This window comes from Xanthomonas hawaiiensis (assembly GCF_031834635.1).
GTDB lineage: Bacteria > Pseudomonadota > Gammaproteobacteria > Xanthomonadales > Xanthomonadaceae > Xanthomonas_A > Xanthomonas_A sacchari.
On the sequence record NZ_CP115873.1, the window covers coordinates 3,522,154 to 3,579,824 of the forward strand.

The following is a 57,671-nucleotide window of genomic DNA, read 5'->3' on the forward strand; positions in this document are numbered from 1 at the left end:
CAAGTAGAGGCATCTATGCCCGGTCCTTGACGCTCTCGTTGGGCCTGTTCCGCCCTGTGGCCATTCGGCACGCCCAACAGTCGCCCTTCCTGGCGATAACGGGCCAGAAGCTGCTCAAAGCTTGCTTGCCCTTGCACAAAAGCCCCGTTGCCTCGCATCGCTTCCAAGCGTTCCGTCAAGGGCCGATGCTCAACCGCATCGCCAATGCCGGCCTGTGCAAGGTGTGCATTGATCCGATCAGCGATCATGGCGCGGATCCACTGGATCTCAGCCAGGCCGTTGATGCGCCCATCGAGCACACGCGTCTTCTCGGTCAAACCACAGGCTTCCATGCGCCTGGTTGTCGCAAGCAAATGGGCATAGAAGTAGCGAGGATCATCTTTGGTCGGTCGATGGTGGCTCGCTTGCAATGCAAAGCCAAAGCGCTCAATCAAGCGATGTGCGATATCGAGCACCAACTCCCACCGCTTGGGCTCATCAAGTTCGTGCGGCAGCGCAATGGCGAAATCTCGGCACACCGTGCTGTTGTGCCGTCGCTCCGCCGCTTCTGCAGCCGGCCAAAGCGCCTGTGGATCATCTACCCATGGCGGCGAACCGGGCGGTGCCAAGCAGCGTGACTGGATGATGCCAGCCCTACCCCGGTAGTCGTGGCGCGCACCTGACTTGGGATCGATAAGCAAATAGCCGCCGCGATAGGCGGCAGCTGCGATCGCAGAGTGCCCTTTTGTTCGGCTGTAAGTCTTGATGCGGGTATGGTAGATGGTCATGCGTTTCTCCTAATGTTGGAGAAACAATTTCTCTAGATTTTGAGAAGCGCAAGGCTTTTGGGATCACTATTTCTTGCTGCTTTTCGTCGCCTAAATGATGGAATCAGCGGGGATTTCGATCGACTTCGAAGAGACGTCCCAAACTGACGAATGGACGGGTTGGATGGCAAAGCTCAGCGCTCCACTTCGCAAACCGTCTTACAGCTCCATGCGGCGCCTCGCACACGAACTGCCCTCTCATACCGAAGGCGAACTTGGCGGCATCGCCCCACCGGTCTGGAATACCTCCCACCACCACTGGGCCTGAGGAGGTCACAGACAACGAAGCCGTTTCCAAGGTTTGGGGGTCTGGCATAGCGCCTTCGGGAATAGCTGCGAACCAATCAAACGGCTCGGCCAGCGTCAGGCAAGGCGGCATACCTTGGGCTACCTTGAAGACGGTCCCCACCCGCTCGCCTTGAAGCATCACGAAGCACGCGCTGGGCTCGCTGGGATCTGCTTGATTATCGACAAGAAGCGCCCAAGAGCCCCGAAATAGGAAGATGCTCCCTGCCGAAAGATCTTGCGGGATGCGCTCTGCAAATGCTTCTGCAGGGAAAGTCATTTTTTCACCTCGCCTATGACCTGTAGGGTCAGATGCTAAACATCGACAGAGTAGCACGAGCATATGTTCCACTTGCGGCGAACGCCAACTGCAAATTAACTTGACTAATTATCTAAACGAATTAACGTGGTTAACTTCATGTCATTTGTAGTAACGTGTTCAGAACTTCTGATTTTCAGCCTTTCATTCAAAAGAACCAAATCTGCTATCACACGGATCATGCGGCAGCAGACTGGAGTGAACAAGCCCCCTACTGGGCACTTGTCATCTATACCGAGCGACACCCTGGACGAAATCTGCACTTAGCAGAAAATTTTTGGTCTTCCTGTGAGAGACAATTCAATTTCATAAAATGGCTGGATTACTCACAACGACATCAAATCTTGAAGAAGCACTTCCCTGTTCACGCAAGACGAAAACTATTCATAAGATATGCAAAATACAGCCTACGGATAGCAACAAAAAAACTCGACGGGAATTGGAAATGTGGAGTTCCTGTGGACGCTTCGATAGACCTGCTAAGCCAAAGGCTTTGGTTTGAGCATATCCTAGATCTTCCTTCTGGCAAAGCTCTCAACTTCCTTTGGGACATTGATCACGCGGCACAGATGAAAAGCATGTTTAGTGAGTGATTTAGCTTGATCGATAACTCGATGCCGCTCCCTCATCTGAAACCTTGGGCACCTGCCAGAAGACTTTTTTTCGGCCTCTGGTTACACCCACGTAGCCCAAGCGAAGCGCTTCATCACGAGCCGCCGCATCGTAAGTGTAACCCCCATATAACCCACTTGCGGCATAAAACAAATTTCGCAAAGAATAGCCTCCTTCCACCCAGCAGTCTTCAATCAAAATTGCAGTATCAGCTTCAAGCCCTTTAGCTTGGTGATAAGTGCACACCTTCAAACCTGGAAAATTTTTCCCAGGCAGATGGTGCGACAGCAAATCCCGCATCTTGCCGCTTCGAGTCATCACAATAACCAATTCTGGACTTGCCCCTTTGCCAGAAAGGGCGGCCTTATACTCACTTTCGATGAAAGGCACGAGAGTTTCAACGGATTGCTCATTGCTCGGCGCTCACTCTGCATCCCCGTAAGTCATTAACTTCACGCCATGATCGCCTGCTTGTGTCTTTATCTTAGAAATGCATTCCTTCGTCACTTTCTTTTGAACTCGATCAATAAGCCTCGCTGCGTCGACGACGATCGCACTTACGGACCTAAAATTTTCTCGGAACAACAACGGATTGGTCGAGCATAGTGAAGTGTGAACAGGGAAGTGACGATTGAAATCAATGAAGAGCTGAGGTGAACTACCTCGCCAACCGTAAATGGACTGCCAGTCATCTCCTATGGCCATAATGCTGACTCCCGCCACCTGATCTTGCTCTAGCAATGTTCTTTGAGCGGACTTTAGCCAAGACACGATCAATGGCGAAATATCCTGAAATTCGTCAACAAGTAGATGACGCATTGCAGATGGTGCCGAAGTAGATAGTTTGCTTAGCTGGGAAGACCTGCTCAACATCAGGAATGCGCGATTAAATGTATGGAGCTTCTTTGACCTCAAAAATTCATTCAAATGCGGCCAATAACGTCCAAGGGCACGATAGAAATGAACGGTCGCATCGATGCGTTGCGGCGCTGGCATTTTTCTTAACAGAGCCACTACATCCATTCCTAGCGTCTCGACGAAAGAACCTTGCGCGAACAAAGACTCATAAATCAAGATCGGCTTGATCTCACCGTCAAGCTTGACCTTAAACATCGGGACGTAAGATTTTTGCGGATCGCCTTCACTCTGTGCTACATATTTATCCCAAATCAAATATGTTTCTAATGCCGCCTCGTCTTTGATATAGATATAATCTTTCTGCGCATGATTGGCTAAAATTCTCGTTCTTGCTGCTAACGCTGCTGCAAATGCGGTTTTCGCTTTGCCAACGCCCACAGCGCGATCCTTTTCAGCTTTTTTCAGGCCTGGCGCAAAGCCCAACACGACTGGTTTTCTTGTGGATTGATGAACCCCGTTGGATAGAAACTTCTTCCCGCCTGATAAGTTGGCTAACTCGATCGATTCCTCGACAATGCCCTCAAACGGCCAACCGTTGCCCATCCAAGTCTGATTAGACCGCTTGATCACATCGGCATCGCGCTCGGCAGAGTAATAGACCAACCCAGGTTTAATCGGCTCACTCCCGCCGTGCGGCTTAGAAGCCAATTCCATTCTGAGCAACTCCAAGATTGCCTGCCGAAAATCAGCATCCGAGCAAAATAGCGATCGATATGCCTCAGCTAGAAGCGTAACTTGCACCTCATTTAGACGAGAGCCGCTTGCCGGGTTTTCAATGTCACCGCTTGCAGTGTCCTCCAAGAATTGGTCTGCCTCGCCTTTCTTGATCAACTCAAAAAAAGATCGGCCTGGCAGCTCGCTTTGGGCCATGCGATGGAGCAATGAGTGAAAGGTACGCACTTTTTCTTTCGACCACGCTTTCCATTCCTGCTCGCTTACATTGGGCCTCCAAAAACTCATTATTTTTATCAACTTGCTTCTAAGCTCATCGCAAGAGTTCGCAGTGAACGAGATTACAGTAATGTCTTGGTCAGGTATATTTAGATATTCGAGCATATAAACTACCCGAAGCACCAAGGTCGTTGATTTGCCTGAACCTGCACCAGCCGAAACGCAAGTGGCTGGATGATCCGTCAGGATCATTTCCCATTGCTCCTGAGTCGGCGCCTTGATGAGACCTGCATTCACCTTAGCTGCAACATCTTGTCGCATATTGGCGGCTGTTACAGCGTCACCTAACCGCGCCGGCCCGTACAATCCGGCATCAACCTCTTTAGCTTCCAGCGGAGCAGCTCAATAACATCATAGACAAGTCGGCCTTCTGCAAAGCCCTCTTGCTTTCCAATAACCCGGCCTTTCTTCAAGCCTTTAATCTCGCCTTCCCTGTAAGCCGCCTCGCGGATGCGCCTAATATGCTCAGAAATTAACCGGGCGACCAGCCGCGTCACGCCCGACCGAAAGCGAGATGTAATTTCCCGAAATAGTTCAGTCATGCCGACCCCAAGTAATCAGTAATAAAACCAGCAATTGCCGCCGAAAGTCTAATAATCTGCACGACGAAGATGCTTCTTCATGACCCAGCCTTCGAATACATCTCCCTCATCGCTTGCGGCGTGCACATAGCGCCACTTGCCCTTCGCTTGCAACACTTGCACCTCGTCGCCTTGATGAAGTTCTCCAATCAACGCTCCATCAGGCTCATCACGCATAGGCGCTTTCTGGGCAGACACCTCGAAACTCTGGCTTGCGGCTTGAAGGGCTAATTGCGCATAGATCGCATCCGTCAAACGAGCCATGTCAGATTTTTGCTGCTCTTTTCCAGAAGACATTGCTTCTCTGAGTTCATGGATTTCAGAGCTCAATTCAGCCTGATCTCGATCAGCACTTATATCGCTATAGATAAACATCAAGACAGCAAGCACCCGGGAGAGAAACTCCTGCCGCTGCTTCGGATTTGAAAAAGTTTCACGCACCGAAGTTGTTAACCATACAAACCACAATACTAAAAGCGTTGTTTTCTCCCCCGCGTCAGATTGTTCAACGCTTACGGAAGCGTCATCGGCATGTTGGACATCAACCTTTTCCAGATCAGTCAATGCCGCTTCAGCGAGTGCCTTTATGTCTTCAACCGATACGCTGTCACGCCAAGATTGAAATTCAGCGGTTTTTGCTATCCGGCCAGCCAACTGGAGTGACTCTCCGAAGTGACTGAGCATGCGCGTTGTGGTTGCAAAGCTCTCATCGATGGAGCGAAGGCTCTGGCCGATCCTCGGCACTTTCGCGGTGAATTCTTCATGCAAGTCCCGGACGTGCATGCGAGCCTGACTCACGATTGAGGCGACATCACCTAGGTTACCCTCAAATGATCTGCGGGCCTCTGAAGCAAAAATGCTGTTAAAGGCAACCGTCCGGCCCAGTTGTTCGACGAGTCGCCCTGGCCCAAAAATGGAAGACTCAAACAACTTTGTGGCTTCTGAATTCCCAAAGCCATGCATCATCTGCTGACGCCACATCGCCCCTGGGAGTCCATTGGCGTGCTTGAGTGCCCGCCCGACAGATGTCGTCGGATCAAGATGGCTAAGTGTCTTACTTAGGATGTCACCAAGTCTGCCATCGGTCCCATGATCTCGCGACAATGAGGAGCCAATGTCCACTTTGAACTTCTTAGGCGACTTACCAGTCGACTGGCCCTCTTCATCATGGCTTTGACTCATTGCATTCATTCCAGTGCTAATGGATCACATCGTAGACTATTCAGAGCACGTGCAAGTAGACAGCAGCCGTCCAGGCTCCGTTATAGGCGAGCCAAACATACTTATGTCTCAAATGCCGCGACAAGCAATAAACGAATTCCCATACCCGAATTCGGAGAAAATTGAGATTGCCTAACTGCCTTCTTAAGAATTATTAGATGAGGCAAGCGCCACCCTATTTATATTGCGTTCATTTCATTTGCGTGAGATCCCTCTCACTTTCCGCCCTTTTGTTACTTTTAAACACTACACGCGCATTGATGGTTTCAAGCTCATTTACAAAGCCGCAATCATTGACGTATATAGTTTCTCGATAAAATAACTTATCGAAGTCAAACTGAAAATTAAGGTGCTTGGGCAGCAATCATCGAGGTCACCTTAGGCAATCACCGGCACGAAATTTCTGTCTTATTTTATCATTGACAGAAAATTCCCTCCCCTTATCAAACGTCTACCTCCTCAAAATTGGATCGTAGATGAACTTTCGTCACTCTCAACTTCATCAATATTTGCAACAGCCCAAAGGTCAGTTATTCATCCGAAGCATTCGTATCGGCAAAGTCGAATTCACAGATATGGTCGTTCAAGACCGCGCTGGCGCGCTCCACCTTCAAGACCTGGTCCAAGCGACTTACGACCACCATGAAAAGCTCCGCCGGCTTCGCCGATCCGGAACTCGATATCCCGAACCTCTGCCCTTGGCCACTCCGGCGCGACTCCTCTCTGAAGAGGTCGACGACTTCCTGAAAGACAAGGAGCGGCAGAACCTTCGCACCACCACGATCGAGGCCTATCGTCGAACGCTTGCCATCTTGCAGCGTGTGAGTGGCAACACGTCCGTTGCCCGGATTGATCACACGCATATCTACCAGATGTGGGACTTGCTGCGTTGGGCGCCCGAAGATTTCATGACCAACCCCAAACATCATGGATTGAGCGTCGAAGCCTTGATCGCCAAAGGTCAACGTCAAGGACGGCCACAGCCGGCCAACGCAACACTCGAACTGCATCGGCGCTTCCTCGCATCGTTTTTCAACACGTTAGTCAAGGCGCGTGCCATCCCGCATTCGCCCATGGATGCGTTCAAGCCGGCCAAGGAAGAACTCCTGGCTGATCAGGATGAGCCCGAGCGGCTGCTCTCACCCGAGGAAATTCAGAAGATCTTCAACCCCGAGACCTTTGTGCCATGGGCGAAGAAATACCCTCATCGGTGGTGGTGCCCGCTCATTGCGCTTTACACAGGCGCGCGGATCAATGAGATCGCGCAGCTCAAAGCCAGCGACATCGTTCAAGACCAAGGAGTCTGGTGCTTCTCGATCCAGAAGACGGTGGACGAGGACCTGGCGCAAAGCGCAGGCAAACGCAGCCGGCAAAGCCTCAAAGGCAAGAGCGCGATCCGCAAGGTGCCAATCCACCCAAGCCTCATCGAGGCCGGCTTCCTCGACTTCTTGGCCGACATCAAGGCGTCTGGCCACCCTCGCCTCTTTCCTAACCTATCGGCTGGCACCTGCCGCAAGACCGGCGAGCCAAACGGGCGCTACAGCCAAGGCTTCGTCAACCAGTTCGCGAAGTATCTGAAGGAGCTTGGCTTTGGCAAAGGGATCGGATCGCATGCGTTCCGGCACACGCTTGCGACGGAGCTTGATGCGAAGGGCGTGCGCGTGGAGCACATTGCCTTGATCACAGGCCATGCGCTCAACAAAAAGGCTCCCGTTCTGCAGGACAACTACGTGCACAAATCGGCCGGGAACACTCGGAAGATCCAAGTCGAAGCGCTTGGCCACTATCAGCCGGCTGTGACGCTGCCTACCTACATGCGCGGGCAGTTCAAAGAGCGGCTTTGCAAAGGGGCAAGAGTGTATCCTTGATTACTCAAAGCTCAATGATTCGCCCCACCCGAAACTCATCAATTCCTATAGAGGGAAAGGATACAGCGATGATGTATGACCACTTAACTCACTAACCGGTGATAGAGCGTTATCTTCATATCAGCGGACGCAGGCTCGCTGACGGCAATGGATCAAGAAACTATTTTATGAGCGCCCAAGTCATCGCCGAAACAGTCCTAGGCTTTACTGACCTACAGCTTAAATTCGCAACAGCTACGGGGCAGCTAGCGCTTGCTGCTACCGTCGCATATGTCGCTTGGCAGCAATGGCGAACTGCTCGAAATAAGTTAAAATCCGATCTTTTCGAAAGGCGCTTCCAGCTAGTGAAAGAACTTCGCCGACGGGTAGACCGAATAGCAGCAGGCTCCGCAAAGGAAGAAGAAATTTTTACTCTACCTGATCTGGCTCGAGAAGCAGGCTTCCTCTTCAATAAACGCATAAAAAATATATCAGAGAGGCTCGTTGATGCCCTGAAGAAACTTAATATACAGCAAGACATACTTAAGAAGAGTCGCCAAGAGCGCTTACTTAAAATTAATGCACTGCAAGAGGCTAAGGCTCGATCTCCTGACCAAAAAAGTATGGAGATTGAGGCTGCTATAATGGCACTAAAGGAAAGTTTTTCCGATCTTGCCAAAACCAGCGCACGCTTTGATGAGGCGTGGACTACGGTCACCAAGGAACTTAAAAAACTCGAAGAGGCAACTGCAAATTTTTTAACCCTTCGACACTGAATTAGCACTTACACAAATGCAATGCAATCACCAGCCATTGATGACCTTTCAATAAATAGAAAGAATGAAGAACGCAGGGCTCACTCAATCAGTTTCCAGCACCTACATGGTCGGCAAATCGCCTTAATGTCCACGCAAGCTCTTTGAGTTCCGATTCCAATATGAGCATCGGTCTTGCTACGTTCAAGCCATCCTCAATATGATCTGCAAGCACAATCGCCGAAGCACGATCCACCTTAACGTAAGTTGCTACATTTGCGATGGCAAGCCGCTTGCGAAGTATCTCTTTCAAGCGCAGAACAGCATGCACTCCAGCCATACGCAGCTTTGCTAAAAGCTCGGACTCAGAGCCTTCTGCAGCCACAAGAAGAGGGCTAATTGTTGCGTCAATGCCCATGGCACTCCCATCCAGCAATGCAGCCAGGGCGTCGTTTCGATCATTTGCCTTTCTTAAACCAAGAGCCGCATTGTGCACTTGCTCAAACTTCTCGAGGACAGGCTGTTCTTCCGGATCATAGCTTCCAGGGAAAATTTCAAATACCCCTGGAGTCACCCTGTGCGGCTCGGCAATTAGAGCCGTCAACCTTTCCATTACCTCCCTTCTCCATTCATCTTGTGGGATGGAGAAGATTCCGCGAGACGACATGTAGTCCAAAATTCGATAGATATGAAAAAGACGCGTGAATTCAGCGGGATCTCTATGGAATTCATCATATGCAATCTTAATTGCCGCCTGAACATCCTGATCAGTGTGAGTGGCGTAATGATTGATTACAGAAATGGGATCATAAGGCTGCACCGCCGCCTCAACCAAGCCAAAATCAATACTCAACTGGCGGTAATCGGCACGCTCCAAGCCCAATATATGGTCCACAAAAGCAGGGGATGTCGGCCAATTGCCATGTTCCTGGGATAACCCAAGCTCATTCAATAGGTCCGACAATTTATCTATATCGTCAGGCGCAGCTTTATCATCTCCTCGGCCACTTTTTCTTTTTTCGTAAATGCGCGTAGCCAACTCTAAATCGATAGACTGGTCTAAAAAAGCCCTTTCTACAGACTTAATATTCCCGGCATCCTTACTTGTTGCACCAATCCAAAAAAGCAATGCACTTGGCAAAGAACTCGCGATAGCGCGGCTTACAAGGCCAGGCGACAGTGACCTCAACACAATCTCCATTTCAGTTAGAAAAAATCTAACTGCCCGAAGATTTCTCAACTTGGCACCTTCAATCAGGGCAACGAGTCTTTCAGCGCCAGCAAGCATTGCCTCGCGAACTTGCTGATTAGCAAATCCCTTTATTACCTGATCACAAAAATCATGAATGTTTGGCTGCAACACGATTGTCTTGCCAACAATCCTCTCCTTATATTTCCCATATTCATTCTTAAATCGTTCATTGGCTCGCTCCTCATCGGCGATAAGCACGCAGTGAACGCCATTAACATCAATCAAATTAACCATAAACCCGAAGATGACGTTGAAATCACCTGCAAACCGCTCAATATCATCTATACATATGACACTACGTCCACCTGTCACATCAGCCTTTAGCTTGATGTCGTTGGGATCGACCTTCACGACGCGCAGCAGGGCTCTCCCCACTACTGAGCCTAACTCAATCATTGGCTTTGGACCCAAATCACTGATTGAGGCCTGAAATAGAGCACGCTCAAGATCTTCTGCTGTCTGAAGACCTGCGGCTGAAATCGTAATTGGTGTGATTTGCTTTAGTTGGCCAGCATATTGCTGCCAGACAAAGGACTTTCCCACGCCCCAGCTTCCTCCAATCAGCATGGCATACCCCGGCTGCGGACCTTCTATATATGAATCGAGCTGTTTCACGCTCCGCTCCTTGCTGATTTGTCGGCCATGAGCTGACCACTAATCTGTTCCACCCCAAATGGGAGAGACTAGCTATATCCAGTGCTGAAAAGTTCACCTGCAGCAGCCGCATCAACCTTGTTTCTGGCACCACCTAAAAAGCAAGCCCCATCTACAATTTGTCTACAGCACCCCAACCAATCATGTCGCGTTACAATCACACAAGGGAGATCCGCCGTCGGCAGGGGGCCAAATGGCGAGGCGCAGGAAGAAGCAAAACCCAGGACTAGCACTCATCGTGATCGCACTCGCGATCATCGCGATGGTGCCCAAGCAAGTCTGGATCGCGATTGGGATTTCGCTTGCTATCGCCCTGGTGATCTATCTGGTCGTGAAGTGGCAGGCTCAAAAGAAGTCAGCCGCACCAACCACCAACGAGCCGACACTTTCTGAATTAATTCAGCGGAAATCTGTCTCGTCCAAGTCCCGTCGACCAACGTCGACCGCTTTGGCGGCGCTGCCTAATCCCCCCTCTTTGCAGCAAGAAGCCAAGCAGGCGCCAAAGATCGGTGTTGCCACCGATCACCTAGCAGCACAGCCTACAAGCCCATCATCCCCCGCCCAAATTCCCGACCATCGGCCGGCATTCGACGAGGGCAGCACGGCCTCTCCCCCGATTGACGCGTCACCAGACTCCTCCCCACGCCCAGGCAACCTGCAATTGGCGATGGCACATCTTGCCAAGCAGCATGATGCCACCACCTCGGCGCGTCACGAGTCTCTTACCGCTTCCCGTAGCGTTGTGCCGGTGCCAGAACCAGACACGGGCGCTCTCTCCCAAGCTACCTCTATCTTCCAGCCTTCAAGTAGTCGCTTTGGAGAAATCAGCCAACAAGCTTCCCCAGCTTTGTCGCCCCGCCCCGCCTCTTCAACCAACGACAGCGCATCCGATGCTCCCCGCATCATCGTGCCTACGCCAAGCCGACCGCGCCCTGTTGCAGCGGCACCTGCTGCCATCGAAATGCCAGAGGATCCAGATACGCCCAACGCCGTGGAAGCGCCCGAGCCACCATTGGTATCGCGCAATCCGATTGGCAATCTTCTCGGTGCCATGCAGGTGGTAGCGGCCCGAGGATCGACCACTCAACAGGCAGAGCGTGCCGGCAGCCACACTGAGGAAGAGCGCCTCACAAGCGAACCGCCGCCGATCCCTCCTCAGCCTTCCCTAGAAGTGTCCCCGGTGCCACCCTTGCCACCCATTCCTGCGGCAAGCCATGAGGCGCGCGCAACCTCCATTCCACCTCCCCTGCCGCCCGCTTGGCGCGCAACCTCGAAACCAGAAGAGGAGCTTCACCGCACCAGCATCGCCAGCAATGCTGCGCCCCAGGAGTTCTCCCTTCCCAGACCCCCAGAAGGTTGGGCGCAGACCAGGTGGATCTCTCCGGACGAGACCATCGAAATTGGTGGCGTGACGATCTCAGGCGGCTTGTTCTACACCGGGGTGCGCCTGAGCACGCCAAGCGGGCGAACCGAGCCCAGCTTGGTCAACGCAGTCTTGGCGGTTGCTCCTCAGGGCAATTATCGCCACCTCGATGGCTACTGGAACAGCTACGCCGACCTCTCGGTCTTCTCCAGGCGCGCTTACCTGAACTGGCTAGCTTCCGATCGGTCCGATCCAGAATGCGCAATCGGGTATGTCCACCTCTTCCTGTTTGGTCTGGAACGGCGGGTCTTGGTCGATGGCGTCAATGAACCTGATTCCAAGCGGGACTGGCCTGCCATCAAGGTGGCGCTTCGGCAGATTGATGCGGTCTACGGAAAGAGCTATGGCCCCATCCGAGGCTACACAAACGGCTTGCTCGATTGGATGGCACTGGATGAGGTGGACGGCAAGCTCTACACAAAGCCACTTCCGAGCTTCCAGCGAACCGATGAGCTTCCCTTCTACCTTCGCTTGGCCTTGGGGCAGTGTTCGCTAGATCGCGCGCCAGTCCCTTCACACCTTGCCCTTGCCTGGGCACGCCTAAGTCCAGAGATCCCTCTCCGCACCGCAGCCTCTCGCTGTGCAGACGAATTCGATCAGCTCTTCGTCGAGCGCTATCAAGAACTTTTTGGCCCAGGGCTAGTTCTGCCGAAGAACCGGACCAAACTCAAATTTTCTCGACGCCCGATCTCGCCAGCGTTCTACGGCGCCAGTCCCGAGCCCAAAGCCTTTGGCGAGACTCCGGATGTGACCGCGCTCAGCGCGCCGATCAAGAAGCTCAATGAGATCGTCCAGCAGTGCACCGATGAACTTGGCCCGCTCAGTCGCCTGGTCGGCAAGAACCCCGAAGCGCGGCATACCTTAGATGGATTGTTGCAACTGCCTTCCAGCATCTGGCCAACTGCATCCAAAGCAGCGCTTCAATCTCTGCTGAGCACTGTTCAAGACACCACGATCACCCTGCCCCTTCACCAACTCGCCGATCGCTTCGGCAACGCTGGAGGAGCGCTCAATCGGGAGAAGATCCGCGATCTGGCCAGGGCCTTGGAAGCAGCCCATATCGGGATGGAACCCAATCTGCTCGAAGGTGCACGCGCGCCGAGTGGCGCTGATCCTGTCGTCTTGTTTGCACTTTTACCAGGGCAAACCCATCAAGCCCAAAGCAGCGCATACCAAACTGCGCTGCTAACCTTGCAACTGGCCTCCACTGTTGCACAAGCCGATGGCGAGTTCAGCGCACACGAGATTGAGCACCTGGGTCGAGAAATCGATGCGTGGAGTCACCTCAGCTCAGCTGACCACAGACGCCTTCGCGCGCATCTGGTTTGGCTGAGTCAATCGCCGATTACGCTGGCGTCACTTAAAAAGAAGATCGATCCACTGGATACAAGCACCAAAGAAGCCATTGCAGGCTCTATGGCCACCTTGGCTCAGGTTGATGGCTGGGTGTCCCCGGAAGAGATGCGCTTCTTGGAGAAGGTTTACAAAGCGCTTGGCGTAGAGACCAAGCGCGTCTTTACTGACGTGCACGCCGTGAGCACGGGACGAAGCGCCGCCCCAACCGCGCCGGTCAAGCAGTTTCGCCTGGATCCCAAGCGCATTGCCGAGCTTCAACAAGACACCGCCAAGGTCTCTGCCCTCCTGGCTGGCATCTTCACCGAGGATATCCCCGAACCCGTCACCGAGCCGGTGGTATCCGCTTTGCCACCGAAGGATACGACCACCACGCCAGGTTTGTTGGGACTGGACGAAGCACATAGCGCACTGCTGCGCCTCATGCTGTCCCGACCTGATTGGACGCGCGCCGAGCTTGAAGATGGCGCTTCGGATCTGGAACTCATGCTCGATGGCGCCCTTGAACACATCAACGACGCCTCGTTTGATGCCTATGACATCCCCTTCTCCGAGGGCGACGGTCCCGTGGAGATCAACCCAGAGTTCATCGAGAAAATCAAGCAATGAGCAACCCTATTCGTGCCAAGGACCGTGACGCCGTCATCCAGTCATTGCGGGCGGGTGTCGTTCCGCGTGCGGGTCAGCACCTGATCCAGGTTGGGCGCATCCGCGAAGTCGAAACGCTGGTCAGCGACATCGATCGTTTGGCCGACGGCGGCTCCTCATTCCGCCTGGTTGTTGGTGAATACGGTGCCGGCAAGACCTTCTTCCTCAACCTAGTGCGCGCCATTGCCATGGAGCGCAAGCTCGTCGTCGCTAGCGCTGACCTCAATCCAGACCGGCGTTTGCATGCCTCCGGTGGCCAGGCAAGATCGCTCTATGCGGAGCTGATGCGCAACTTGTCCACACGCACGAAGCCAGACGGTGGCGCCTTGCCTGGGATCGTGGAGAAGTTCATTGCAACTGCCAAGTCCGAAGCCAAGGCAAAGGATGTTCCGACCGAGCAGGTGATCCGTGCCAAGCTTGAACAACTGACGGAACTCGTTAACGGCTATGACTTCGCGGATGTAATCGCTGCCTATTGCAGAGGCTTTGAGGAGGGCAACGAGCAACTCAAATCCGATGCCATCCGCTGGTTGCGTGGCGAATTTTCCACCAAGACCGATGCCAAAGCCGCGCTTGGTGTGCGCTCAATCGTGGATGACGCCTCGGTCTACGATCAGCTCAAGTTGATGGGGCGCTTTGTGCGCCTAGCTGGATTTAGCGGTCTTCTGGTTTGTCTGGACGAACTGGTCAATCTCTATAAGCTTGCCAACGCACAGGCGCGCAACTCGAACTATGAGCAGATCTTGCGCATGCTCAATGACTCTTTCCAAGGCACAGCAGTCGGTCTTGGCTTCGTGTTGGGTGGCACGCCCGAGTTCCTGATGGACACGCGGCGTGGCGTTTACAGCTATCAGGCCCTTCAGAGCCGTTTGGCCCAAAACGCCTTTGCCAAGGAAGGGCTGGTCGATTTCTCCGGACCTGTGGTGCGGCTTTCGAGCCTTACTGCGGAAGACTTCTATGTGCTTTTGACCAAGATCCGTCATGTCTACGCAGGCGGCGATGCGGAGAAGTATCTGCTGCCTGATGAAGCAATCCATCAATTCATGGAGCACTGCGCCAACCGGATTGGGGACAGCTTCTTCCGCACCCCTCGCACCACCATCACGGCGTTCATCAACCTCTTGGCGGTCTTGGAACAAAACCCCGGCACGGCTTGGCAAGCGTTGATCGGGGAAGTTGAGGTCAAGGAAGACCACGGCGGCGAAGAAGATCTGGCTGTTCAAGGGGATGACGAGCTGGCCTCGTTCAAGATCTGATCGATGAGCCGGTCCAGCGCCTTCTCTCTTCTATCGCCGGGCATCCAGCGCTATCTGTGGGCGGAGCAGTGGGAAGCGCTGCGGGCAGTCCAAGAAATGGCCATCCCTTTGATCCTGTCTGCCGATCAAGATGTGATCGTGGCTGCCAGCACCGCCTCGGGCAAAACCGAAGCGGCCTTCCTTCCGGCCTTGACCTATCTTGAACAGCAGTCACCACCGGGACTGATCGTCTACATCAGTCCCTTGAAAGCGCTGATCAATGATCAGTTTGGGCGATTGGAGAGGCTGTGCGAAGATCTAGACATCCCGGTGTGGCCATGGCACGGGGACATCAGCAGCACAAGCAAGCAGCTCTTTTTCAAGAAGCCGCACGGTGTCGTTCTGATCACACCCGAGTCTCTTGAGGCAATGCTTTGCAACCGAGGCACTTCGGTCGCAGGCATCTTCAAGCATCTGGCCTACTTTGTGGTGGACGAACTGCACGCCTTCATCGGTAGCGAGCGTGGCAAGCAGCTTCAATCTCTGCTGCATCGGATCGATACAGTCATTGATCGCGCCGTGCCCAGAATTGGGCTGTCAGCAACCCTCGGAGACATGCAAGCTGCGGCACGGTTCCTGAGGCCCCAAGGCATGGCTGCAATCGTCGATGCGCCATCGGAAGATTCAGAACTTCTTCTTGTGGTCAAAGGCTTCGAAGAACCCGTGCCTCCACGCGAGGCAGAAGACGGTCAAAAGCAGAAGGAGAAAGAGAAGATGGCGCCATTAGCTGTGGCACAGCATCTTTTTCAAACCCTTCGCGGCAGCAACAACTTGGTGTTTCCTAACAGTCGCCGCGAAGTCGAGCGCTACACCCATTTGCTCAACAAGCTGTGTGAAGAAGCGGGCGTGCCGCGTGAGTTTTGGCCTCACCACGGGAGTCTTTCTAAGGAAATTCGCTACGACACTGAGGCTGCGCTCAAACAAAAGGATCATCCCGCGACCGCCGTTTGCACCAACACATTGGAACTTGGTATCGACATTGGTGCGGTCAAGAGCGTCGCTCAAGTCGGCACTCCACCCACTGTTGCCAGTCTTCGCCAGCGCATGGGGCGATCCGGAAGACGCAAAGGCGAGCCGGCCATCTTGCGCGGCTATGTGATTGAAGATGCCCTTGACTCCCAAGCAGACCTACAAACGCGCCTAAGGCTCGATACGATCCAGACTCTAGCAGTCGTCACGCTGCTTACCGAAAGGTGGTATGAGCCACCTGTGGTTAAAGGAGCGCATCTTTCGACCTTTATCCAGCAGCTCCTGTCTGTGATTGCGCAGTATGGCGGGATCCATCCAGCGCAAGCCTATCAGTTGCTTTGCGGCTCCCAAGCACCGTTTGATCGCGTGTCGAAGCATGCTTTCATGGAACTGCTGCGCCTCCTAGGGCAACAGGACATCCTCATCCAAGATGGATCAGGGCTCTTGCTACACGGCCCTGTCGGTGATCGGATCGTCAACCACTACTCGTTCTATGCGGCGTTCACGGTCGATGAGGAGTTCCGGATCGTTGCCGCTGGCAAGCCGCTTGGCACTCTGCCCGTCTCTCAAATGCTCACGACCGGCCAGCGCATCTTGTTCGGCGGACGCACCTGGGTGATCGACCAGATCGATGAGGCACAGAAGACGATCTATGTGTCCGCCACTAGAAGCGGCGCGCCGCCGCTTTTTAGCGGTGGTGCCGGGCGCGTGCACACTCAGGTGCGCCAGACCATGCGTGAGATCTACCGAGGCAGCCTGACGCCAAGCTTCGTTGACGCGTGCGCACAGCGCTTCATGGACGAAGGACGCGCAAGCTATCAACACTACGACTTAGACAACCGACTATTTCTGGACAGGGGAAGCGACATCTTGCTTCTAACCTGGCTGGGTGATGCCGCCAATGAGGCCATTGCCTGTTTGCTCAATGCCAGGGACTTCAAGGCACAAAGCAGCCGGCTGGGCGTTGAGATCACACGTGGTCCCATCGCGCTTGAAGGCATCGAGATAGCACTCAAAGCGATCGCCGCCGAACCAGCGCCTACCATCGACGCGTTGTTGGCAAGCGCGAAAAATTTAGCCAGCCAAAAGTGGGACCACCTGCTTTCACCCCGCCTACTCCAAGTGTCCTACGCCAGCTCGAACCTAGACCTTGACGAGGCAATGGGGTGGCTAAGGAGCAGCTTTTTGTCTTGCACTTGATCGACTATAGAAGCCATGCGCCACATCGAAATTGTCCGATCGAAGCGTTCCAGCCCATCGCCAGAAGACGCGAACAAGGCGTCCTCCAAGCGGTCGTGGTCCATCACCACGTTGATCGGCAGCATCGCTGCGATGACAACGCTGGCTGGGATCGTGCTTCACGGTTGTGGGCATGTTGCCTACACGAGCTATCTCGATGCTTGGGGCGTTCAGTCCGACCTGTTTCCACAATCTGCAGACTGGAAGGTTGTTCGTGGCTACTACGCGATTGTGCTTCAAGGGGTCGGAATCCTCCGATCTGTCCCCTGGCAACTTCCGGCCGTCGTTTTCCTCATGCTTTGGATCGCAATCTGGCTTTACCGACTTCCCACGAGACCACAAAGCAAAGAGTTCGTTCCGTTCATTCAAAGGCGGCCATGGCTTATTAACATTATTATGTCCGGCTGGTTTGCCGCATTAGCGATTTACTCGGTGGCGTTCTTATATCTTGTTGGATTGCTTGTGGCCATTATGCCCGGACTAGCAGGAGAGCGAGCGGGTATCAAGCAGGCAACAAAAGAAAAACAACAGCTACTAGGCCCTATTTCGAAGGTTGAAACAGAACTTTGGGAAGACGGCAAACCCAAAGTCCGGGGCCACATCATCGCCAGCAGCGCTGAACTGATCGCCATCTACGACATTGATCTTCATCAAGTCCGAACACTGTCTCGTGGTGACTGGGAAATTCGACGGGTGACGCCATGAAAGCCGGTGTCATGAGCGCCTGAGGAACCGAGCATCCTCTGCGCGGAAGCAGACATGGACGTGCATCCGTCGCCCTGCTTCACATCCCCCGAGTCGGCGCTGCCTGCTCTTGCACTTGCTTCTGGGTCATCTCCACCTGCTGCTGACGCACTTGATCCTGCTTGATGACCTCCGCCTGCTGCAGACTCTGCTCGGCTGGCTGCTGGGCTGCTTCCCGTCCATCAACGCGGGCATGGAAGATCGGCAACTTGTCGCCAAACGGCGCGTAGACCGCCAGCACGTTCTCGGCCCCGTCCTTGCCCAGCGCACCGGTCACCCGATCCACCCGCTTGACCAGAGGATCCTCCGCTTGCTGCTTGTAAAGCGCCGCTGAGACGTTCCGGCTCTCTTCCTCGTTCCAGTTCCCGGTGCCCTTCACCCAGGAATGGATCGTCTGATAGGTCGCATGGTCTGGGTGAGCGGGGTTGTCGGCTAGCAATGGACCAGCTGGCGTTCTTTCCTGAGCCGGTTCGGCTTCCTGCTCTTTACTGCGGGTTGGCGCAGTCACAGAGACCGTCGCCAGCGTTGGCACATGCGCCATGGCGGGCTGGCTCAGTTCGGCCTTGGCCTGACGCAACTCCTCAGGCGTGGTCAATGCGACCTGATGGGCCACGCCATCATGCTCGACCTGGTAGTGCACGATCGGACTGTCGTAGCCGTATTGCCCCTGCTCGTTCGGCTTTAGCTGCTGCATCGTCGGGCCAGTGAGGCCTTCGGTCTCTTTCGTGCGCTCAGTGGCGAGTTTGACCGCCTCTAAGTTGTGTTCCTGAGCATTGAGGTCGACGCCGGCAGCGCGGTAGCGGTGCAAAAGCTCGTTGCGCTCCATCTGCTCAGGGGTGGGTGCAGGACGAGCCTCAATGGCCGCCAAGGTCTCCTGCGCGCGTTTCAGCGAGGGCTGGCGCATCTGATTGGTGAGTTCCAGCTCCACCGCCAAGTTGCCGGTGGCCACTCCGTCCTTCCCAAGCCACTGCCCGGCCTCATTGCGTTGATAGGTCTGACCATCGTGGCCTTGCACCCGGTCCTGCTTGGCACGAGCACTTTCCACGGCGGCAGGAACGCCGACCCCATAGTCTTGCCCACGCTGGGCGGCATGGCTTTCCAGGTAGGCCTCGGCGATGGCCTCGCGACCATTGGTGATGTTGCCCTCGATCCGCGCCAAGGCTTCTTGGTTCAGGCGCTGCGCCTGCTCTGCATTCGCGATCTGGGGCTCATAGACGCCCCGGTCGTTGGCACCATCCACGCCGGTCTTAATCTGACGCTCCCACTTCTCCGTATCTGGATTGCGATGCCAGTTCTGGTTATCCAAAGCAATCCGATCGCCAGGCTGGGCAGGCAGGTCGAACGGGTCCTGCGGCCGAGGCGCCTTGCCCAAGGCGAATTCGACAGCCTTGGCATTGGCCATCGCGCCCAGTTCCTGGGATTTGGCGTAGCTGGCACCGACGGATACTTGGTCAGGGGCTTCGCGCCCATCAGCCGCGCGATCGAACGCGCCTTGGCGCTCCCAATCCCGTCCGTTGAACTGCCAGTCCACGCCGGCCCGATCGGTCTGGTGGAAGATGTCGCGGTTTTCTTTCAGATCCGCGGCCTTATCGAAGGCCTTGCTCATCAACACGGCGTCGCCCACCACGACGGCGGCAGGCACAAAGCCGCTGCTGCTTCCTAGTGCGGCGGCCGTAGCCGCACCACCAGCCCAGCCGCCCGCGTTGCGCGCAATGGCGTGATTGACTTCCGACTGCGCAGCGGTGGTGTTGCCCTGCTCCATCAGCGCCGAGGCGGTGCGTGCGGTCATGACCGCATCCGCCCCCGTCGCCAAAAGTCCGCCGGCACGCGTTAGGCCGCGCGCGGAAGCCTCGCCCATCAGCAGCTCTACGGCGACTTCGCCACGCTGGCCGCGCGGCAGGCGCAGGTTGTTGGCAGCGTCATCTCCCAAGGTTCTTCCAACGACGTCTACGGTCTGCGGCGACAGCGTGACTTTGCCCCCGTGATAAGCATCTGCAATGGCCTGCGACAGGCTATTGCGCTGAAACTCCAAGTCGCCGCCACCAAGCAACGGCTGTCCTGAACTATGAAAGTGCTCCAAGGTCGAAACGATGCGACCTTCGTTGTGCGTGACCACTCCCCACTGGCGCGCATTGGGGCTGGACTGGATGTGTGTGCCCAACTGGGCAGCGTTCTTGGTGGCGTAGTCGTTCGGGTCTGCAAAAAAGTCCCGCGTGACCTTCCTCGTTTGGTCGATCGACTCGCCCAACGCGGTGTTCGTGCGCAATTCGCCATTGATGAGCGCAACCTGCGCGGTATCGCTCAGGCGTTGAACTCTCTGAGCAACCCGATCTAGTGCGTCCGGATCGCCTTGCAGTGCCGCCAGGCCATCTTTCGTGGAAGCCAAGTCTTCCAGGGCATCCTTCAACCCCAGGCGGTAGTCCTTGATGGGACCGCCCGTGTGGGGCGTCACGCCCAATGCTTGCGCAAGCACTTTGTCGTTGGGCAAATGGATCAGGTTGGTGGTCGCGTCTTTGCTCAAACGACCAGAATCCACCAGCACCTGCAACAACGGATCACGCCCAAAGGCTTGCTGTTCGAGGGCGTGGTGAGTTTGGAACAACGGACGATCGTTCGGCATGGCCTATAGGCTCCTTCCTTGTCGCCTGGTGATCAGATATCCGATGCGTCGATGAAAGAGATGCCGCTGACTTCTGGGTCAGAAGGTATGCCGGCATCTCGCACTGCATCCTTAAACGCCTGATCGCAGAACACCGAAGGGTTGAAGGGTGTCCGGAACACATGCGCATTCCCAAGGACCTCTGGCCGGAAGACCAAGCTGGCGCCACCGCCCAGCGAGTAGAACTTCCCGCGCACATACTCGTCACTGACCTTGATCTTTAGCCGCGATGACGCTTCGTCCAGGGCATCTAGCTCTTGAATAACATCGCACAAGAAGCGACGCGAGCCCTGGGTCCCGTCAGCCAGACGGTAATCCACCTCGGCGAACGCAAAGGCACTGCGATCGACCAAGCGCATGACGTCATGAAGTCGCTCCGAAACCAGCCAGTAGCCACTGAACCCACCTTCCAGATCACGAGGCTCTGGACCCGAACTGGGGTCGTAGGTCAATCGCGGCTGTTCGCGCAGATGAGGAAAGCCCCCTTCATCTGGACGAAGGATCAAGCGGGGTGGCGACAGCAGCTGACGGAGGTTGTCGAACCTCACACCGCTGGGCCGCCTGTCGCTTTCCATGTCCACTTCGAACATGTAGAAAGCACCGGGCTTAGGCTGATTGGTCATGATTGTTTCCATGCAGTTCGCCCCATCCAATTGGGTATGGCCTCCCACCTTACCGGCCAGAGTTTACCGCCACCGCCCTCCACCTGGGCAGACAAAGATATGTCAGCGCTTTGCCGGGTGCCACCCTGCCCGCAAGGCTACAGAATACGCGCTCGCCACGGCTCAGGTCGATGCTGGTTCGTTCCTAGTCCCGCTGACCGGGCACGTGGTAGATCTTCTTGCACTGCCGGGAGATGTTGCCCTTGATGCGACATCCGCTGGACACCGGCGGCGTGGCTACCTGAGCCTGGCGGGCCGCCTGGTCCCGCTTGCCGCGCCGGTAGTCGGCGGGCATCTGGAAGGGCCGCTGCCAGAGGTTGCGCCGATGCTGCTTCGCGTTGGCCTCTTCGGCGATGAACGCCGTGGCGTATTGGCGATAAGCAACCGCCCAGCCTGAGTGCACCATTCAACGGTTGACGGATTGCCCCTGGACGAAGCACTCCGCGACTACCCTTCCATTGCCTGAGCATGCATCGCTAGTCCGTTCTAAGATCAATCCCACCAGTCCTTCTCCGGTTTGTTCCAGTGCGAGTAGCCACTAAAGTAAGGATCGAGCTTTACGTCTAGGTTGATCACGTTCGAAAGAGACGAGGCGATTGGATCCAAGCACTCCACTTGTTCGTTGGCCCAGGCTAGCCATGCCTGAGCTTGGGGCGTCGGATCTGCGCTTTGTTCTACCGCCAAGATGAAGTGGCGAATTCGCTCAGCGCGCTCCCAAGCAAGCATGTTGTGCACCAGGCGGGCTCGTTGTGTGCGCAAGACTGCCGTTACCCGCTCCGCTTCTATGTGCCTGGCTTCTTGTTCTCGCGCATCAGCAGCTCGCTTTTCGTTCTCCAAGCGACGCGTGCGCAAAGCGTCTTCCCACACAGGGACTTCTGCGATCACCTCATGGAGCTGAGCCTCCAAGGGGTTCCCTGCCCGATCTTTCCAAATGTGGCGACTGTTGCCAAGCCATTGGTCAAATTCCAAGGCAAATTCCCCTGTTCCTACCAAGATGTAGGCTGGCCTCCATGGCTCGTAGTAAGACTCTCCTCTTCGTCCGGGCGGGCGAGGTGGAGGCGGTGGCGGTGGCGTTTGCTTGGTTCTTTCGCTCAGCCGAAAGGATACAGTTCCTTCTTTCAACACCAACTCTGTTGAAGCGCGCTCATCGTTGATGCGGACTTTGCAGCCCTTGGCCTCAAACTGCTTGATCAGGACGTCCAATAGGATCAAGGCTCTGGGTAGCTGAGCCGTCGAGGTTCTGAGCCGAAGCACCTTGTGATAGTTCAACTGCAAGACGCCCTTGTCTTCCTGGGCAGCCTTTGCCGCCGCTTTGACCTCAGCGATCAAGCGGTGGGGTTTGATGAGTTCTTGTGGAACCGCAACAGGTGGCCCAAGCGGCACCTCGGGTCGAGGTGGTTTGGGAGAAGAGCTCTCGGCAACGGTGAAGTGAACGACGCTCGGCTGCCCTTCCTTGGCATCAGGGAGAGGCGGCTGCTTGACCGTTCGGCCAGTCCGCACGATTGCCCAGTGCCCTCTGTTCGGAAGTGGGATCCCTGCTTTTCGACATGCCTTGGAGAGGGCGACATCGGATACGCCGATTTCTTTGGCAAGGACGAGGACAGGGCGCGCCCAAACCATCTCGTAGAGTTCTTCCCGAGTGAACTTGACCTGCTTATACATAGAAGGCGTGCCTTTGATGTGCCAGCCAGAGCATCCTAGATCGACCGGATGACCAACGGAACCAGCACGGCAAGATCTTCTATGCTCCCGCAAAAAAAGCCCCAATCAACTCGGGGCGTTTCGTTTACTGCCTATCGAGTAGATCAGCCAGGATACTAGCGAAACTTCAATCCTTCTTGGGCGGGCCACCGAAAAATCCCAATTCGATCCACAACGCCAAGGCGCGCACAGCAATTTCTAACGAGTGACTGTCTTCATATCTTCCTAGACGCAGCGCTGCTAGTGACTGGACCTCAGGTGGCATCATGAATGCCGCTTTCTTCTCGCCTTTAGCTCTCTTCTTGACGACGAAGCTAAACTGCATCAAAGGCCAATATCGAATGGTCGGCCACGTGTGAGTCGAATATACCCTGGTGAGGGATGAAGGCTCCATTTGTGCCGAGATTTTGGCACCGTCGCTTCCGACGCCAGAAAAGTGAAGCATCCCATCCTTTTCGCCGGCAACAGATAGCCCAATTTTCGCAAAGGCGTCTCTCGCCACCTCATTGAATATTTGCTTCCGCGCAACAATCGCTTCGCCTCCTTTCAAATCGATGGCCGCTCCACGCGTGACGACACAGAGGTTCTCAACCTCTTGTTCGACGCTTTCTTGATAGGCCGGCAGATGCGCAGAGAGCATCTTTCCGAGGTGCTCAGGAAAGAACCGCACGAGCAAATTGCGCTTTCGCAAGAAATCAAGAATAGGATCATCCAAGATAAGACCGACGGCCTTACTCACTTCATCCCGAGAGGTGGCATTCCACTCGTCAAGTCGAACGCCAAGCTCACTCTCGCGCTCCTTAGCAGCGACAAAAAGCTCCGGAGAAGATTGATTTTCAATAAACTTATGATAGCTATCGGGCCCAAAAATAGTCGTTGCGAGTGCCATCTCACCTTGGATACTGGAAAATCCCCGATTGACGAAAATCTCGTCAATCAGGGCCAGGCTTAGCTTTTCGTTTGAAATTTGCAAATGAAGATCGCTCTTACTTTTCCGGATACAACCGGTTTCCGAATGTGGGCAAGACATACCAAGGAGAGACGTTTTGCATGTCCCTCAAGGTGCGATCAATCTCTCGACCCACTGGGTAGTCCACCAATTCCGCCCTATAGAACACCAGGCCAGTATTACCCGGGTGCGTGTCGTGATAGAGCGTTAGTTCATAGACTTGACGCAAAAAACCCCTGCCAACCTGGACGGTTCCAAGATAATCGCCGTCCTTGAAAAGATTACCAGTTGACTGACCGGCGGTCCAGCCGGTGCACATCTTACTCTTTTCGTCTGTGACAGGCCTGTTCGCAGACTTCAAGTAGCGAGCTATCTGAGGCTTTGCTATCCGGAGGTAAAGCGCTTCGTTATCGCGATTCGAGATTGGCTTCAACTCAAAGACAGTCTTGTTGACTGGATCATAAGCGTCAGGGCGACCGCTTTCAAAGGTTCCGAAATACGTGTCGTTGGCTCCGTATCCCATGCCGGTGACTTTTGCGCTGAAATAGTGATGCGCGCCTATACCCACCATTAGCTTATTCCACCAGCCAGGGACCTCAGCACCCGCAGGCTCCCACTCCAACCCCAACGGATCGGCAGCCGAAAACGGCTGAGAACCCGCATAGCTAAAAGTAGAAACGCCTCCATTTAACCCTATTGGATCGGATTGAATATAGCGACCACTAACCGGATCATAATCCCGAAATACGTTCTGATTAAGACCGCTGGCGGGGTCATATAGCTGGCCCGGATAGCGCATGTCCAGAGAAAATCCAGCCCCGTCCATGTCCGGATCTTCGTTTGGAGGACTCGCTCCAAAAGACTCGCCCATCAAATCCCACTTCCATACTGCCTTGTCTTGGGAAGGGTCAATGACGACACGTGGAGTGCCAAGATGATCTGCCTCCACATACTTCAAACGATTGGTTGAACTACTGGCACCTTGCAGCAGGCCAACTGGCTGGTCGTCAAGCCAGATCGCTTGCTGGATCGCTTGCCCGGCACCATCGAAGTCACCCAACCAATGACCCGCAGGGTCGTAAAGCCTGTGAATTGCGCCATTTGCGGTGGTGCGCTTCGCCTGCTGGCCATGGCCGTTATAGACGTATGTTCCAAGCACGGCACCGCTGGATTTGGATTCGGACATCCGACCAGCATCGTTGTAGATGAACTCTTTCGAAGCTCCCCCAATCGACGTCGTGTTGCCAGAGCTATCGTAGGAACGCGCCTGCCCAGCGATGCTCGATAGCCGATTGGTGTTTGCCTGATACGAGTAGGCCTGGTTTCCGGAGGCTGTTGACAGCCCGGAGCGATTTCCAACCGCGTCATAAGAATAGGACTCGATCGAAACCCCGGTCGCGCCGTCTCGGAAGTGCTTGAGTCGTCCTACACCATCGTAGTCCAGCGTAGCGCGCTGCGTCGTTCCAGCAGCATAGCCAAGCCCAACCAAGCGCCCCGATGCGTCATAGCTTAGGCCGACATCAATGCCACCGTTCCCGGCGTCCTTGATCGATTTGGCCCGATAACTGCCGTCAAATGTCCGCGACAACGTTCTGCCGTTGCCGTAGGACCAAGCGGTAGCAGGTCCGAAGGGCGCATAAGTCACCCCCTCAAGCAGCGTTTCCACACCGGTGCTTGACGTATCGACACGCAGAGCAGAAACACGCCCCTGCGCACCGTAGGCATAGTTGACGATTGAGCCGTCCGGATAGGTTCTTGAAGACATCCTTCCTGCGGTGTCGTAGGTGTCCACAAAGCTCAGAAGCGTGCCGTCACTTGCGGTGAAAGACGTCCGCACCAGGTCTCCAAAGCTGTTGTAGCAGTATTTCGTCTCGCCACTCTGATCCAGCATGCGAGTCAATCTTCCCACGGCGAATGTCTCCGCCTGAGAGCAGCTATTCTGCACCTCGTCATACACATACTGGATTAGGGCATCGCTACCGGCCTTCACTGAGGTCAGACGGTTGAGCGCATCAAAAGTTCGGGTTGTGACCACACCACGCGCGTCCGTCGCCTCAACCCTATTGCCAGCAGCATCTACGCTATGTGTGCTGATCCCCGTGTCCGGACTCTCAAGTCCAACAGAATCGCCCAGCGTATTGAATGAGTAAGTCGTGGTCAGTCCGTTGGGATCCTTCACCCAATCCAGGTTGCCCAGCGGATCGTAATGGTAGTCGGTTTTCTGATTAAGGCCCGTCGCGTCACTTACAGCCTGCGTCAGTCGTCCTAACGCATCGTAGTGTCGCTCATCCACGATGTTCAACGCAGACGTGGTCGAGGTCAGCCGGCCCTCTGCGTCATACCCCAACTCGGTGGCGTTGCCATCATGATCTGCCTGGGTCACAGCCTGACCCAACGAGTTGTAGATCGTGGAATTCTGACGACGCACCACGTTGTTGCTGTCCATTACGGTCTCCTGGATACGATTTCCATCGTTGTCCAATGTATAGGCAAGCTGTGACCCGGAATTGTCGGTGACCTTTATCAGGCGCCAAGCGGCGTCGTAGTCGAACTTCCTCCAAGTGCCGTCCGGGGCTGTGATTTCCTTAACCTTCCCGGTTGGCCAATACTCATATAGCGTGACCCGATCATACGATGACGGCACGCCTTGGGCTCGAACGGTGACGGAAGATACGTCGCCTCTCGGTGTATACGTAGTAGAAGTCACAACCCCGTTTCTATCTTTGGCCGAGGTCACTCGCCCCATTGGGTCATAGGAAAGCATCTCGGTGCTTTGCCCCAGAGCATTGACCACTTTCCAAAGATCGCCCTTGCGATAAGAGCAAGCACCACCGGCTGTGCAAGAAGGATCGTCAGACGCGTAGTAGAGATACTGCGTGACATCGTTCACGTCGAGGCGCGGACCATCAATCGCCTTGAGCAGCCCCAAAAGTGGACAGTTGCCACCCGCTGCAACATCCGAAGCCTCACAGTAGGAGTAGGTGGTGGTTCTTTCTCCCACACCGCCTGCACCTATCTGGCTTGCCGCTGCCAGTTGGAGCCTCCCATTTCTGATGAATTCGGTTGACCCACCCGCATCCTGCACGCTTGCCACGCGATTTGACTGGTCCATGATGCGTTCGACAACAACACGCTCTGACGGTGTCCCCGCAGCTTCGGTTCTGCTCTGCACGCGGTAGCTCGTCCCATTTACGGACTCTGACGAATACTCATAGTTGGTCACAATCCCCGATCGACTGCTCGATGAGGAAAGACGCCCTGCGTTCGGGCTATTTGTGCCGAAATATGAATATGTCCGCGTTCCCGCCGAATCAGCGATCGAGGTTATCTGCCGAGAGCCTCCCATCGTGGTGATTGCATAGGTCTCAACCTCTCCCAACGCATTGGTGACCTCAGCACCACTTGGCGTGTAGGTGATGGAAGTCGCGCCGACACCGCCCGCCAGGTTGCTGCTTACTGCGCGCCCCTTTGCATCGTAGCTGAAAGTGCTTTGCCTTGATCCAGACTCGTCGGTGATTCCAGTCAAATGGCCTGGAAAGCGGCTGTCTTCATAGTGGTAGATGCGTGAGTTGCCGTCGGGGTAGGTGACCGACTGGAGGATCCGATCCGCGTAAGCGAAGGACGCCAGGACCACGCCTGAGGATTCGATTGATGTGATCAGTGCGCCACTCGAATCGTCGCTATACTTATATTCTATATACCTACCTTGCCCGGAGTGGACCTTCCACAGCCTCGAATATTGGTCATACTCGTAGTTGAGCGTCTGTCCATTTTCCTGGACAAACGACTGCAAGCGTCCACTCTGGTCAAACTGATAAATTCCAGAGGCTCTTCTCAGATCCCAGCCTGTGCCGGACGAGACCAAGACATCTCCGCTCCCATCGGTAGCAGAATAGCTCGTGCTGTCTACGGGCGCGAAGGTGGTTGTATAGCCCGCGCCATTGATCAGGATGGCGCTCGCTGTGGTTACGTTGAGTCTTAATCTATGACTGTCCGACCAGCCGTGACCGTAGGCGCCAGCCTGGGTTGAATAGCCCGAGTGGTAGGATCGAGTTAGGTCGATCCAGGCCAAACTTGCGTCACTCTCCTGCTCTACTTGCTCTCCTGTCTTGATATCGCAGGGGTCACCAACCTGGGCACTCGGCGCGCCTTCGTCAGCTTGGCATTCGGATTTCTGCGTGACGATTGATGCGATAGCCCATTCGTTGACGCAGCCGCCGAACGCGTTCTTCCAGTTGGTAAAATATTGCTGTGGCGGACAGTCGTAATATCTAGTCCGCACGAGCTGCATATGATCTTGACGCAAGTCGCAATCGTCTGAAGAGTAGCGCGTTAGCGTGTAATCCTTGTTCTGCGCTTGACCACCATACGTCCCATCCGAATCGGTCGCATACCAGTCGCTGGTTAACTCGATACTCGGATATGGGCACGTCGGCTCATTGGAGTATGTTATATCCAGCTGCTCTTGCAGCGCTTCTTGTTCAGTTGGCCAGGAGTTAGCCATCTGATATGCCCACTCTTTATCGTTGGGCTGCTTTATCCCTATCCAATAATTGATCTTAATGAGCCCTTGCCCTATATCCTCAACATCCCTTATCTCTTTAACATAAGAGAATATTCCATCATAAAATGATGCAGGCGCTGGGATAGTCGAGATGGCTGCCTCAGCTTCTTGCTGAGTTTGGTATATGCCAACTTGCTGTCCGTTCAAATCATAAAGAGTGAAAGTCTGATCACTCTCTTGCGCAAGGCCTGTCTGAGCGACAAGCAAAAGCAGTAATGAAATGACAGCCAGTGCCGCATTCTTGATCTTGTTCATCGCAACTCCTTTTTGCGAAGTGCGCCGTTCGATCAATTGAGATCGAAAACAACGCTCCTAGCAATCCATGCCATTTGACGGGCTCAACCGCCTTGATTGATATCACGCTCGTGCGCACGGATCAAGTGACCCATGTCGCATTACGAAGCGCCATGCAGTCTGCCCGCAAAAAAGCCCCGAGCTAATCGGGGCTTTGTGTCTACCGCCTACTGAGATATCAGCCCGGATACTTCGGGAACTTCTCATCGGGGTGACTGTCCTTCCACTGCTTGTATGCCGCCGTGCCCTCCCACGCCTTGAACGCCAAGGGCGTGCGTCCACGCCCAGACCAGGTCTCTTGAGTGTGCGGAAGCCAGTATTTTGGAGCGACTTCTCTTTTAGAGGAAGCGGCTTTCTTTGGCCTTGCCGCACCATTGATCACAAAGCCCGCAATTTCAGAGCGCTGTTTGGCGTTGAAATACTCAGCAAACTCGCCGAGCAGCTTCACCACTTCGGTGAAAGCCTCGGTAGCCTGATCTTGCCGCAACTGGGCTTCTTGCTCTTCCAGCTTGCGAAGCTCTTCCTCTAATTTGGCCTTAGCGGAGGTGATCGATTCCAAAGATTTTTTACTCACAGACGCCCTTTAATAAGATAGAACCAACGGCTTGACATGCTCCATTATTCGATTACAAAAATCAAGCCACCCTCATCGAAAACACTTACATGAAAGTTGAACAATTTTGGAATAAAGCCTTTCTTGCAGCACTCACCCGTCTACCTGCCGACGAAGCGAAGGCAGAGGCCGACAAAGCGACTGAATTATGCATAAATCACTGGCGCTCTCACGCCACTCACTGGGAACCCAAATATTTAGTGGCCTGGAAAGATCAGGAAATAAACAAAATTATTTGAAATAATCACGAGACATCAAAAAACATCAAATCGAATGATCAGACCCCAAATTACCTCGACAACTAACGCCTGCATCCCTTCGAGCTTTCAGGGCTAGAAGTGATGACCTAGCTTGATCACGCTGAGAAAAAATTTCTAGAACGCTCAATCTTCCCATTCCGAGCTGGGCCAAGATGTAGGGCGACACAGGCTGGCTTTCTGATCTCTTCGCGTGCCCGCCTTCTCCCTCCCAAACTATCAATTCTATTACCGCCACACCAATGTCTGGCTCAAAAGCAATTACAGAATTTGATTCATACTTTACACCCCCCTTGAGGATTGGGTCTTGAGGAGCAGTTGCTTTTGTTTCGAAAAATCCTTGGTTACGGGATGATGAAACTACAAAATAAGACCCACCCAGGCTATCCGACGCCTTTTCGTAGCTTTCGAAATAATCACCAATCTGCATCGGCGAGATCCCGCCAGTTAATACGATGAACTGGGTGCTTTCGTTTATTTTTTCCCCAGCCTCATATGGAACCATGATTTCACAGATGACCACTTCGACCATATCTACCACCACTTAAATTCGCTTTCGCAACTATTCGAGCCACAGATGAAGAGCTTCTTTATATTCGGGAATAATGACCTGCGGCCTAAATCGCGCCAACGTCGCCACACGATCAGGCAAAGTCCGCCGATCAATGTAGAACTTCTCCAACACTCCCTGCCCTCGCGCATGACCCGTGATTGCCGCAATGGCCGAGGCCGATACGCCCGCCTCATCCAGACGCGAAGCAATGGTGTGGCGAAAGCCATGGAAGCCTTGGCCCTTCGCCGTGATCCCTTGACGTTTAATGTAGACCGAAAATTGGCGACTCAACTGTCGACCAAAGCCAAGTCCGGTGCTGTTGGGCAGATGCGGAAAGATCTGCGTGTGTCCTGCTTTGCGCACTTCATCGATGTAGACCAGAAAGCCGGCATCGATCACTGGCTTGGCCAACGGCACAAAACGGCGGCTGTTCTTGTTCTTGACGCTCTGCCCCTTCCCGCCTTGTCGCACAAAGAACCCTGGCGCCCCATCGATCGTGTCGATGTCCTCCACCCGAAGCTGCGCGATCTCGTTCACGCGCGCCCCCGAGTAGAGCCCAAGCATCGGACCAAACCATCTGTGCGGATACTTTTTAGCCCATGCCGGGAAGGCGACAGGATCGAAGATGGCCTTCAACTGGTCATCGGTGAAGGGCTCTCCAGTGTCGTCGGCGTCAGGCGTGGCAATCGCCCGGATACCCGCCAGCGGGTTGCTTGCCAAAAGCCCTGCGGACACGAGCGACACCAAGAACACCGACAAGCGCTGACGGTGCTTGGCAACCGTCCAGGCGGCAGGCTCGGGAACCTGATTGGTTTGGGCAAGCGCCACCACCTCCATGACCGCAAGACCCTTATAGGGTGCGCGCTTGGTCGCATTCGACGGCCACCACCGCACGACATCGAAAAACGCGCGCACATGGTCTGCCGTCAGCTCAGACACCGCCAGGTCTTGCCCCACGGCACCCGCAAACAAACGCAGCGAGTGGCGGCTTTCAAGCACGGTCTTGCTGTGGAGTTTGGCGCGCTCCAAGTCCCCCAAGTGATCCGTAATCGCTTTGGACAGCAGCGGGCCAGACGCCTTGGTCTTTCCGGTGCGCCAGCCGCTTGGCTTGGCGGGAGCGGCATTTCCACTGGCTGGCTCGCGCAACAGCTCAGCGAACAGCGCTGCGTCCTCGGGCGTGTCGATCTGAGCCTTACCGAGATGCGTGCCGTTAGGCAGCGTCACATCGGTCAATGTGAGTTCGCGCAGTCCTTGCTCTCGAATGCGGCGCAGCACTTCGTCCAGATCCACCGGCTTCCCCTGCCTCAATGCTTGGAACGCGTTCGATAGTGCCATCCCCATGTAGGCCGACACCAGACGCGCAGCATCGCCGGGGCGAAGGTGAAGAGGACGAACCAAGAAACGCGAGCCAACTTGCCCCCGCAAATCAGCAGGAACCAAGAAGCGCACGTAGAGGCCTGATGGCCGATGCAGCAAGAGGGGCTTGGGCAAAAACGATACCTCAAACGATACCTTGGGAGGTCGTTCGAGGCGGTCTTCAGTCGGGAGAAATAGTCAGCGCGATCAACAACTTAGCACTGCAACTCGCGAGACTGGAGCGGGCGATGGGAATCGAACCCACGTCAGTAGCTTGGGAAGCTACAGCTCTACCATTGAGCTACGCCCGCGTTGCCGGTGCAGTCTATGCGCTGGGCCGGGGGTTGCGCAAGAAATCGGCGATGCGACTGCAGCGCGCCATGTTCCGAAGTGGCCGGCGATCATGCCCCGGCAAATGCGAAAGGGCTTCAGTCCCGACGGCTCGAGATCCGAGGCGTCGGGGCTGAAGCCCCTCCCACAACAGGCATTGCTGCCCTTGTACGACACGTCGCTCGCCCTACCCCGCCCGGCACGCAGCCGGGCAAGGCGGGCGAACTCGGCGTTGCTTAGAAGCTGCCGCCGAAGTTCACGAACAGCGAGGTGTCGTGCGCACGCGACTGGCCGGTGGTGGCGGCGATGCCGACGTTGCTCTCCAGGCCCCACATCTTGGTCCGCGCGCCCAGCACCACCGAGGCGTAGTTGCGGTCGAAGTTGATGCCCGGCACCGCGTACTCGCCCAGGTCGGACATGGTCTGCAGGTACGCGGTGGCTTCCTGGTTCTTCTTGAACTCGTGGTCGTAGGTGGCCTGCAGGTACGGCTTCACCATGCCGGCATCGATACTGGCCTTCCAGCCGATGCGGCCGACCATCGACTCGACGTCGCGGTCGCTGTAGCCCAGCGCGCTGGAGTTCGGGTTGCTCTCGGCGTAGCCGTCGAGCTTGACCTTCTGCCAGATCGCCGCGGCCACCGGGCCGTGCTTGAAGCTGCCTTCGCCGAACTCGTAGCCGCCCTGCAGCGCTGCGGTCAGGTTGCTGCCGTCCGGCGAGCCCTTGTGCTCGATGGTGGCCGGGCCGAGGTTGACCTTGCGGGTGACGTCGTAGCTCAGCCAGGTGTAGCTGACCTGGGCGTTGACCCAGGCATGCTCGCCGTACCAGCCGGCGAAGCCGCCGAGGGTGCTGTCGTCCTGGGTGTAGTCGCCGCCGCGGTTGCCGAAGTCGGCATCGGTGCGACCGAAGCCGCCGAAGCCGCCGAACACCCACTCGCCACGCGACCAGTCCACGCCGAACAGGCCGGCCGGGGCCAGACCGTCGTACAGGTCGCCATGCTGGTAGCGCTGCATGTCGCCGCGCAGGTTGCCCCACCAGCGCACGCCGTCCGCTTCCGGGCGGCCATCGACGTGCCAGGCGACCTGGTCGGCGCGCGAGCGACCGACCATCTGCGCCGAGTGCGTCAGGATCTGCTGGGTGCGCGGCCCTTCCAGGATCGACAACGCGTACTGCGCCAGCAGCTCATGGGTGCGGCCGGTCGGGTGCACGCCGTCGGCGAACACGTAGGTGTCGGCGGCATCGGCGCTGACGTAGCTGGTCGGGTTGCAGGTCAGCGACTGCGCGGTGATCTGCGGCTGGCAGGCGGTGCCGGTGACGTTGGTGAAGCCGTAGGCGCCCGGGTTGGCCACCACTTCCTGCAGCAGGTGGAAGGTGTCGACCGGGATCACCCGCAGCCCGGCGCTCTTCAGGCCGGAGAACAGCGCGGTGTTGTACGCGGTGGCCAGAGCGGTGCCCTGCGCCATCGCCGCGGCACCGCCGGCGCGGAAGCGCGGGGTGATGCCGACGTCGGGCAGGTTGTTGACCATGACATAGCGCGCGCCGGCGTTCTGCAGGCTGGCGACGATGCCGACTTCGGCGGTCACCGCGTTGCCGATGGTGGTCTGCACCGGCGCACCGCCGGCGATGGCGAACAGGTCGTTGGCACCGCCCCACACCGAGTACAGCGCGTTCGGATCGGCCTTGCCGCCGTTGGCGGCCAGGTAGTTGCTGGCCTGCGTCGCCAGCGACGGCGCCACGCCCAGCGCGCTCGGGTTGGCCACGCCGACGCGGGCATTGCCGGCGGCATAGTCGTCGCCGATCTGGCCATTGCCATTGGCGGCGGCGTTGGTGCCGTAGTACTCGGCCACGTACTGCGCCCACACGAAGTCCGGGTTGGTGGTGAACTGGCCGGTCACCGCACGTACCGAGGCCGGCAGCAGCGGACGGTAGTAACCGGCGTCGGTCAGGCTGTCGCCGAAGAACACGGTGCGGCTGTAGGTGGTGGACTGCGCGAACGCAGGTGCGGCGGCGAGCACGATCGCGGCGGCGAGCAGCGAGCGGAGCGGACGGATAGACGACGTCATGGAAGCCCTCCCGGGCAAAAATGGAACACGAAGTGGCACGAAACTGGGGTGCGGCCGCACCATACGTTGCCGCATGGCCGACATCATTCCACCTCTGCCGGACACGCTCACGTTGCACTGCCGCAAATGACACGACTCGCGCGCCAGTGGCACGCATTGCACAATGATGGCATGAACATCGAATTGAACGGCAGACAATGCATGCTGGCGCCGGCCACCACGGTGGCCGCGCTGCTGCAGGCCGAGGGGTTGGGGCAACGGCGGGTGGCGGTCGAGGTCAACGGCGAGATCGTGCCGCGCGGCGCGCACGCCACGCACGAACTGCACGCCGGCGACCGCGTCGAGATCGTGCACGCGCTCGGCGGCGGCTGAATCGGGCGGACGCGCGCCGCGGCGCGGACTCGGCAGGGCCGGTGCGATGGGCGATAATCCGCCGATGAACGCTCCCGCCCCCCACGATGCGCTGGTGATCGCCGGCAAACCCTACCGTTCGCGCCTGCTCACCGGCACCGGCAAGTTCGCCGATCTGGAACAGACCCGCCTGGCCACCGAGGCCGCCGCCGCGCAGATCGTCACCGTGGCGATCCGCCGCAGCAACATCGGCCAGAACCCGGGCGAGCCCAACCTGCTCGACGTGCTGCCGCCGGAGCAGTACACCATCCTGCCCAACACCGCCGGCTGCTACACCGCCGAGGACGCGGTGCGCACCTGCCGGCTGGCGCGCGAACTGCTCGACGGCCACAACCTGACCAAGCTGGAAGTGCTGGGCGACCAGCGCACCCTGTTCCCGGACGTGGTGCAGACCCTCAAGGCCGCGGAGATCCTGGTCGCCGACGGCTTCGAGGTGATGGTCTATACCAGCGACGACCCGATCCTGGCCAAGCGCCTGGAGGAGATCGGCTGCGTGGCGGTGATGCCGCTGGCCGCGCCGATCGGCTCCGGTCTGGGCATCCAGAACCGCTACAACCTGCTGGAGATCATCGACAACGCCAAGGTGCCGATCATCGTCGACGCCGGCGTCGGCACCGCCTCGGACGCGGCGATCGCGATGGAACTGGGCTGCGACGGCGTGCTGATGAACACCGCCATCGCCGGCGCGCGCAACCCCGTGCTGATGGCCAGCGCCATGCGCAAGGCGGTCGAAGCCGGCCGCGAGGCATTCCTGGCCGGGCGCATCCCGCGCAAGCGTTACGCCAGCGCCTCCTCGCCGGTCGACGGGTTGATCGGGTGAGGCCGCAGGCATGACCGATCCGTTCTCCAGCGCCGGCGCCAAGACCCCGCCGAAACCCTTCACCGTCGAGGAAGGCCACCGCCAGGTGCGCAGCTTCGTGCTGCGCCAGGGCCGCTTCACCCCGGCCCAGCAGCGCGCGTTCGATGCGCTGTGGCCGCGCTTCGGCCTGGACTACCAGGGCCAGCCGCGCGACCTGGATGCCACCTTCGGCCGCAACGCACCCAAGGTGCTGGAGATCGGCTTCGGCAACGGCACCGCCTTGCGCCATGCCGCACAGCACGACCCCAGCCGCGACTACATCGGCATCGAAGTGCACGCGCCCGGCGTCGGCCGCCTGCTCAACGCGCTGGCCGAGGACGGCGCCGACCACGTGCGCCTGTACCACCACGATGCGGTGGAGGTGCTGCAGCACGAGATCGCCGACGGCAGCCTGGACGAAGTGCGCATCTACTTCCCCGACCCCTGGCACAAGAAGCGCCACAACAAGCGGCGCTTGGTGCAGCCGGCGTTCGCCGCGCTGCTGGTGCGCAAGCTGCGCGACGGCGGCCGCCTGCACTGCGCCACCGACTGGGCCGACTACGCCGAGCAGATGTGGGACGTGCTCGACGCCACTCCCGGCCTGGTCAACCGCGCCGGCCCGCGCGGCCACGTGCCGCGCCCGGACTGGCGCCCGCAGACCCACTTCGAGACCCGTGGCCAGAAGTTGGGGCATGGGGTGTGGGATTTGTTGTACGACCGGGAATCGGGAACGGGGAATGGGGAATCGGAAAAGCCCTTGCCCGTCGTCCCCCGTTAGCGGCGGCCTGCGACGACCGGCCGCTTCTGCCATTCTCCATTCCCGATTCCCCATTCCCGGCCTCGCATGGATACCGCGCTGACGCTGACCACCGATATGAAGCTCGTGCTCGGGCTGGTCGGCTTCACCATGGCGATGTTCGTGTTCGAGCGGATCCGCGCCGACGTGGTGGCGCTGGTGGTGCTGGTGGTGCTCGGGGTGACCGGGCTGATCGCGCCGGAGGAGCTGTTCAGCGGTTTCTCCGGTAACGCGGTGATGAGCATCATCGCCACCACCATCCTCGGCGCCGGACTGGAGCGCACCGGCGCACTGAACCGGCTGGCGTCGTGGCTGCTGCGCCGCGCGCGCGGGGTCGAGGAGCGGCTGATGCTGCTGACCACCGCCATCGCCGGGCTCAATTCCTCGTTCATGCAGAACCCCTCGGTGATGGCGCTGTACCTGCCGGTGGCCTCGCGCCTGGCCGGGCGCACCGGGCTGACCCTGCAGCGGCTGCTGCTGCCGATCGCCGCGGCCATCGTGATGGGCGGTGCGCTGACCATGGTCGGCAACTCGCCGCTGATCCTGCTCAACGACCTGCTGCAGTCGGCCAACAACAACCTGCCCTCGGGCATGGCCACCATCGAACCGCTGCGCATGTTCGCGCCGCTGCCGATCGGCGTGGCGCTGCTGCTGGCCTCGCTGATCTACTTCCGCGTGCGCGGCGACAAGGCGCTGGCCGAAGAAGAGCGGCTGATCAACGACGGCGTCACCCCGGCGCGCACCGAGAGCTATTTCGCGCGCACCTACGGCATCGAAGGCGACGTGTTCGAGCTGATCGTCAGCGCCGACAGCCCGCTGGTCGGCATGACCCTGGGCGAGGCCGAGACCGTGCACAACGCGCCGCTGCTGCTCGCGCTGAAGACCGGCAACGACACCCGCCTGGCGCCGCCCGCGGACATGCGCATCTGGGTCGGCAGCGTGCTCGGGGTGATGGGCGCGCGCCAGCAGGTCGCCGATTTCGCGCAGAACCAGTTCCTGCGCCTGTCCTCGCGCCTGCGCAACCTCGGCGATCTGTTCAACCCCAGCCGCGCCGGCATCTCCGAGGCGGTGATCCCGCCGACCTCGCGCTTCATCGGCAAGAGCGCGGCCGAGCTGCGCCTGCGCAAGCAGGCCGGGATCAGCCTGCTGGCGATCAACCGCGACAAGCAGGTGATCCGCGAGGACGTGCGCAAGGTGCCGCTGCGCGCCGGCGACATGCTGGTGTTCCACAGCATCTGGCAGGACCTGGCGCAGGCTTCGGAAAGCCGCGACTTCGTGGTGGTCACCGACTATCCCAAGGGCGAGCACCGCCCGCACAAGTTCAAGATCGCGATGACGATCTTCGCCCTGACCATCCTGATCGCGCTGACCTCGAAGCTGCCGGTGGCGCTGACCCTGATGACCGGCGTGGCCGGCATGCTGCTGACCGGCGTGCTGCGCATGGACGAGGCCTACGCGGCGATCAACTGGAAGACCGTGTTCCTGATGGCCGGGCTGATCCCGCTGGGCTGGGCGATGGACAGCAGCGGCGCGGCGGCCTGGGTCGCCGGCCACACCATCGCGCGGCTGCCCGAGGGCATGCCGGTATGGGCGCTGGAGATCGCGCTGGGCCTGCTGACCACGGCGTTCTCGCTGGTGATCAGCCACGTCGGCGCAACCATCGTGATGGTGCCGATCGCGGTCAACCTGGCGCTGGCGGCCGGCGGCAATCCCACCGCGTTCGCGCTGATCGTGGCGCTGTCGGCCTCCAACAACCTGATGACCGCGTCCAATCCGGTGATCTCGATGATCACCGGCCCGGCCAACTACCAGCCGCGCGAACTGTGGCGCGTCGGCGGCCCGCTGTCGCTGGTCTACACGCTGGTGGTGGTGCTGATGGTCAACCTGATGTCGATGGGCTGGTGGCACGCGCTGTAGCCCGTGCCACATTGAGCGCGCGTTCTGCGCGCTAGACCAGCACCACCTGCCCTGCCCGCACCTCCACCGGCACCGCATGCAGGCTCTGGCCGCGGCATGGGCCGGACACGCACAGGCCGCCCTGCAGTTCGAACGCGGCGCCATGCGCGGCGCATACCACGTGGCCCTCGCGGCTCTTCAGGAACTGGCCCGGCGCCCAGTCCAGGCGGCGCCCGGCATGCGGGCACACGTTCAACCACGCGCGCACGGTGTCGCCCTCGCGGTACAGCAGCAGCGACTCGGCTTCGCCGCCGATCAGTGCCTCGGCCTCGGCCAGTTCGCCGGAAACGAGGGCGTGCAGCGACGCCAGCACGGTGGAAGATTCGGTCATGGCTTACGGACACGCACAGCGTTGGGGCCGCAATTCTGGCACGGACGCGCGTGGCCGCGCCGGCGCGCGGCTTCACTCCGCGAGGACATGCAAGCGGTTGAACGCAAAGTGTTAATTTTTCGCTTAACGAAGTTTTCACTCCGTCACACAAAACAGCGCCGATACTGCGCGCCTTCGGTTCAAACTGAAACAGAGTTCTGCCATGCGCGCTCGCCTCTTCAATTTCGACCAATTCCGGCACGTCTTCGCGCCGCGCAAGCCGCGCCATCCGCTGGTGAAGCTGGCCGTGGGCCTGCTCGGCCTGGCGATCCTGGCCGGGCTGGTGTTCGTCAGCGTGTTCGTGGGCGCGGCGATGATCCTGGGCGGCATCGCCATGAAGCTGCTGAGCCAGCGCGGCAAGCGTCCGGCCACCGCGCGCCGTCATGTCGTCGATGGCGAATACCGGGTGGTGCGCAAGCCGGCCTTGCCGCTCTAAAGCCGGGAGTGGGGAATCGGGATTGGGGATTCGTGAAAGCGGCATCCGCCTGTCTGTTGGAATTGGGTTGAACCCATCGCGGTAGACTGCTGCATCCCCTTCTCGTTGGATGCACGCTCATGAAAAACCTGTTCGCTGCTGCCGAGGCTCCTCGCGTTCCCGTGCGTGGGCAGGGTCTGTTTCCGGTGCATCGCATCTATTGCGTGGGTCGCAACTTCGCCGACCACGCGCGCGAGATGGGCGCCAGTGCGCCGGCCTCCAAGGCCGAGCGCGGCCAGCCGACCTTCTTCATGAAACCGGCCGATGCGCTGGTGATCGGCGACGAGGCCATCCCCTACCCGTCCGCGACCCAGGACCTGCACCACGAGGTGGAACTGGTGGTGGCGCTGGGCCAGGACGCGCCGGCCGGCGTGCTGCCGGTGGAAGGTGCCGAGGCGCTGATCCTGGCCTACGGCGTAGGCCTGGACCTGACCCGTCGCGACCTGCAGGCCGCGGCCAAGGCCAAGGGCCTGCCGTGGGACATCGCCAAGGGCTTCGACGCGTCCGCGCCGATCAGCGAGCTGATCCCGGCCGGCGAGGTCGGTGCGCTGGAGGCGCTGAACCTGTCGCTGGAGGTCAACGGCGAAGTGCGCCAGCAGTCGCTGCTGGAGCAGATGATCTGGAACGTACCGGAGATCCTGCACGAGCTGTCCAAGCTGTTCGCGTTGCGCGCCGGCGACCTGGTGTTCATGGGCACACCCGCCGGCGTGGCCGCGCTGCGTCCGGGCGACCGCTTCAGCGCGCGCCTGGAGAACGTGGCCGAGCGGCACGGGCGCATCGTCGGCTGAGTTCGTCGGCCGGGGACACGCGCGCAGTCGCGCGGCGGACGCAGGTCTGTGACCCGACGACCACAACCGCTGCGCTAGGCTAGCGCCGCGGCGACAGGCCCGCACTGACAAGAGAGGAGTTCCGATGAGCATGATCCGCGAATTCAAGGAATTCGCCATGCGCGGCAACGTGCTGGACCTGGCGGTCGGCGTGGTGCTCGGCGCCGCGTTCGGCAAGATCGTCACCGCGCTGGTGGAGAAGATCATCATGCCGCCGATCGGGTTGCTCGTCGGCGGCGTGGATTTCTCGCGCTGGGCGTGGACGCTGAAGGCGGCCACGGTGGATGCCGCGGGCAAGCCGGTGCCGGCGGTGGTGATCGGCATCGGCGATTTCCTCAACACCATCATCCAGTTCGTGATCGTGGCCTTCGCCATCTTCATGCTGGTCAAGGCGATCAACCGCATCGCGCGCAAGGAGCCGCCGGCGCCGAAGGCCCCGACCGAGGAAGTGCTGCTGCTGCGCGAGATCCGCGATTCGCTCAAGCACGAGCCGCGCGCGGAGTAAGCGCGACCGTGCACGCGGCCTCCGCCGTGGAGGCCGCGTGCACGGCGGCGAGGCACTGTTAAGCTCCCCGTTCCTGTGTTCGCGGAGTTCTCCATGCGCCGTCTTGCCGTCGTCATCGCTGCCGTCCTGAGCCTGTCCTTCACCGCCAACGCGGCCGAGGCCACGCGCATTCCAGAGGCGGCCCTGCGCGATGCAGCGACCCTGCGCGAACGCGCGCTGGCCGACGACACCGGCTGGAAGGTGGTCGAATCGCTGACCACCGAGATCGGCCCGCGCATGGCCGGCAGCGAGGCCGATGCGCGCGCGGTGGCCTGGGCCACCGCCAAGTTCAAGGCGCTGGGCTTCGACAAGGTGTGGACCGAGCCGGTGACGTTCCCGAAGTGGGAGCGGCGCAGCGAGCACGCGCAGGTGCTCGGCGCACACGCGCAACCGCTGACCGTCACCGCGCTGGGCGGCAGCCCCGGCGGCACGGTCGAGGCCGAGGTGGTGCGCTTCGCCGACCTGGCCGCGTTGCAGGCGGCGCCGGCCGATGCGCTGCGCGGCAAGATCGCCTTCGTCGACTACCAGATGCTGCGCACGCGCGACGGCAAGGACTACGGCAATGGCGGCGCGGTGCGCAGCAAGGGGCCGTCCGAAGCGATCCGCAAGGGCGCCATCGGTTTCGTGATGCGCTCGGCCGGCACCGATTCGCACCGCGTGCCGCATACCGGCATCACCCTCTTCGACGACGGCCTGACGCCGGTGCCGGCGGCGGCGCTGTCGGTGCCCGACGCCAACCAGCTGGCGCGCCTGCTCGCGCGCGGCCCGGTGCGCCTGCGCCTGGCGCTGGACTGCGGCTGGGACGGTACCGCCACCTCCTACAACGTGATCGGGCAGATCACCGGGCGCACGTTGCCGAACGAGGTCGTGTTGATCGGCGGGCACCTGGATTCGTGGGACCTGGGCACCGGCGCGATCGACGACGGTGCCGGCGTGGCGATCAGCATGGCCGCCGGGCACCTGATCGGCCAGCTCAAGCAGGCGCCCAAGCGCAGCATCCGCGTGGTCGCCTTCGCCAACGAGGAGCAGGGCCTGTACGGCGGCAAGGCCTATGCGCAGGCGCATGCCACGGACGTGGCGCGGCACCAGATCGCCGCCGAGAGCGACTTCGGCGCCGGCCGCATCTACGCCTTCAACACCGGCTCCGGCGACGCCGCCGGCTCGCGCGAGGCGACCCGGCAGATCGCCGAGGCGCTGGCGCCGCTCGGCATCGCCTATGCGCCGGACGCCGGCGGCCCCGGCCCGGATGTCGGCCCGCTGGCGGCCAAGGGCGGCGCCTGGGCCTGGCTGGCGCAGGACGGCAGCGATTACTTCGATCTGCATCACACCGCCGACGACACCCTGGACAAGATCGACCCGAAGGCGCTGGCGCAGAACGTGGCCGCCTATGCGGTGTTCGCGTACCTGGCGGCGCAGGCCGACGGCGGGTTCGGCAGCCAGGCCAAGACAGTGGAACCGCCCAGGGAGTAAAGTGCATCGGACCTGCGCAGGACGCGCGCAGGGGCTTCCCTTCCGCAGCTGCGCCAGGACCTTTGATGGGCATACGGCAACGTCGCGCGGGCTCAGCGGTGACGTTGCTGGATGTGGCCCGCCATGCGGGCGTGTCGCCGATGACTGCTTCGCGCGTGATCAACCGCCACCCGCGCGTGAGCGCGACCATGCGCGAGCGCGTCGAGGCGTCGATCCAGGCGCTCGGTTACCGCCCCAACCTCGCCGGCCGCTCGCTGCGCACTGCAGGACTGGCCCGCATCGGCGTGCTGTACAGCAACCCCAGCGCGGCCTACCTCAACCAGTTCATGCTCGGCGTGCTCGAACGCAGCAGCCTGGAAGGCTGCCAGGTACTGGTGGAGAAGAGCGAGGACAGCGACAGCCAGCGCGCCGCCACCGAACGCCTGCTCGAGGCCGGCGCCGATGGCCTGATCCTGCCGCCGCCACTGTGCGATGCGCGGCAGACCATCGCCGAACTGGAGGCGCGCGGCATCCCGCTGGTGGCGGTGGCCACCGGCGCGCCGCTGCCCGGGGTCAGCTCGGTGCGCATCGACGACTACGCGGCCGCATGCGCGCTCACCCAGCACCTGCTCGATTTGGGCCACCGCGACATCGGCTTCGTCAGCGGCGATCCCGGCCACACGCCCAGCGCGCTGCGCAGCCGCGGATTCTTCGACACCATGGCGCGGGCCGGGCTGACGGTGGCGCCGGAGCGCGTGGCCGAAGGCCTGTTCACCTACCGCTCCGGCCTGCTCGCGGCCACCGCGCTGCTGCAGGTCGCGCCGCGCCCCAGCGCGATCCTGTGCAGCAACGACGACATGGCCGCCGCGGCGCTGGCGATCGCCCACGGGCTGCGCCTGCGCGTACCCGAGGATCTGTCGATCGCCGGCTTCGACGACACCCCGGTGGCAACGACGATCTGGCCGGAGCTGACCACCATCCACCAGCCGGTCACGGCGATGGGCGGGGCGGCGGTGACGCTGCTGCTCGGCGAGATCCGCCAGCGCCGCGACGGCCTGCCCAGCCGCGGCACCCACCAGGTGCTGGACTACACCCTGGTCACCCGCGCGTCCACCGCGCCGCCTGCAGCGGGCTGATCGCCACGGCGGCGCGTGCGGCGCGCTCAGGCGCGCGCGTGCCGGACCACGTCGACCTGGGCGACGCCCAGCAGGCCGGTCAACGGCACCTCGGCGCGGCGTTGCCGCGGGTCGGCGACCAACCCCTGGTTGCGCAGCAGGTCCAGCAACCGTTCCGCCAGCGGCATCACCATGTGCCGTCCCCAGCAGCGCTCGGCGGCATGGCCGAACGGCAGGTAGCCCGGCAAGGCATCCGGGTCCAGGCCGTCCCAGCGCTCGGGCCGGAACGCCTCCGGGTCCTCCCACAGCGCCGGATCGCGATGGCTGAGCAGGGGCAGCACCAGCACGTCGTCGCCGACGCCGATGCGCGGATCCAGCGCGCCGTACTCGGGCGAGGCGTTGCGCAGGATGTTCCAGGACGGCGGCAGCAGGCGCAGGGTTTCGTAGAGGATGTTGCGGTTGCAGACATGCGGGTCGAACGGCGACCCCAGCCACAGCGCGTTGGCGACCAGCGTGGAAATGGTGAAGCACACCGGCGCGGCGGTGCGCCGGTACAGCCCCATGGCGTCGCGGCGTTCGCGGTAGTTGCCGGCTGCGGACAGCAGCATGGCCAGTGCCGAGGCGTCCGCGCCTGGCGCCAGCGGTGCGAGCGCGCCGACGGCGATCACCGCCCAGGTCAGGCGCGGCGTCAGTTCCAGGGTGCGGTCCATCAGCAGGCGCAGCCGCCAGGGATCGCCGCCGAGCAGCAGATCGCGCAGATAGACATGGCCGACATGCGGCCAGGGGCCGGACAGGTCGAGCGTCGCGGGGACCGGGCGCTTCAGCGCCTCGCGCACGTCGCGGCCGATCGCCTGCATCAGCCTGGCCGCTTCGCTGCGCGCGATCGAGCGGCCGTGCAGCGGTTTGAAGGTCGGCCGTTCGTGTTCGGTCGCGGGCCGGGCCGCGAGCAGGCGGTCGGTCAGCGCGGCACCGGCGACGCCGACCGTGTCGGCATCCAGGCGGAACGCCTCCTGCCCCACATGCGTGCGCAGCAACTCCTGCAGACGCGGCGCGAAGACCGTGGCGCGCGCGTGGCGATCGACCAGGGTGGCGGACATCGCGAGTCTCCTGAAGGAACGGCGCCCGGCGCAGCGTCGCCGCCGGGCACCGGCCGCACGCGACAGCGCGCGGCAACGCACAGGGCGCTCAGTACCAGATGTACCAGGCGTACGACTTCAGCGGCTTCTTCGACGACAGCAGGTGCTTGATGGAGAACAGCAGCTTCATGAGCGACATCTCCGCAGGAGTGACGATGGCCCTTTCGGGAGGGGGACTGCGCGGTCTCGCTGGCACGCATCGCGCGGGGCGCGATCGCATCGACGAGGCGCGCTTGCACGCTACGCCGCGGACACGCGCCCCGCAAACCCGAAACCGGCAGATGCGCACACTATTTCGTAGCCAAATGCAGCCGACCGCTGATGCCCACCGTCGGGTTCAGCGCGCAGCGTGCTGGTGCGGATGCCGGCTGCGCCAGGTGCCCAGCAACACCGCGGTGGCGGCGGCGACATTGAGGCTTTCCACCGCGCCGCTGCCCGGGATCGACAGGCGCAGATCGCAGGCCTGGGCGAAGTCGCGGTCCATGCCGTCGCTCTCGGCGCCCATCACGTAGACCAGGCGTTGCGGCAAGGCGCTGGCGAACAGATCGTCGCCGCCGGCCACCAAGGTCGCCGCCAGGGCGAAGCCCGCGCCACGCAACTGCGCCACTGCCTGCGCCGACGGCGGCAACCGCACCAGCGGCACCGCCTCGGCGCCGCCCTCGGCCACGCGCGCGGCGGCGCCGGACAGGGCCAGTGCGGCCTGCTCCGGCAACAGGATCGCGCCCACGCCGAAATGCGCCGCCGAGCGCAGGATCGCGCCGAAGTTGTGCGGATTGCCCACGCCGTCCAGCCACAGCGCCACCACCGGACCCGACGCCAGCGTCTGCAACCAGTCGGCCAGGGCCAGCGGCGCGACGCGCAGCACGTCGGCGACCACGCCTTCGTGGTGGCTGCTGGCGGCGAGCTTGTGCAGGTCGGCCTCGTCCACCACGCGGTAGCCGACCCGGTTGGCCACGCACCACTTCAGCAGCGGCTGCAGCGCCGGGATCCGCGCCTCGCTCAGGTACAGCTTGCGGATCGCCTCCGGCCGCCGTGCATACACTGCGCGCACTGCGTTGAGGCCGTACAGGCGCAGTTCGTTGCGGGGCGCTGCGGCCGCCGCACCCTCACCCCCGGCCCCTCTCCCGGGGGGAGAGGGGGGATTGCCACCGCGCGGGCGGTTGCCCCACGGCGAGGTCATCGGCGCACGCCCGTGGCGCAGCGGGAACGAAGGGCATGACGCATGGCAATCTCCTGAAAAAAGCGCGGGCCGCGCGTTGGGAACGGCGGGCTGCGGACATTTTCGCTCATCCGCGCGCCGCCGGCTGCCCCAGTGTGGTCCAGCGCGGCGCCGGCACTTGTCTACATCGCGCGACACGAAGCGCAAACCAGATCGCGGCGACGACCGAGAAGCAGTTCACCCTCGCCCGCACCATGCAGGATTCGCGGCGAAACATGCGGAAATCCGACAAGCGTGCGCTGCACGTTGGGTCCATCGTCGCCGCTCCTTCGGCCACCACGCAGGCCTCTATCGAAAACAGCCACGTTCCCTCCCACTCGCTTCGCAGACGGGAGGCACGCCGCGACCGTCGGCGCCACAACGCGCCGCGCCGCTGCGCCGGATGGCCTCCCGAGAACGCATTCCGCATTCTCACGACAAGGCGAACTCCCATGCACTCCGACTTCCGCACTTCTTCCTGGACCGCGCGCCACCGTGCCTGCAGCGCATTGCTGCTGATGCTGGCGCTGTTCGGCCTCAGCGCCAGCACGCTGGCGCAGACCGCCACACCCGATGCGCGCCTGGCCCGGGCCGGCGCCCTGCGCGCCGCGCACAAACCGGCCGACGTCCCCGACGACTACATCCAGACGCCCTTCGGCTACTTCGCGCCGGCCTGCGTGCGCCAGGTGCATCGCAACGAGCGCGTCCTCGGCGACGGCGGCCTGCAGCGCGCCAACGGCGTGCGCGAACAGGCGCAGGCCTGCACCCAGGACAACTTCACGCCCAGCGGCATCCGGGTACGACCCGACGGACGCAGCCTCGATGGTCAGCAGATCCGCGGCAACGCCGCGCTGGCAGCGTCCAGCGCGCGCCGCACGGTGCCGCCGCCGATCACCCACGACTGGGTGCAGTCGGCCATCGACGTGACCGGCAACAAGATGGGCCGCATCGTGGCCAGCTGGACGGTGCCGCAGAACCCGACCAACGTGGCGCACCAGACGGTGTATTTCTTCCCCGGCATGCAGAGCGACGACCCGACCATCCTGCAACCGGTGCTGGGCTACCGCGGCGACAGCAATACCTGGGATCTGAGCAGTTGGAACTGCTGCCAGGACGGCATGGTGTGGTACAGCGATTTCATCCCGGCCAAGGCCGGCGACCGGATCGTGGGCGACACGTATGCCACCTGCAACAACGGCAGCCCCTGCGCGAACTGGAACGTCGATACGCGCAACGTCACCACCGGCCAGAGCGTGCGGCTCAGCACCACCTACGACATCAATTCCCGCACGCACTTGGTGGTGGGCGGTGCGCTGGAAGTGTATGCGGTGGACAGTTGCGACCAGTATCCGCCCGACCGTCGCATCACCTTCGACGCGATCGGCGTGTACGACTACCGCATGCAGCAGGTCGCGTCGCCGGCGTGGGTGTCGTACAGCGACAGCTCCGGCCTGGACGTGCAATGCGACTATGCGGTGGACACCACCGCGACCTCGGCGACCATTTCCTACTGACGTCGTGCCGCCCGCGCGTCGCGGCCCAGCGGCGACGCGCGGCTCAGGCCGCCGGCCAGGTCCGTGCGAACAGCCGCAGATCGCGCGGCTGTCCATCGCGCAGCGACAGCTCGCGGCGCGTGCCGATCTCGCTGAACCCATTCTTCTGCAGCACCCGCGCCGAGCCGTGATTGTCCGGCAGCACCAGCGCCTCGATCCGCTGCAGGCCTAACGCCGGCACCGCCCAGTCCAGGTACGCGGCGACGATGCGGGTCATCCTTCCCTGGCCCCAGTACGCACTGCCGAGCCAGTAGCCCAGCTCGGCCAGGCCGGGCGCCGGCTGCGCCGCCGCATGCAGGCCGATGCCGCCGCAGGCCTCGCCGCCGATCTCGATCGCCAGCACCGGATGCAGCGGATCGTTCAGGTCGATCACCCGCCCGCCCAGAAAGGCCTCGCCGTCGGCCCGCGTGTAGGGGTGCGGAAAGCGCCGGCTCAGCCCGCGCGCCACCTGGGCATCGTCGGCATGGCGCAGCAACGCGTCCAGATCGCTGGCGCGCCAGCGACGCAGCGCGAGGCCGTGCCACTGCACATCCGGCTCTGACCAAGGGTCGGCGGCGGCGGACATCGGCGGCTCCTGCGGCAACGGGACGCCCAGCATAGCGGCCGGCCGCGCCGTCCGCCGGGGCGCGCAATCGTCTACGGCTGAGGGTTTTCCCCGACAGACCAGCGAAAGCCAGCGCCGCTAGACTCCCGCGCCGCACCTCGCCCTTCCGTCCCAAGAGCCGTTCCCGATGCCCTCCGACACCGCCGCCACGGCCCGCATTCCGATCTTCATGTACCACAACGTGGCCGAGGCGCCGCGGCATCTGCAGGTGTACCGCAGCCTGTACGTCAGCCCGGGCCGCTTCGCCAGGCAGATGCGCCTGCTGCAGCGGCTGGGCTACCGCGGCGTGTCCATGTCCGACGCCATGCCCTACCTGCGCGGCGAGCGCCAGGGCAAGGTCGCGGTGGTCACCCTGGACGACGGCTACCTGGACAACCTGCACGCGGCGCTGCCGGTGCTGCAGCGGCTGGGCTTCACCGCCACGGTGTACATGGTCAGCGGCTGCATCGGCCGCCACAACGTGTGGGATGCGCAGAAGCTGGGCATCGAGAAGCCGCTGATGAACCTGGCCGAGCTGCGCCAGTGGCGCGCCGGCGGCATGGAGATCGGCGCGCACACCCGCTCGCACCCGCACCTGACCGGCTGCAGCGATGCGGCCCTGCGCGAGGAGATCGGCGGCTGCAAGCGCGAACTGGAGGACCTGCTCGGCGAGGCGGTGCCGCAGTTCTGCTACCCCTACGGCGATGTCGACGACCGCGTCGCCGACGTGGTGCGCGAGGCCGGCTATACCGCCGCCACCAGCACGCGCCGCGGCCGCGCCCCGGCCGGCTCGGACCCGATGCGCTACCCGCGCATCCAAGTCGCGCGCCACCACTTGCTGCCGCAGTTCGCGCTGCGCGCCTTCACCGCCTACGAGGACCGGCGCGGATGAAATTCCTGTTCGTCGGCACCAATCCCGAAAACACCGGCGCGGCCACCCATTTCGTGGCGCTGGCGCAGGCGCTGGCCGGCGTCGGCCACCAGGTCGAGGTCATCGCCTGCGAAGGCGGCCTGATCGCCGACGAGTTGCGCCGCAGCGGCATCACCGTACATGTCGGGCACTTCCGCAACGTGCTGGACCCGGACGGCTACGGGCCGTTGCTGCGCGTGGCGCGGCGCAGCCGGCCGGACTGGCTGGTCGGCAACTTCGGCAAGGAGTACTGGCCGCTGCTGCTGGCCGGACGCGCACTGGGCATCCGCGTGGCGCTGTTCCGCCACCGCACCCCGGCGATGAGCGCGCTGTCCGGCTATGCGATCCCCCGGCTGGCGGCGCGCTTCTTCGCGGTGTCGCACTACGCCCGGCAGGCCTACCTGGAGCGCGGCGTGCCCGAGGCGTTGGTGCAGGTGCTGTACAACCCGGTGACCATGGAGCGGCTGCGCCCGGATCCGGAACGTGGCCGTGCCATCCGCGCCGCGCAGGGCTTGCCCGAGGATGCGATCGTGCTCGGCTACAGCGGGCGCATGCATGCCGGCAAGGGCATTTTCCCGTTGCTGGAAGCGGCAGGCGCGGCGATGGCGCAGGAACCGCGGCTGCACTGCCTGTGGCTGGGCGACGGCCCGGACGCGGCGCAGCTGCAGGCGCAGGCCGCGGCGCAACCGCATGGCGAGCGCCACCGTTTCGTCGGCTGGGTCAACGACACCACGCCGTACTACAACGCGATGTCGATGCTGGCGTTTCCGTCGCTGGCGCCGGAAACCTTCGGCCGGGTCTCGGTGGAGGCGCAGGCCAGCGGCGTGCCGGTGCTGGCCAGCCACGTCGGCGGCACCGCCGAGACATTGGATCCCGGCGTCAGCGGCGAACTGCTCACGCCCGGCGACGTCGATGGCTGGCGCGATGCGATCCTGCGCCTGTGCGACAGCGAACGGCGCCAGCGCATGGGCCAGGCCGGGCGCGACTTCGTGCAGCGCCATTTCGGCGGTGCGGTGATCGCCGCGCAGTTCGTGCACCTGCTGCAGCAGCCGCGCTGCGCGCCGCGGCCGCTGGCCTCGTCGCGGGCCGATCCGGCCTGAGCGACCTCGCTCAGGCGTGGCCGCCGACCGACGGCGTCTGCGCCTCCAGTTGCTGCAGGCGCTGCTGCACCGCATCCGGCGAGCGCGTGTACGGCGCCAGCAGCGCATAGAACGCCGGCACCACGAACAGCGACAGCAACGTGGACACCGACACGCCGAAGATCACCACGATGCCGATGGTGGCGCGGCTGGCCGACCCAGGGCCGCCGGCGACCACCAGCGGAATCGCGCCGACCACGGTGGCCAGCGAGGTCATCAGGATCGGCCGCAGGCGCACCGCCGCCGCTTCCACAATCGCGTCGCGCACGCTACGCCCGGCATCGCGCAACTGGTTGGCGAACTCGACGATCAGGATGCCGTTCTTGGCCGCCAGCCCGACCAGCATGACGATGCCGATCTGGCTGAACAGGTTGAGGGTGCCGCCGCTGATCGCCAGGCCGATCAGCGCGCCGAGCACGCCCAGCGGCACGGTCAGCATGATCACCAGCGGGTGGATGAAGCTCTCGAACTGCGCTGCCAGCACCAGGTACACGATCAGCAGCGCCAGGGCGAAGGTCAGCAGCACCGCGCCGCCGGCCTTCTGGTACTCGCGCGATTCGCCCTTCCAGTCGAGCTGCGCGTAGTCGGGCAGCTCCTCGCGCGCCACCTGCTGCGCCCAGGCGATCGCCTCGCCGAGCGGATAGCCCGGGGCCAGGCCGGCATTGATGGTGATCGCACGCAGTCGATTGAAGCGATGCAGGTTGCCCGGCTCGGCGACTTCGCGCAGGGTCACCAGGTTCGACAGCGGGATCAGCTGGCCGTTGTCGGCGCGCACCCGGATCGCCGCCAGGTCGTCGGGGTTGGCGCGGCCGTCGCGGCTGGCCTGCAGCATCACGTCGTATTCCTCGCCGTTGTCGACGAAGGTGGTGACCTGGCGCGCGCCCATCAGCGTCTCCAGCGCACGGCCGATCTCGGTCACCGGCACGCCGAGGTCGGCGGCCCGCTGGCGGTCGATCTCCACGCGCATCTGCGGCCGGGTTTCCTTGTAGTCCGAATCGGCGCCGACCAGGCCGGGGTTGTCGGCGATGCGCGCGAGCAGGCGGTCGCGCCATTGCGCGATCTCGGCGTAGTCGGGGCCGCCGAGCACGATCTGGAACGGCTGCCCGCGGCTGTTGACCAGGCCGCCGCCGACCTGGGTGCGCGCCCGCACGCCAGGCAGCGCGCGCAGCTCGTCCTGCAACTGGGCGGCGACGTCGGCGGTGGCCACGTCGCGCTCGCTCCAGTCGCGCAGGAACACGCTGACCCGGCCGGTGTGCATCTCCTCGCTGGCGCCGAAACTGCCTGGCACGCGCGGATTGGCGCGCGCGATCGGCTGGCCGTCGCCGCGGTGGCGGTCGAGGATCGCCTCCACCTGGTGCATCTGCCCCACGGTGTAGTCGAAGCCGGCGCCTTCCGGCGCATCGATCATCACCTGGAACGAGCCGCGGTCCTCGGCCGGTGCCAGTTCGGACGGAATCACCCGCGCCAGCAACGCGCTGGCCGCCAGCGCCGCCAGCATCAGCGCGCCGAACAGCCAGGCGCGGCCGACGTGGCGCTCGAGCACGCGCCGGTAGCGCGCGCTCAGCCCCTGCAGCCGCGCCTCGACCCAGCCATGCACGCGGTTGGGTTGCTCGCGCGCGTGCGCCTTGAGCAGCTTGGACGACATCATCGGGGTCAGGGTCAGCGCGACGAAGGCGGAGATCGCCACCGCCGCGGCCAGCGCCACCGCCAGTTCGCGGAACAGGCGCCCGGTGTTGCCTTCGAGGAAGCCGACCGGCAGGAACACCGCCACCAGCACCGCGGTGGTGGCGATGACCGCGAAGGCGACCTGCGCGGTGCCGCGCCGCGCCGCCACCAGCGCCGGTTCGCCCAGATCGACGCGGCGCTGGATGTTCTCCACCACCACGATCGCATCGTCCACCACCAGGCCGATGCACAGCACCAACGCGAGCAGGGTCAGCAGGTTGATCGAGAAGCCGAACGCATATAGCGCGATGAACGCGGCCACTAGGCACACCGGCACCGTCACCGCCGGAATCAGCGCCGCGCGCACACTGCCCAGGAACAGCCAGATCACCACCAGCACCAGCACCACCGCCTCGATCAGGGTGTGGTAGACGCGCTCCACCGAGGCATCGATGAACACGGTGGAATCGAAGGCGACGAAGATCTGCGTGCCCTTGGGCAGGGTCTGCTGGATCTGCTGCGCGGCCGCGCGCGCGGCGCGGGCCACGTCCAGGCTGTTGGCGGTGGAGGTCTTGACGATGCCCAGGCCGACGTTGGGCACGCCGTTGCTGCGGAAATAGGCGCGGCGCTCGGCCGAGGCCAGTTCCACCTTGGCCACGTCGCCCAGCCGCACCACGTAGCCGTCGCCGCCCTTGCCCAGCGGAATGGTGGCGAAGTCCGCGGGAGTGCGGTAGTTGCGCTCCACGCGCAGGGTGAAGTCGCGGTCGGCCGATTCCAGGCGGCCGGCCGGCAGTTCCACGTTCTCGCGGGCCAGCGCGTTCTCGACGTCGGCCACGGTGAGCGCGCGCGCGGCCAACTGGTCGCGGTCCAGCCAGATGCGCATCGCGTAGCGCTGCCGCCCGCCCAGCATCACCTGCGCCACGCCGTCGATGCTGGACAGGCGGTCCACCACGTAGCGTTCGGCGTAGTCGGACAGTTGCAGCGCGTCCATCGTGCTGGAGCTCATGTTGAGCCACAGGATGGCGTCGGCATCGGACTCGACCTTGGCGATCTCCGGCGCGTCGGCCTCGTCGGGCAGGCGGTCGAGCACGCGGCTGACCGCGTCGCGCACGTCGTTGGCGGCGGCCTCGATGTCGCGGGTGGCGCGGAACTCCAGGCTGATGTCGGCCACGCCGTTGGAACTGCGCGCCTGGATCGTCTCGATGCCTTCGATGCCGGCCAGGGCGTCTTCCAGCACCTGGGTGATGCGGCTTTCCACCACCGCCGCCGAGGCGCCCGGGTAGCGCACATCCACCGACACGATCGGCGGATCGATCGCCGGCAGCTCGCGCAGGGTCAGCCGGCTGTACGCCATCACCCCCAACACCACCAGCAGCAGGCTCATCACCGCGGCGAACACCGGCCGGGTGATGGAGACATCGGACAGCTTCATCGCGCCAGGTCCGCCGCGGCGCTGCCGCTGCGCGCGCCACCGCCGTCGACGCCGGCGGCGGCATCGACCACCGCCACGCCCGGGCGCAGCTTGCCGGTGCCCTCGACCACGATGCGCTGGCCCGGCTGCAAGCCGTCGACGATCTCGACCAGGCCGTCGCGGCGTGCGCCGGTGCGCACGTCGGCGCGGGCCACGGTGGCATCGGCACCGACCCGGTACACGAAGGCATCGCGTCCCACCTGCACCACCGCGATCTCCGGGATCACCAGCGCCTGCCGCGCGGGCCGGTACAGGCGCACGTCCATCAACATGCCCGGGCGCAACGCGCGGTCGGCGTTGTCGAACGCGGCGCGCACGGTGACCGCACGGGTGGCGCTGTCCACGCGCGCATCCACCGTGGCGACCTTGCCGTCGAAGGCGCGCCCCGGATAGGCCACGCTGCGGCCGCCGACCACGTCGCCGGGCTTCACCGTGGAGAGCGCCGCCTCGGGCACCTGGAAATCCACGTAGACCTGGGCCACGTCGTCGAGCGTGGCGATGGTCGCGTCCGGCGTCAGCAGCGCGCCGGGGCTGACCTGGCGCAGACCGAGCACGCCGGCGAACGGCGCGCGCACGCTGCGGTCGCCGATCTCCGCGCGCATCTGCAGCACACGTGCCTGCGCGGCGTCGCGCAGGGCGCGCTGCGTGTCCAGTTGCGCGCGCGACACCAGTTGCCGGCCGACCAGCTCGCTCTGCCGCCGGTACAGTTGCTCGGCCTCGGTGTAGGTGGCCTCGGCCTCGCGCAGCGCCGCCTGCTGGCCCTGTCCGCGCAGCGTCACCAGCGGCGCACCGGCCGCCACTTCCTGGCCGCTCTCGAAATGCACGCGCTCCACGATCTCGCTGACCTTGGCGGTCAGCGTCACCGACTCGCGCGCCTTGACCGTGCCCAGCGAGGACAGGCTGTCGTTCCAGTCGCGCAGTTGCACCGTCTGCAGCGTCACCGGAACCGCGGCATTGGCCTTGGCCGGCGCCGCGGGCTTGCCGCACCCGCCAAGCGCGATCGACGACAACAGGAGGTACACCAGGCGGACGCCGGCGCATGGTCGGTGCGGCATGGAAATCCCGGACGCGTGCAGTTCGGCCCAGTCTAACGGCCCGGCATGACCGGCGTTGAGACAGTTCGGGCATGACCGACGACCCTTGCCGACCCAGGGAGGCGCTGCGCGATGAGACGCAGCGCACGCGTGGCGCGGCCTGGGCCGCGCCCGTTCGGCCCGCTCAGCGCGGCGCGACGGCGCGCTGCTGCCGCTCGCGCAACGCACTGCACAGGCGAATCGTTTCGGCCGTCTGCGCCAGGCCGCGGTCGGCGCCGCTGAGCGCCTTCAGGCGCGGCGCGAAGAACGTCTCCAGCCGGTCCGCTTCGGCGGCGTCGCAGCCACCGCTGGCGGCCAGCGCCGGCAGGCGACCGCCGTCGAAGGACCCGGAACGCGCCACGATGCGATCGAAGTTGGCGGTGTACCAGGGCCACATCGAGGCATGCGTGGCCGGCTCGGCATGCGCGCCCATCAGCAGGCTCTTCATCTCGCCGACCTTGATCGCATCGGTCAGCGCGAAATCGCGCACCTTCTGCAACTGCTGCGGATCGCGCACGGCGCCCAGCGCGGCGATCATCGCGTTGCGCTGGGCCGGTTCGCCGTGACCGCGCAGCGCGGCGATCAACGCGTCCACCGCCGGCGCCCCGCGCTCCTGCACCGCGACGGTCAGCGCGGCATCGAGCAGATCCGGGTTGGCGGCGGCGAAGTCCAGCGCGCCGCCCTTGCCGGCCAGCACCGCATCGCCCTGGGCCAGCAGCGCCTGCCGCACCGCCGGCACGCCCATGGTCACCCCGAGCAGCTCGGCCAGGTTGGAGCGCAGCGCCACGTCGTCGTCGCTGTCGCCGCTGCGGCGCTGGTAGCCCAACGCCTGCAGGCGCGCGCCGAACGCGGCGTCGGTCGCCAAGCGCAGCGCATCTCGTTGCGCCTCGTCGCGCGCCAGCACCCGCCAGATCCAGCCGATGCGGTCGTTCAACGCGGTAGCCACGGCCGCGGCCTTGGCCGGCGCCAGCTGCCGCATGGCCGCGATCACATCGGCGGTGTCGGCATCGCCGGTGCGGAACGCGCTGTCGATGGCGTCGGCATAGGCCAGCTTCTCGGCATCGTCGAGCGCATCGAGTTGACGGCCGAGCGAAGCCAGTTGCGGCTTGGGCAGGGCGAAGCGGTAGTAGCCGGTGCCGCCGGCATTGGGCATCACCCAACTGTTCGCATCGGCGCCGGGGAGCGCGAGGCGCCCGTCGCGGGAAGACAGCATCTGGCAGGCACGGCGCACGCCCTGGGGCGTGCCGTACTTGACGCACACCGGCACGCCCCAGGTCTGCGCGGCGCTGCCGCGCGAGCCCAGCGGCAGGAAGCGTTGCTGGTGCAGTTGCAGCACCGCGCCGCCAGCCTCGGGCTGCAGCTGCGCTTGCAGATAGGGCACGCCCGGCTGGTCGAGGAAGCTGCGGAACGCGGCCTTGAACTCCTCATTCTTGCCGGCCGCGGCGGCGATCGCATCGACCAGGTCGTCGGCGGTGGCGTTGCCGAAGCGGTGCGCGCGGATGTAGGCGCGCATGCCGCTGCGGAAGGTGTCCTCGCCGACGAACTGCTCGAACATGCCCAGCACCGCGGCGCCCTTGCGGTAGGTGATGCTGTCGAAGGCGGTCTCGATGTCGCCGTTGCCGGTGATCGGCTGGCGGATCTTGCGCGCGCTGACCAGGCTGTCGTTGTCCATCGCGTCCCGCGCGGCGCTGATGCGGTCCAGGTCGGCGCGGTACTGCGGACGCAGGCGCATGGTGATCTTCTGCTGCATCCAGGTGGCGAAGGCCTCGTTGAGCCACAGGTCGTCCCACCAGGCCATGGTCACCGTGTCGCCGGTCCACTGGTGCGCCAACTCGTGCGCGGTGACGTTGAACGAGCCCTCGACGTTGTGCCGCGGCGAATCCTCGTCCAGCAGCAACAGCCAGTCGCGGAAGGTGACGAAGCCGGGGTTCTCCATCGCGCCGGCGGAGAAGTCCGGCGCGGCCACCAGGTCCAGCTTATCGAACGGATAGCCGAAGTCGTAGTAGTCCTCCAGCGCGGCGATGATCTCCGGGGTCTGCTGCAGCGCGCGCTGGATGCGCGGCCCCTGCCCCCGTGCGGCCACGCCGCGCAGCGGAATGGCCTGCGGGCGCTGCGGCGTGGCCGGCAGCGCCGGCCCGTCGACCACGTCCCACGGCCCGACCGCGTAGGCCACCAGGTAGGTCGGCAGCGGCACGGTCTCGGCGAAGCGCACCGTCTTCCAGCCCTTGCCGGCCGGCTCGGTGGATTCGGCGCGGGTATTGGCCAGCGCCTGCTCGCCCTCGGGCACGGTCAGGCGCAGCGCGAACGGCGTCTTCAGCGCCGGCTCGTCGAAGCCGGGGAAGGCGTAGCGCGCACTGATCGGCTCCATCTGCGTCAAGGCATAGGCATGCCCCTGCGCCTTGACCTGGTAGAGGCCCTGCAACTGCTGGTTGAACGGCGCGCTGTAGGCGATGGTCAGGGTCAGCTCCTGCGGCTGCAGCGTGCGCCCGAAGGCGATGCGGGCCACGCCGGCCTGCGCGTCGGCCTGGGTGTAGCGCACCGGGAACGAGGCACCATCGGCGGTGCGCAGCGTGGCCTTGCTTACGCGCAACTCCTTGCCGTGCAGCCAAAGATGATCGGACGCACGCTCCAGGCGCACGCGGACGGTGGCGGTGCCGTCGAAGCTGGTGCGCTGCGGATCGATCTTCAGGTCCAGCGCGTAGTGCTCGGGCACCGCCCACGCCGGCAGGCGCCCGCTCGGCACCGCGTCGGGCGCCTGCGCACAGGCCGCGCCGCAGCACAGCGCGAGGACGGAGAACAGCACGCGACGGGACAGAGCTGGCATGGAGGGGCCTTCGCCGATGAGGAGGGCGACGACTTAAGCATGCGCGGCGGCGGCTGTCACGTGATGACGGCCAGCCTGCCCTCGCGCGGCAGGAGAACTTCTCGTAGGAGCGGCTTCAGCCGCGACCGGGCGTTCCCAATAAGGCCCGGTCGCGGCTGAAGCCGCTCCTACGGCAGGTGTGCGGCGACGCCGGACGCGACCGACGGCGGCTACCCCGCTCCTGCCTCAGTCCTGCAGCCCCAGCGCCGCCAGCACCTGCGCGGCCAGCGCCTCGACGTTGTCGCCGTCGGCGTGCAGGTGCAGTTCCGGCCGCTCCGGCGCCTCGTACGGCGAATCGATGCCGGTGAAGTTGGGAATCAGGCCGGCGCGCGCCTTGGCATACAGGCCCTTGACGTCGCGCGCCTCGGCCACCGGCAGCGGCACGTCGACGAACACTTCGAGGAACTCGCCCTCGCCGAAGCGCTCGCGCGCCAGTTGCCGCTCGGCGCGGAACGGCGAGATGAAGCTGACCAGCACGATCAGGCCGGCATCGGTCATCAGCCTGGCTACTTCGGCGACGCGGCGGATGTTCTCCACGCGGTCCTCGTCGGTGAAGCCCAGGTCGCGATTGAGCCCGTGGCGCACGTTGTCGCCGTCGAGGATGAAGGTGTGGTAGCCCAGCGCATGCAGGCGCTTGTCGACCAGGTTGGCGATGGTCGACTTGCCGGCGCCGGACAGGCCGGTGAACCACAGCACCTTCGGCGTCTGGCCCTTGATCCGCGCGCGCGCGGCCCTGTCCACGTCCAGGTGTTGCCAGTGCACGTTGCCAGCGCGGCGCAGTGCGAAATCCAGGGTGCCGGCGGCGACGGTGGCGTTGCTGTGGCGGTCGATCAGGATGAAGCCGCCGAGCGTGCGGTCCTGCGCGTACGGGGCGAAGGCGATCGGCTGGTCCAGCGCCACGTTGCAGTAGCCGACCTCGTTGAGCTCCAGCCGCTTGGCCGCCAAGCGCTCCTGCGTGTTGACGTCGATGCGGTGCTTGATCTCGGTGACGCTGGCGGCCACGGTGCGCGCGCCGATCTTCAGCCAGTACGGACGGCCGGGCAGCAGCGCGGCATCGTCCATCCACAGCAGGTGCGCGGCGAACTGGTCGGCCACCTCCGGCGGATCGCCGGCGGCGGCGATCACGTCGCCGCGGCTGACGTCGATCTCCTCGGTCAGGGTCAGGGTCACCGCCTGCCCGGCCACCGCACGCGGCACCGGCTCGGCACCGACCAGCACCTGCGCCACCTGCGCGCGCCGCGCCGACGGCAGCACCACCACCGCATCGCCGGGCTGCACCGCGCCGGCCGCCACGGTGCCGGCGAAGCCGCGGAACTGCGCATGCGGGCGGTTGACCCACTGCACCGGCAAACGCAGGCCGCTGTCGGCGGTGCGCGCGTCCAGCTGCACGCCTTCCAGATGTTCGAGCAGCGCCGGGCCGGCATACCAG

43 protein-coding genes, 1 tRNA gene and 2 pseudogenes (2 of these 46 only partly in view) are annotated in these 57,671 nt (G+C 61.9%); 19 read left to right on the top strand and 27 right to left on the bottom strand.

Going from position 1 to position 57,671, the window contains the following annotated elements:
• The 6 genes from PG878_RS15060 to PG878_RS15085 all read right to left on the bottom strand — a co-directional run.
• On the bottom strand, positions 1 to 767 hold the 5' portion of the coding sequence (locus PG878_RS15060; protein ID WP_209031038.1) for a MobA/MobL family protein. Its footprint begins 124 nt before the window's first position; the window shows 767 of its 891 coding nt (coding positions 1-767); it begins with the start codon at positions 765 to 767; its stop codon lies off the left edge, out of view.
• 103 nt (positions 768 to 870) lie between these two features.
• Entirely contained in the window at positions 871 to 1,371 is a 501-nt protein-coding gene (locus PG878_RS15065; RefSeq protein ID WP_209031036.1) for a hypothetical protein, read from the bottom strand.
• Positions 1,372 to 2,004: 633 nt separating this feature from the next.
• On the bottom strand, positions 2,005 to 2,412 hold the full coding sequence (locus tag PG878_RS15070; protein ID WP_209031035.1) for a hypothetical protein: 408 nt from the start codon (positions 2,410 to 2,412) through the stop codon (positions 2,005 to 2,007).
• A gap of 33 nt (positions 2,413 to 2,445) precedes the next feature.
• The gene (locus tag PG878_RS15075) at positions 2,446 to 4,083 is read right to left on the bottom strand and encodes a UvrD-helicase domain-containing protein (protein ID WP_209031034.1); all 1,638 of its coding nucleotides are present in this window, start codon (positions 4,081 to 4,083) and stop codon (positions 2,446 to 2,448) included.
• A 92-nt stretch (positions 4,084 to 4,175) separates the two neighbouring features.
• Positions 4,176 to 4,433: a hypothetical protein gene (locus PG878_RS15080; protein WP_311185977.1), complete on the bottom strand. Its 258-nt coding sequence runs from the start codon at positions 4,431 to 4,433 to the stop codon at positions 4,176 to 4,178.
• A gap of 48 nt (positions 4,434 to 4,481) precedes the next feature.
• Positions 4,482 to 5,654 (bottom strand): SH3 domain-containing protein, encoded by a 1,173-nt coding sequence (locus tag PG878_RS15085; RefSeq protein WP_209031033.1) that lies wholly within the window; start codon positions 5,652 to 5,654, stop codon positions 4,482 to 4,484.
• Between the two features lie 515 nt (positions 5,655 to 6,169).
• Between PG878_RS15085 and PG878_RS15090 the strand changes: the two genes are divergently transcribed.
• Together PG878_RS15090 and PG878_RS15095 are read left to right on the top strand one after the other, a co-directional pair.
• Entirely contained in the window at positions 6,170 to 7,561 is a 1,392-nt protein-coding gene (locus tag PG878_RS15090; protein WP_244672578.1) for a site-specific integrase, read from the top strand.
• Between the two features lie 167 nt (positions 7,562 to 7,728).
• Entirely contained in the window at positions 7,729 to 8,316 is a 588-nt protein-coding gene (locus tag PG878_RS15095; RefSeq protein ID WP_209031032.1) for a hypothetical protein, read from the top strand.
• An 88-nt stretch (positions 8,317 to 8,404) separates the two neighbouring features.
• Here PG878_RS15095 and PG878_RS15100 read toward each other — a convergent pair whose 3' ends face one another.
• On the bottom strand, positions 8,405 to 10,162 hold the full coding sequence (locus PG878_RS15100; RefSeq protein WP_209031031.1) for a P-loop NTPase fold protein: 1,758 nt from the start codon (positions 10,160 to 10,162) through the stop codon (positions 8,405 to 8,407).
• Positions 10,163 to 10,439: 277 nt separating this feature from the next.
• Between PG878_RS15100 and PG878_RS15105 the strand changes: the two genes are divergently transcribed.
• Genes PG878_RS15105 through PG878_RS15120 form a run of 4 tightly spaced genes read left to right on the top strand, consistent with a single transcriptional unit; the run spans position 10,440 to position 17,833 of the window.
• Positions 10,440 to 13,586 (top strand): tellurite resistance TerB family protein, encoded by a 3,147-nt coding sequence (locus tag PG878_RS15105; protein WP_311185978.1) that lies wholly within the window; start codon positions 10,440 to 10,442, stop codon positions 13,584 to 13,586.
• Positions 13,583 to 14,881, top strand: coding sequence for an ATP-binding protein (locus PG878_RS15110; protein ID WP_209031030.1), 1,299 nt, complete (start codon positions 13,583 to 13,585; stop codon positions 14,879 to 14,881). Before PG878_RS15105 ends, PG878_RS15110 begins: the two co-directional genes overlap by 4 nt.
• A 3-nt stretch (positions 14,882 to 14,884) precedes the next feature.
• Positions 14,885 to 17,089 carry a DEAD/DEAH box helicase gene (locus PG878_RS15115; RefSeq protein ID WP_209031027.1) on the top strand — a complete coding sequence of 735 codons (2,205 nt, stop codon included), beginning with the start codon at positions 14,885 to 14,887 and terminating at the stop codon, positions 17,087 to 17,089.
• Positions 17,090 to 17,104: 15 nt separating this feature from the next.
• Positions 17,105 to 17,833 (top strand): hypothetical protein, encoded by a 729-nt coding sequence (locus PG878_RS15120; protein ID WP_244672577.1) that lies wholly within the window; start codon positions 17,105 to 17,107, stop codon positions 17,831 to 17,833.
• 79 nt (positions 17,834 to 17,912) lie between these two features.
• Here the strand turns inward: PG878_RS15120 and PG878_RS15125 are convergent, their stop codons facing one another.
• The 7 genes and pseudogenes from PG878_RS15125 to PG878_RS15155 all read right to left on the bottom strand — a co-directional run bounded on the left by PG878_RS15125 (position 17,913) and on the right by PG878_RS15155 (position 29,275).
• Positions 17,913 to 20,492, bottom strand: a complete 2,580-nt coding sequence (locus tag PG878_RS15125) for an XVIPCD domain-containing protein (RefSeq protein ID WP_209031025.1) — start codon at positions 20,490 to 20,492, stop codon at positions 17,913 to 17,915.
• A 32-nt stretch (positions 20,493 to 20,524) separates the two neighbouring features.
• Entirely contained in the window at positions 20,525 to 21,166 is a 642-nt protein-coding gene (locus tag PG878_RS15130; protein WP_209031023.1) for a DUF1629 domain-containing protein, read from the bottom strand.
• A 90-nt stretch (positions 21,167 to 21,256) separates the two neighbouring features.
• Positions 21,257 to 21,650 (bottom strand): annotated as a pseudogene (locus PG878_RS15135) (thermonuclease family protein); the annotation flags it as partial.
• A 35-nt stretch (positions 21,651 to 21,685) separates the two neighbouring features.
• Positions 21,686 to 22,855, bottom strand: coding sequence for a hypothetical protein (locus PG878_RS15140; protein WP_209031021.1), 1,170 nt, complete (start codon positions 22,853 to 22,855; stop codon positions 21,686 to 21,688).
• A 166-nt stretch (positions 22,856 to 23,021) separates the two neighbouring features.
• On the bottom strand, positions 23,022 to 23,867 hold the full coding sequence (locus PG878_RS15145; RefSeq protein WP_209031019.1) for a hypothetical protein: 846 nt from the start codon (positions 23,865 to 23,867) through the stop codon (positions 23,022 to 23,024).
• 13 nt (positions 23,868 to 23,880) lie between these two features.
• A complete protein-coding gene (locus PG878_RS15150) occupies positions 23,881 to 28,662 on the bottom strand; it encodes an RHS repeat-associated core domain-containing protein (protein WP_209031018.1) in 4,782 nt (1,593 codons plus the stop codon).
• A 217-nt stretch (positions 28,663 to 28,879) separates the two neighbouring features.
• Entirely contained in the window at positions 28,880 to 29,275 is a 396-nt protein-coding gene (locus PG878_RS15155; RefSeq protein WP_209031016.1) for an H-NS histone family protein, read from the bottom strand.
• An 89-nt stretch (positions 29,276 to 29,364) separates the two neighbouring features.
• Between PG878_RS15155 and PG878_RS15160 the strand changes: the two genes are divergently transcribed.
• Positions 29,365 to 29,553 carry a hypothetical protein gene (locus PG878_RS15160; RefSeq protein WP_209031015.1) on the top strand — a complete coding sequence of 63 codons (189 nt, stop codon included), beginning with the start codon at positions 29,365 to 29,367 and terminating at the stop codon, positions 29,551 to 29,553.
• A gap of 25 nt (positions 29,554 to 29,578) precedes the next feature.
• Here PG878_RS15160 and PG878_RS15165 read toward each other — a convergent pair whose 3' ends face one another.
• The 4 genes from PG878_RS15165 to PG878_RS15180 form a co-directional block, all read right to left on the bottom strand.
• Complete coding sequence (locus PG878_RS15165; RefSeq protein WP_209031013.1) at positions 29,579 to 30,103, bottom strand: hypothetical protein; 525 nt, start codon at positions 30,101 to 30,103, stop codon at positions 29,579 to 29,581.
• A 30-nt stretch (positions 30,104 to 30,133) separates the two neighbouring features.
• Positions 30,134 to 31,465: a site-specific integrase gene (locus PG878_RS15170; protein WP_209031086.1), complete on the bottom strand. Its 1,332-nt coding sequence runs from the start codon at positions 31,463 to 31,465 to the stop codon at positions 30,134 to 30,136.
• A 252-nt stretch (positions 31,466 to 31,717) separates the two neighbouring features.
• A tRNA-Gly gene (locus tag PG878_RS15175) sits at positions 31,718 to 31,791 on the bottom strand.
• Positions 31,792 to 32,046: 255 nt separating this feature from the next.
• Positions 32,047 to 33,870: an autotransporter outer membrane beta-barrel domain-containing protein gene (locus PG878_RS15180; protein ID WP_209031011.1), complete on the bottom strand. Its 1,824-nt coding sequence runs from the start codon at positions 33,868 to 33,870 to the stop codon at positions 32,047 to 32,049.
• 171 nt (positions 33,871 to 34,041) lie between these two features.
• On the opposite strand from PG878_RS15180, the gene thiS reads away from it, so the two are divergent.
• From thiS to PG878_RS15200, 4 genes are all read left to right on the top strand, one after another.
• On the top strand, positions 34,042 to 34,242 hold the full coding sequence (thiS, locus tag PG878_RS15185; protein ID WP_209031010.1) for a sulfur carrier protein ThiS: 201 nt from the start codon (positions 34,042 to 34,044) through the stop codon (positions 34,240 to 34,242).
• A 64-nt stretch (positions 34,243 to 34,306) separates the two neighbouring features.
• Positions 34,307 to 35,101 carry a thiazole synthase gene (locus PG878_RS15190; protein ID WP_017910410.1) on the top strand — a complete coding sequence of 265 codons (795 nt, stop codon included), beginning with the start codon at positions 34,307 to 34,309 and terminating at the stop codon, positions 35,099 to 35,101.
• A gap of 10 nt (positions 35,102 to 35,111) precedes the next feature.
• Positions 35,112 to 35,897 carry a tRNA (guanosine(46)-N7)-methyltransferase TrmB gene (trmB, locus tag PG878_RS15195; RefSeq protein WP_209031009.1) on the top strand — a complete coding sequence of 262 codons (786 nt, stop codon included), beginning with the start codon at positions 35,112 to 35,114 and terminating at the stop codon, positions 35,895 to 35,897.
• A gap of 66 nt (positions 35,898 to 35,963) precedes the next feature.
• Complete coding sequence (locus tag PG878_RS15200) at positions 35,964 to 37,832, top strand: SLC13 family permease (protein ID WP_209031008.1); 1,869 nt, start codon at positions 35,964 to 35,966, stop codon at positions 37,830 to 37,832.
• A 31-nt stretch (positions 37,833 to 37,863) separates the two neighbouring features.
• Here the strand turns inward: PG878_RS15200 and PG878_RS15205 are convergent, their stop codons facing one another.
• Positions 37,864 to 38,202 (bottom strand): Rieske (2Fe-2S) protein, encoded by a 339-nt coding sequence (locus PG878_RS15205; RefSeq protein WP_209031007.1) that lies wholly within the window; start codon positions 38,200 to 38,202, stop codon positions 37,864 to 37,866.
• 202 nt (positions 38,203 to 38,404) lie between these two features.
• Between PG878_RS15205 and PG878_RS15210 the strand changes: the two genes are divergently transcribed.
• From PG878_RS15210 to PG878_RS15230, 5 genes are all read left to right on the top strand, one after another.
• Complete coding sequence (locus tag PG878_RS15210) at positions 38,405 to 38,677, top strand: hypothetical protein (RefSeq protein ID WP_017910413.1); 273 nt, start codon at positions 38,405 to 38,407, stop codon at positions 38,675 to 38,677.
• Between the two features lie 119 nt (positions 38,678 to 38,796).
• Positions 38,797 to 39,504 carry a fumarylacetoacetate hydrolase family protein gene (locus PG878_RS15215; RefSeq protein ID WP_209031006.1) on the top strand — a complete coding sequence of 236 codons (708 nt, stop codon included), beginning with the start codon at positions 38,797 to 38,799 and terminating at the stop codon, positions 39,502 to 39,504.
• Positions 39,505 to 39,628: 124 nt separating this feature from the next.
• Positions 39,629 to 40,048 carry a large-conductance mechanosensitive channel protein MscL gene (gene mscL / locus PG878_RS15220; RefSeq protein ID WP_019802352.1) on the top strand — a complete coding sequence of 140 codons (420 nt, stop codon included), beginning with the start codon at positions 39,629 to 39,631 and terminating at the stop codon, positions 40,046 to 40,048.
• Positions 40,049 to 40,141: 93 nt separating this feature from the next.
• Positions 40,142 to 41,557, top strand: coding sequence for a M28 family peptidase (locus PG878_RS15225; protein ID WP_209031005.1), 1,416 nt, complete (start codon positions 40,142 to 40,144; stop codon positions 41,555 to 41,557).
• 65 nt (positions 41,558 to 41,622) lie between these two features.
• Positions 41,623 to 42,672 carry a LacI family DNA-binding transcriptional regulator gene (locus PG878_RS15230; protein WP_425611751.1) on the top strand — a complete coding sequence of 350 codons (1,050 nt, stop codon included), beginning with the start codon at positions 41,623 to 41,625 and terminating at the stop codon, positions 42,670 to 42,672.
• Between the two features lie 230 nt (positions 42,673 to 42,902).
• On the opposite strand, the pseudogene PG878_RS15235 reads toward PG878_RS15230, so the two are convergent.
• From PG878_RS15235 to PG878_RS15245, 3 genes and pseudogenes are all read right to left on the bottom strand, one after another.
• A pseudogene (locus PG878_RS15235) lies at positions 42,903 to 43,508 on the bottom strand (cytochrome P450); the annotation flags it as partial.
• Between the two features lie 328 nt (positions 43,509 to 43,836).
• Positions 43,837 to 43,926, bottom strand: a complete 90-nt coding sequence (locus tag PG878_RS15240) for a tryptorubin family RiPP precursor (protein WP_017911958.1) — start codon at positions 43,924 to 43,926, stop codon at positions 43,837 to 43,839.
• Between the two features lie 198 nt (positions 43,927 to 44,124).
• Entirely contained in the window at positions 44,125 to 44,967 is an 843-nt protein-coding gene (locus PG878_RS15245; RefSeq protein ID WP_209031000.1) for a TrmH family RNA methyltransferase, read from the bottom strand.
• A 470-nt stretch (positions 44,968 to 45,437) separates the two neighbouring features.
• On the opposite strand from PG878_RS15245, the gene PG878_RS15250 reads away from it, so the two are divergent.
• Positions 45,438 to 46,499 (top strand): hypothetical protein, encoded by a 1,062-nt coding sequence (locus PG878_RS15250; RefSeq protein ID WP_209030999.1) that lies wholly within the window; start codon positions 45,438 to 45,440, stop codon positions 46,497 to 46,499.
• Between the two features lie 43 nt (positions 46,500 to 46,542).
• Here the strand turns inward: PG878_RS15250 and PG878_RS15255 are convergent, their stop codons facing one another.
• Entirely contained in the window at positions 46,543 to 47,103 is a 561-nt protein-coding gene (locus tag PG878_RS15255; protein WP_244672576.1) for a GNAT family N-acetyltransferase, read from the bottom strand.
• Between the two features lie 166 nt (positions 47,104 to 47,269).
• Here PG878_RS15255 and PG878_RS15260 point away from each other — a divergent pair, with 166 nt between their 5' ends.
• Complete coding sequence (locus tag PG878_RS15260; RefSeq protein WP_010341794.1) at positions 47,270 to 48,013, top strand: polysaccharide deacetylase family protein; 744 nt, start codon at positions 47,270 to 47,272, stop codon at positions 48,011 to 48,013.
• Positions 48,010 to 49,131, top strand: coding sequence for a glycosyltransferase family 4 protein (locus PG878_RS15265; protein ID WP_209030996.1), 1,122 nt, complete (start codon positions 48,010 to 48,012; stop codon positions 49,129 to 49,131). Before PG878_RS15260 ends, PG878_RS15265 begins: the two co-directional genes overlap by 4 nt.
• A 10-nt stretch (positions 49,132 to 49,141) precedes the next feature.
• Here PG878_RS15265 and PG878_RS15270 read toward each other — a convergent pair whose 3' ends face one another.
• From PG878_RS15270 to cysN, 4 genes are all read right to left on the bottom strand, one after another.
• Positions 49,142 to 52,267, bottom strand: coding sequence for an efflux RND transporter permease subunit (locus PG878_RS15270; RefSeq protein WP_209030995.1), 3,126 nt, complete (start codon positions 52,265 to 52,267; stop codon positions 49,142 to 49,144).
• Positions 52,264 to 53,361: an efflux RND transporter periplasmic adaptor subunit gene (locus PG878_RS15275; RefSeq protein ID WP_209030994.1), complete on the bottom strand. Its 1,098-nt coding sequence runs from the start codon at positions 53,359 to 53,361 to the stop codon at positions 52,264 to 52,266. Before PG878_RS15275 ends, PG878_RS15270 begins: the two co-directional genes overlap by 4 nt.
• Before the next feature lie 163 nt (positions 53,362 to 53,524).
• Entirely contained in the window at positions 53,525 to 56,203 is a 2,679-nt protein-coding gene (locus PG878_RS15280) for a M1 family metallopeptidase (RefSeq protein WP_209030993.1), read from the bottom strand.
• Positions 56,204 to 56,428: 225 nt separating this feature from the next.
• Positions 56,429 to 57,671: the 3' portion of a sulfate adenylyltransferase subunit CysN gene (gene cysN, locus PG878_RS15285; RefSeq protein ID WP_209030992.1), read on the bottom strand. It continues 755 nt past the right edge of the window; only the last 1,243 of its 1,998 coding nucleotides appear in the window; its start codon lies beyond the right edge, outside the window; its stop codon occupies positions 56,429 to 56,431.

Coding starts and splice junctions, on each gene's coding strand:
- PG878_RS15065 (WP_209031036.1), bottom strand. CDS start 1,371: ATGACTTTCCCTGCAGAAGCATTTGCAGAGCGCATCCCGCAAGATCTT.
- PG878_RS15075 (WP_209031034.1), bottom strand. CDS start 4,083: ATGATCCTGACGGATCATCCAGCCACTTGCGTTTCGGCTGGTGCAGGT.
- PG878_RS15080 (WP_311185977.1), bottom strand. CDS start 4,433: ATGACTGAACTATTTCGGGAAATTACATCTCGCTTTCGGTCGGGCGTG.
- PG878_RS15085 (WP_209031033.1), bottom strand. CDS start 5,654: ATGAGTCAAAGCCATGATGAAGAGGGCCAGTCGACTGGTAAGTCGCCT.
- PG878_RS15090 (WP_244672578.1), top strand. CDS start 6,170: ATGAACTTTCGTCACTCTCAACTTCATCAATATTTGCAACAGCCCAAA.
- PG878_RS15095 (WP_209031032.1), top strand. CDS start 7,729: ATGAGCGCCCAAGTCATCGCCGAAACAGTCCTAGGCTTTACTGACCTA.
- PG878_RS15110 (WP_209031030.1), top strand. CDS start 13,583: ATGAGCAACCCTATTCGTGCCAAGGACCGTGACGCCGTCATCCAGTCA.
- PG878_RS15115 (WP_209031027.1), top strand. CDS start 14,885: ATGAGCCGGTCCAGCGCCTTCTCTCTTCTATCGCCGGGCATCCAGCGC.
- PG878_RS15120 (WP_244672577.1), top strand. CDS start 17,105: ATGCGCCACATCGAAATTGTCCGATCGAAGCGTTCCAGCCCATCGCCA.
- PG878_RS15125 (WP_209031025.1), bottom strand. CDS start 20,492: ATGCCGAACGATCGTCCGTTGTTCCAAACTCACCACGCCCTCGAACAG.
- PG878_RS15130 (WP_209031023.1), bottom strand. CDS start 21,166: ATGGAAACAATCATGACCAATCAGCCTAAGCCCGGTGCTTTCTACATG.
- PG878_RS15140 (WP_209031021.1), bottom strand. CDS start 22,855: ATGTATAAGCAGGTCAAGTTCACTCGGGAAGAACTCTACGAGATGGTT.
- PG878_RS15150 (WP_209031018.1), bottom strand. CDS start 28,662: ATGAACAAGATCAAGAATGCGGCACTGGCTGTCATTTCATTACTGCTT.
- PG878_RS15160 (WP_209031015.1), top strand. CDS start 29,365: ATGAAAGTTGAACAATTTTGGAATAAAGCCTTTCTTGCAGCACTCACC.
- PG878_RS15165 (WP_209031013.1), bottom strand. CDS start 30,103: ATGGTCGAAGTGGTCATCTGTGAAATCATGGTTCCATATGAGGCTGGG.
- PG878_RS15170 (WP_209031086.1), bottom strand. CDS start 31,465: ATGGGGATGGCACTATCGAACGCGTTCCAAGCATTGAGGCAGGGGAAG.
- PG878_RS15180 (WP_209031011.1), bottom strand. CDS start 33,870: ATGACGTCGTCTATCCGTCCGCTCCGCTCGCTGCTCGCCGCCGCGATC.
- thiS (WP_209031010.1), top strand. CDS start 34,042: ATGAACATCGAATTGAACGGCAGACAATGCATGCTGGCGCCGGCCACC.
- PG878_RS15190 (WP_017910410.1), top strand. CDS start 34,307: ATGAACGCTCCCGCCCCCCACGATGCGCTGGTGATCGCCGGCAAACCC.
- trmB (WP_209031009.1), top strand. CDS start 35,112: ATGACCGATCCGTTCTCCAGCGCCGGCGCCAAGACCCCGCCGAAACCC.
- PG878_RS15200 (WP_209031008.1), top strand. CDS start 35,964: ATGGATACCGCGCTGACGCTGACCACCGATATGAAGCTCGTGCTCGGG.
- PG878_RS15205 (WP_209031007.1), bottom strand. CDS start 38,202: ATGACCGAATCTTCCACCGTGCTGGCGTCGCTGCACGCCCTCGTTTCC.
- PG878_RS15210 (WP_017910413.1), top strand. CDS start 38,405: ATGCGCGCTCGCCTCTTCAATTTCGACCAATTCCGGCACGTCTTCGCG.
- PG878_RS15215 (WP_209031006.1), top strand. CDS start 38,797: ATGAAAAACCTGTTCGCTGCTGCCGAGGCTCCTCGCGTTCCCGTGCGT.
- mscL (WP_019802352.1), top strand. CDS start 39,629: ATGAGCATGATCCGCGAATTCAAGGAATTCGCCATGCGCGGCAACGTG.
- PG878_RS15225 (WP_209031005.1), top strand. CDS start 40,142: ATGCGCCGTCTTGCCGTCGTCATCGCTGCCGTCCTGAGCCTGTCCTTC.
- PG878_RS15230 (WP_425611751.1), top strand. CDS start 41,623: ATGGGCATACGGCAACGTCGCGCGGGCTCAGCGGTGACGTTGCTGGAT.
- PG878_RS15240 (WP_017911958.1), bottom strand. CDS start 43,926: ATGTCGCTCATGAAGCTGCTGTTCTCCATCAAGCACCTGCTGTCGTCG.
- PG878_RS15245 (WP_209031000.1), bottom strand. CDS start 44,967: ATGACCTCGCCGTGGGGCAACCGCCCGCGCGGTGGCAATCCCCCCTCT.
- PG878_RS15250 (WP_209030999.1), top strand. CDS start 45,438: ATGCACTCCGACTTCCGCACTTCTTCCTGGACCGCGCGCCACCGTGCC.
- PG878_RS15255 (WP_244672576.1), bottom strand. CDS start 47,103: ATGTCCGCCGCCGCCGACCCTTGGTCAGAGCCGGATGTGCAGTGGCAC.
- PG878_RS15260 (WP_010341794.1), top strand. CDS start 47,270: ATGCCCTCCGACACCGCCGCCACGGCCCGCATTCCGATCTTCATGTAC.
- PG878_RS15265 (WP_209030996.1), top strand. CDS start 48,010: ATGAAATTCCTGTTCGTCGGCACCAATCCCGAAAACACCGGCGCGGCC.
- PG878_RS15270 (WP_209030995.1), bottom strand. CDS start 52,267: ATGAAGCTGTCCGATGTCTCCATCACCCGGCCGGTGTTCGCCGCGGTG.
- PG878_RS15275 (WP_209030994.1), bottom strand. CDS start 53,361: ATGCCGCACCGACCATGCGCCGGCGTCCGCCTGGTGTACCTCCTGTTG.
- PG878_RS15280 (WP_209030993.1), bottom strand. CDS start 56,203: ATGCCAGCTCTGTCCCGTCGCGTGCTGTTCTCCGTCCTCGCGCTGTGC.